Annotated in this window: 41 protein-coding genes and 7 pseudogenes (2 of these 48 running past the window's edge); 24 read left to right on the forward strand and 24 right to left on the reverse strand. The window is 53.0% G+C overall.

Translation table 11 applies throughout. The features are described 5' to 3' along the window. A protein-coding gene (locus tag JCM12308_RS17155) for a response regulator (protein WP_208608898.1) crosses the window boundary here: on the forward strand, positions 1 to 1,944 show its 3' portion. The gene continues 300 nt to the left of window position 1, outside the view; 1,944 of the gene's 2,244 nt are visible here — the last part of the coding sequence; the start codon falls outside the window, past its left edge; the stop codon is at positions 1,942 to 1,944. A 360-nt stretch (positions 1,945 to 2,304) separates the two neighbouring features. Continuing rightward, complete coding sequence (gene olsB / locus JCM12308_RS17160; RefSeq protein ID WP_008550546.1) at positions 2,305 to 3,147, forward strand: l-ornithine N(alpha)-acyltransferase; 843 nt, start codon at positions 2,305 to 2,307, stop codon at positions 3,145 to 3,147. 448 nt (positions 3,148 to 3,595) lie between these two features. Here the strand turns inward: olsB and JCM12308_RS28370 are convergent, their stop codons facing one another. After that, the gene (locus tag JCM12308_RS28370) at positions 3,596 to 3,895 is read right to left on the reverse strand and encodes a hypothetical protein (RefSeq protein WP_164845331.1); all 300 of its coding nucleotides are present in this window, start codon (positions 3,893 to 3,895) and stop codon (positions 3,596 to 3,598) included. On the opposite strand from JCM12308_RS28370, the gene JCM12308_RS17170 reads away from it, so the two are divergent. Beyond that, on the forward strand, positions 3,870 to 5,705 hold the full coding sequence (locus JCM12308_RS17170) for a transglycosylase domain-containing protein (RefSeq protein WP_244271932.1): 1,836 nt from the start codon (positions 3,870 to 3,872) through the stop codon (positions 5,703 to 5,705). The genes JCM12308_RS28370 and JCM12308_RS17170 overlap by 26 nt on opposite strands. A 124-nt stretch (positions 5,706 to 5,829) precedes the next feature. Here JCM12308_RS17170 and JCM12308_RS17175 read toward each other — a convergent pair. From JCM12308_RS17175 to rph, 7 genes and pseudogenes are all read right to left on the reverse strand, one after another. Then, positions 5,830 to 6,572, reverse strand: a pseudogene (locus tag JCM12308_RS17175) (M48 family metallopeptidase). Between the two features lie 175 nt (positions 6,573 to 6,747). After that, the gene (locus JCM12308_RS17180) at positions 6,748 to 7,161 is read right to left on the reverse strand and encodes a DUF2852 domain-containing protein (protein WP_041767818.1); all 414 of its coding nucleotides are present in this window, start codon (positions 7,159 to 7,161) and stop codon (positions 6,748 to 6,750) included. 106 nt (positions 7,162 to 7,267) lie between these two features. Next, positions 7,268 to 7,498: a helix-hairpin-helix domain-containing protein gene (locus tag JCM12308_RS33290; RefSeq protein WP_506344897.1), complete on the reverse strand. Its 231-nt coding sequence runs from the start codon at positions 7,496 to 7,498 to the stop codon at positions 7,268 to 7,270. Between the two features lie 78 nt (positions 7,499 to 7,576). Beyond that, a pseudogene (locus JCM12308_RS17185) lies at positions 7,577 to 8,822 on the reverse strand (polyhydroxyalkanoate depolymerase); the annotation flags it as partial. A 337-nt stretch (positions 8,823 to 9,159) separates the two neighbouring features. Next, positions 9,160 to 10,323 carry a radical SAM family heme chaperone HemW gene (gene hemW, locus JCM12308_RS17190; RefSeq protein WP_054784552.1) on the reverse strand — a complete coding sequence of 388 codons (1,164 nt, stop codon included), beginning with the start codon at positions 10,321 to 10,323 and terminating at the stop codon, positions 9,160 to 9,162. Between the two features lie 81 nt (positions 10,324 to 10,404). After that, a complete protein-coding gene (gene rdgB, locus JCM12308_RS17195) occupies positions 10,405 to 11,046 on the reverse strand; it encodes an RdgB/HAM1 family non-canonical purine NTP pyrophosphatase (protein ID WP_054784553.1) in 642 nt (213 codons plus the stop codon). Continuing rightward, the gene (gene rph / locus JCM12308_RS17200; RefSeq protein WP_008550448.1) at positions 11,046 to 11,765 is read right to left on the reverse strand and encodes a ribonuclease PH; all 720 of its coding nucleotides are present in this window, start codon (positions 11,763 to 11,765) and stop codon (positions 11,046 to 11,048) included. Before rph ends, rdgB begins: the two co-directional genes overlap by 1 nt. Before the next feature lie 191 nt (positions 11,766 to 11,956). Between rph and hrcA the strand changes: the two genes are divergently transcribed. After that, the gene (gene hrcA / locus JCM12308_RS17205) at positions 11,957 to 13,042 is read left to right on the forward strand and encodes a heat-inducible transcriptional repressor HrcA (protein WP_051125860.1); all 1,086 of its coding nucleotides are present in this window, start codon (positions 11,957 to 11,959) and stop codon (positions 13,040 to 13,042) included. A gap of 16 nt (positions 13,043 to 13,058) precedes the next feature. Further along, positions 13,059 to 13,877: a HesA/MoeB/ThiF family protein gene (locus JCM12308_RS17210; protein WP_054784554.1), complete on the forward strand. Its 819-nt coding sequence runs from the start codon at positions 13,059 to 13,061 to the stop codon at positions 13,875 to 13,877. Positions 13,878 to 14,061: 184 nt separating this feature from the next. On the opposite strand, the gene JCM12308_RS17215 is transcribed toward JCM12308_RS17210, so the two are convergent. The 6 genes and pseudogenes from JCM12308_RS17215 to JCM12308_RS30230 form a co-directional block, all read right to left on the reverse strand. Beyond that, complete coding sequence (locus JCM12308_RS17215; protein WP_083416824.1) at positions 14,062 to 16,140, reverse strand: TonB-dependent receptor domain-containing protein; 2,079 nt, start codon at positions 16,138 to 16,140, stop codon at positions 14,062 to 14,064. A 234-nt stretch (positions 16,141 to 16,374) separates the two neighbouring features. Beyond that, positions 16,375 to 17,078 (reverse strand): annotated as a pseudogene (aqpZ, locus tag JCM12308_RS17220) (aquaporin Z). A gap of 162 nt (positions 17,079 to 17,240) precedes the next feature. Next, positions 17,241 to 18,704 carry an MFS transporter gene (locus JCM12308_RS17225; RefSeq protein ID WP_208978670.1) on the reverse strand — a complete coding sequence of 488 codons (1,464 nt, stop codon included), beginning with the start codon at positions 18,702 to 18,704 and terminating at the stop codon, positions 17,241 to 17,243. A 207-nt stretch (positions 18,705 to 18,911) separates the two neighbouring features. After that, positions 18,912 to 19,508, reverse strand: a complete 597-nt coding sequence (wrbA, locus tag JCM12308_RS17230) for an NAD(P)H:quinone oxidoreductase (RefSeq protein ID WP_054784557.1) — start codon at positions 19,506 to 19,508, stop codon at positions 18,912 to 18,914. Between the two features lie 124 nt (positions 19,509 to 19,632). Continuing rightward, positions 19,633 to 20,619 carry a flavin monoamine oxidase family protein gene (locus JCM12308_RS17235; RefSeq protein WP_208978671.1) on the reverse strand — a complete coding sequence of 329 codons (987 nt, stop codon included), beginning with the start codon at positions 20,617 to 20,619 and terminating at the stop codon, positions 19,633 to 19,635. Further along, a complete protein-coding gene (locus tag JCM12308_RS30230) occupies positions 20,595 to 20,960 on the reverse strand; it encodes an FAD-dependent oxidoreductase (RefSeq protein WP_208978672.1) in 366 nt (121 codons plus the stop codon). Before JCM12308_RS30230 ends, JCM12308_RS17235 begins: the two co-directional genes overlap by 25 nt. Positions 20,961 to 21,365: 405 nt before the next feature. Between JCM12308_RS30230 and JCM12308_RS17240 the strand changes: the two genes are divergently transcribed. The 4 genes from JCM12308_RS17240 to JCM12308_RS27895 all read left to right on the forward strand — a co-directional run bounded on the left by JCM12308_RS17240 (position 21,366) and on the right by JCM12308_RS27895 (position 25,052). Next, a complete protein-coding gene (locus JCM12308_RS17240; protein ID WP_054784558.1) occupies positions 21,366 to 23,174 on the forward strand; it encodes a M2 family metallopeptidase in 1,809 nt (602 codons plus the stop codon). 112 nt (positions 23,175 to 23,286) lie between these two features. After that, the gene (locus tag JCM12308_RS17245) at positions 23,287 to 23,817 is read left to right on the forward strand and encodes a GNAT family N-acetyltransferase (protein ID WP_164845332.1); all 531 of its coding nucleotides are present in this window, start codon (positions 23,287 to 23,289) and stop codon (positions 23,815 to 23,817) included. A gap of 74 nt (positions 23,818 to 23,891) precedes the next feature. Then, the gene (locus JCM12308_RS17250; RefSeq protein ID WP_054784560.1) at positions 23,892 to 24,722 is read left to right on the forward strand and encodes a protein NO VEIN domain-containing protein; all 831 of its coding nucleotides are present in this window, start codon (positions 23,892 to 23,894) and stop codon (positions 24,720 to 24,722) included. A gap of 147 nt (positions 24,723 to 24,869) precedes the next feature. Further along, positions 24,870 to 25,052, forward strand: coding sequence for a hypothetical protein (locus tag JCM12308_RS27895; RefSeq protein WP_128647432.1), 183 nt, complete (start codon positions 24,870 to 24,872; stop codon positions 25,050 to 25,052). Between the two features lie 502 nt (positions 25,053 to 25,554). Here the strand turns inward: JCM12308_RS27895 and polA are convergent. Both polA and JCM12308_RS17260 read right to left on the reverse strand, forming a co-directional pair. Next, positions 25,555 to 28,496 (reverse strand): annotated as a pseudogene (gene polA / locus JCM12308_RS17255) (DNA polymerase I). A gap of 152 nt (positions 28,497 to 28,648) precedes the next feature. Then, positions 28,649 to 29,233, reverse strand: coding sequence for a TetR/AcrR family transcriptional regulator (locus JCM12308_RS17260; RefSeq protein ID WP_208978673.1), 585 nt, complete (start codon positions 29,231 to 29,233; stop codon positions 28,649 to 28,651). A gap of 77 nt (positions 29,234 to 29,310) precedes the next feature. On the opposite strand from JCM12308_RS17260, the gene JCM12308_RS17265 reads away from it, so the two are divergent. After that, positions 29,311 to 30,081, forward strand: coding sequence for an SDR family NAD(P)-dependent oxidoreductase (locus JCM12308_RS17265; RefSeq protein ID WP_208608895.1), 771 nt, complete (start codon positions 29,311 to 29,313; stop codon positions 30,079 to 30,081). A 95-nt stretch (positions 30,082 to 30,176) separates the two neighbouring features. On the opposite strand, the gene JCM12308_RS17270 is transcribed toward JCM12308_RS17265, so the two are convergent. From JCM12308_RS17270 to JCM12308_RS17280, 3 genes and pseudogenes are all read right to left on the reverse strand, one after another. Continuing rightward, entirely contained in the window at positions 30,177 to 30,656 is a 480-nt protein-coding gene (locus JCM12308_RS17270) for a hypothetical protein (RefSeq protein WP_054784562.1), read from the reverse strand. After that, positions 30,653 to 31,429, reverse strand: coding sequence for a DUF2092 domain-containing protein (locus JCM12308_RS17275; RefSeq protein ID WP_054784563.1), 777 nt, complete (start codon positions 31,427 to 31,429; stop codon positions 30,653 to 30,655). The genes JCM12308_RS17270 and JCM12308_RS17275 overlap by 4 nt, the downstream gene beginning before the upstream one ends. Before the next feature lie 176 nt (positions 31,430 to 31,605). Continuing rightward, positions 31,606 to 32,651: pseudogene (locus JCM12308_RS17280) on the reverse strand (acyltransferase family protein). 225 nt (positions 32,652 to 32,876) lie between these two features. On the opposite strand from JCM12308_RS17280, the gene JCM12308_RS17285 reads away from it, so the two are divergent. Further along, complete coding sequence (locus JCM12308_RS17285; protein ID WP_208608894.1) at positions 32,877 to 34,070, forward strand: serine hydrolase; 1,194 nt, start codon at positions 32,877 to 32,879, stop codon at positions 34,068 to 34,070. 9 nt (positions 34,071 to 34,079) lie between these two features. Here JCM12308_RS17285 and JCM12308_RS17290 read toward each other — a convergent pair whose 3' ends face one another. Further along, the gene (locus JCM12308_RS17290) at positions 34,080 to 34,610 is read right to left on the reverse strand and encodes an FxsA family protein (protein ID WP_014283286.1); all 531 of its coding nucleotides are present in this window, start codon (positions 34,608 to 34,610) and stop codon (positions 34,080 to 34,082) included. A gap of 294 nt (positions 34,611 to 34,904) precedes the next feature. On the opposite strand from JCM12308_RS17290, the gene JCM12308_RS17295 reads away from it, so the two are divergent. The 10 genes and pseudogenes from JCM12308_RS17295 (at position 34,905) to JCM12308_RS17340 (ending at position 47,177) form a co-directional block, all read left to right on the forward strand. Beyond that, complete coding sequence (locus JCM12308_RS17295; protein WP_008550406.1) at positions 34,905 to 35,651, forward strand: Tim44/TimA family putative adaptor protein; 747 nt, start codon at positions 34,905 to 34,907, stop codon at positions 35,649 to 35,651. A gap of 104 nt (positions 35,652 to 35,755) precedes the next feature. Beyond that, positions 35,756 to 36,751: a murein transglycosylase A gene (mltA, locus tag JCM12308_RS17300; RefSeq protein WP_054784565.1), complete on the forward strand. Its 996-nt coding sequence runs from the start codon at positions 35,756 to 35,758 to the stop codon at positions 36,749 to 36,751. A 26-nt stretch (positions 36,752 to 36,777) separates the two neighbouring features. Next, entirely contained in the window at positions 36,778 to 37,449 is a 672-nt protein-coding gene (locus tag JCM12308_RS17305) for a Smr/MutS family protein (protein ID WP_054784566.1), read from the forward strand. An 18-nt stretch (positions 37,450 to 37,467) separates the two neighbouring features. After that, positions 37,468 to 37,839, forward strand: a complete 372-nt coding sequence (locus JCM12308_RS17310) for a helix-turn-helix domain-containing protein (protein ID WP_008550300.1) — start codon at positions 37,468 to 37,470, stop codon at positions 37,837 to 37,839. A 58-nt stretch (positions 37,840 to 37,897) separates the two neighbouring features. Next, the gene (locus JCM12308_RS17315) at positions 37,898 to 40,726 is read left to right on the forward strand and encodes a [protein-PII] uridylyltransferase (RefSeq protein ID WP_014283282.1); all 2,829 of its coding nucleotides are present in this window, start codon (positions 37,898 to 37,900) and stop codon (positions 40,724 to 40,726) included. A 6-nt stretch (positions 40,727 to 40,732) separates the two neighbouring features. Continuing rightward, complete coding sequence (gene murJ, locus JCM12308_RS17320) at positions 40,733 to 42,286, forward strand: murein biosynthesis integral membrane protein MurJ (RefSeq protein WP_054784567.1); 1,554 nt, start codon at positions 40,733 to 40,735, stop codon at positions 42,284 to 42,286. A 162-nt stretch (positions 42,287 to 42,448) separates the two neighbouring features. Further along, complete coding sequence (gene trpS, locus JCM12308_RS17325; protein WP_008550640.1) at positions 42,449 to 43,531, forward strand: tryptophan--tRNA ligase; 1,083 nt, start codon at positions 42,449 to 42,451, stop codon at positions 43,529 to 43,531. Between the two features lie 402 nt (positions 43,532 to 43,933). Then, positions 43,934 to 44,764 (forward strand): tryptophan synthase subunit alpha, encoded by an 831-nt coding sequence (gene trpA, locus JCM12308_RS17330; RefSeq protein WP_054784568.1) that lies wholly within the window; start codon positions 43,934 to 43,936, stop codon positions 44,762 to 44,764. Positions 44,765 to 44,836: 72 nt separating this feature from the next. Beyond that, on the forward strand, positions 44,837 to 45,757 hold the full coding sequence (gene accD, locus JCM12308_RS17335; protein ID WP_008550714.1) for an acetyl-CoA carboxylase, carboxyltransferase subunit beta: 921 nt from the start codon (positions 44,837 to 44,839) through the stop codon (positions 45,755 to 45,757). Between the two features lie 50 nt (positions 45,758 to 45,807). After that, positions 45,808 to 47,177 (forward strand): annotated as a pseudogene (locus tag JCM12308_RS17340) (bifunctional folylpolyglutamate synthase/dihydrofolate synthase). A 112-nt stretch (positions 47,178 to 47,289) separates the two neighbouring features. Here the strand turns inward: JCM12308_RS17340 and cysK are convergent. The 3 genes from cysK to dut form a co-directional block, all read right to left on the reverse strand. Beyond that, positions 47,290 to 48,255: a cysteine synthase A gene (gene cysK, locus JCM12308_RS17345; RefSeq protein ID WP_054784569.1), complete on the reverse strand. Its 966-nt coding sequence runs from the start codon at positions 48,253 to 48,255 to the stop codon at positions 47,290 to 47,292. Between the two features lie 256 nt (positions 48,256 to 48,511). Continuing rightward, positions 48,512 to 49,189 carry an HAD family hydrolase gene (locus JCM12308_RS17350; RefSeq protein WP_054784570.1) on the reverse strand — a complete coding sequence of 226 codons (678 nt, stop codon included), beginning with the start codon at positions 49,187 to 49,189 and terminating at the stop codon, positions 48,512 to 48,514. Between the two features lie 19 nt (positions 49,190 to 49,208). Further along, a complete protein-coding gene (gene dut, locus JCM12308_RS17355; protein WP_054784571.1) occupies positions 49,209 to 49,667 on the reverse strand; it encodes a dUTP diphosphatase in 459 nt (152 codons plus the stop codon). A gap of 203 nt (positions 49,668 to 49,870) precedes the next feature. Here dut and JCM12308_RS17360 point away from each other — a divergent pair, with 203 nt between their 5' ends. Beyond that, positions 49,871 to 50,647 (forward strand): DODA-type extradiol aromatic ring-opening family dioxygenase, encoded by a 777-nt coding sequence (locus JCM12308_RS17360; protein WP_054784572.1) that lies wholly within the window; start codon positions 49,871 to 49,873, stop codon positions 50,645 to 50,647. A 763-nt stretch (positions 50,648 to 51,410) separates the two neighbouring features. Here JCM12308_RS17360 and mutS read toward each other — a convergent pair. Continuing rightward, positions 51,411 to 54,145, reverse strand: a pseudogene (gene mutS, locus JCM12308_RS17365) (DNA mismatch repair protein MutS). A 140-nt stretch (positions 54,146 to 54,285) separates the two neighbouring features. Between mutS and JCM12308_RS17370 the strand changes: the two are divergent. Both JCM12308_RS17370 and JCM12308_RS30235 read left to right on the forward strand, forming a co-directional pair. Further along, complete coding sequence (locus tag JCM12308_RS17370) at positions 54,286 to 56,568, forward strand: NADP-dependent malic enzyme (RefSeq protein WP_014283270.1); 2,283 nt, start codon at positions 54,286 to 54,288, stop codon at positions 56,566 to 56,568. 249 nt (positions 56,569 to 56,817) lie between these two features. Beyond that, positions 56,818 to 57,671, forward strand: the 5' portion of a protein-coding gene (locus JCM12308_RS30235) for a hypothetical protein (protein WP_208978674.1). Its footprint extends 238 nt past the window's final position; 854 of the gene's 1,092 nt are visible here — the first part of the coding sequence; its start codon is at positions 56,818 to 56,820; the stop codon falls past the right edge of the window.

Genomic DNA, 57,671 nt, shown 5'->3' on the forward strand with positions numbered 1-57,671 from the left:
CTGGAAGACCCTTCCGAACTGGCAAGTGATGCGGATTGGCAGCTGCGTGAAGCCGATGACCGGCACCGTTCCATTCTGGATGCGCTGGGCGCTATTGTTATCCGCTGTGACAGCAGCGGTCTCGTGCTCTCCATCAATGATGCGGGTAAGCGGAGTTTTCCTACTGGATTTGGCATTGAAGTCGGCAAAGCCATTCACTTGCCTTATGCGGAAGACTTCACACCAGAACTTGAAGAAAGTGCAGCAGGAACAACAGAAGATGTTGCCTTGCGCACAAAGCACGGAACTCGTTGGTATTCTCTGCTGCGTTTGAGCATTCGTGACGGCAGCGGGGGAGCTCCGATCATCCAATGGATCCTCACGGATGTGACAGACCGGCGGCACGCAGAGCAAAAGCTACGTGCAGACCGGGACCATGCCGCAAATGCCAGTGAAGCTAAATCTCGGTTTCTCGCAATGGTTAGTCATGAAATCCGAACGCCGCTCAACGGCGTGCTGGGCATGGCTGATTTGCTTGACGACACTTCAACAACCGCCGAGCAGCAGAACTACATCAACGCTATCAAAACATCTGGCTCAACGCTTCTGATGCTGATTGATGAGGTCCTTGATTACTCAAAGATCGAGGCCGGAAAACTGGAATTGGAGTCCGGAACGATAGAACTGACGCCGTTGATCGAGCGTGTGGTGGAACTGTTGTCTCCCAAGGCTCATGCCAAAGGGCTTCAGATCGGTTCTTACATCGCACCGGAAGTCCCGGAGACGATCCAGAGCGATCCAGCACGGCTTCAGCAGGTGCTCTACAATCTGGTCGGCAACGCAATCAAGTTCACGGAGCAGGGCGGTGTTTCACTGGTCTTGCAGGTGTCGCAGGATTCCGCTGGCAATCATATTTTGGAGTTTGCAGTAAAAGACACTGGCCCTGGAATGGATGACGTGACTGCAGCGCGCATCTTCCGGGAGTTTGAACAAGGTGAATATGGACGCGACCGCAAGTTTGATGGTGCCGGATTGGGACTGGCGATTTCCAAGAGACTTGCAGAGTTGATGGGCAGCTCGCTGACTGTTCAAAGTCAGCTCGGATGTGGTTCGACGTTCCTTCTTGAAATGCCACTCGATCAGATTGTCGATGAGGCTATTGAAGAACATTCAGAGCACATTGCAATCCTGACCAGTAATCATATTGAAGTTGATCTGGTTCAGAGAACTCTGATCAGCAACGGTTTTGTTCATACCCGAGTGCTTGATCCAGAAGATTTAGAAGCAAATCTGCTTAGAGCACAGCTTGATCGCCTGTTGGTTGGCGAAGAGTATGTTGAGCGTATTCGCGACTTCTACCAGCAGCATTCTACTCATGCTCCTGAGATCATCGTGTTCATCAAACCTCGGGAACGAGCTCGCATTGCCGATATCAAAACTGGCGAGTTTTCTGGCTACCTGACACGTCCTGTACGCCGCGCATCTTTGTTGCGCGTCATTGCGCTTGGTCTCGAAGTTGAAGAAACGGATGAGCAAAGCAGTGCGCTTCCAGAGGAGATCAAGCAGACGACAGAACCGCAAGAGCGCGTGCCTCATCTCAATGTTCTTGTGGCAGAAGACAATCCGATCAACTGGATGCTGGTCAAGGCGCTACTAAGCAAACTGGGGCACCACGCGGAGCTCGCTGAAGATGGGCATAGGGCTGTCACTCTCAGCACAACCGGAACATTTGATGTGGTTCTGATGGATCTGCACATGCCAGGCCTTGATGGACTGGAAGCGATTTCCCAAATTAGAGGCAGAGAAGACAATTCTGCGGCTCAGGTTCCGATTTATGTTGTTTCAGCGGATGTTATGCCGGAGGCAAAAGAAGAGGCCCTGAAAGCTGGTGCGGATGGATTTTTGAGCAAACCCCTGAAAAAGCAGGATCTCGAAGCTGTGCTAAAGCGGTATGCTAAGGGGTAACTTGGTATATTTAGCCTGTTCAATATCAAGAGGCGGTTGTTATACTCAGGTTAACTGTGGTGACAGCATGGTTTAGCAGATATGGGCACGCTTCAGCGGATAAATGTTGGTGTTGTGTCACTCAACTGTCCTAAAACGAGCTTATATCAGAGATTGACTACCCAAAATTGACATGGGTTACTCGATTGGTGCAAATTCAGAAAGGCGTTCTCATTATTGCAATGTTTTTTAAACACCTAAGCAATATGAGATATTTATAGTATGGCTGGATCTGGACATCTTTCCCCGATGAAAGTCCTAAGAAAAATCACACCGAACAAGCTTGCAGGGCGACCTGCGCCGCGGTGGATCCCACAGGCAATGCTGGGAAAAATGCCGGAGGCAGGACAAAGCCTCGGTAAGATTGGACCGCTTGAAGTTCGCCTTTCCAATGGCGCTAAAGAACTCAAGATGTCTCAGCGTTTGCGCTACGAAGTGTTTTACGAAGAGATGTCTGCGATTGCAGATGCTCAAACTCAGCTGAGCCGTCTTGATCGAGACAGTTACGACGAGATCTGCGATCATTTGCTGGTAGTGGATCACAACAGTCAGGTTCGCAATAAACCGTTCTCCAAACTGAAACCTCAGATTGTCGGCACATATCGTCTTCTCCGTCAGGAACTGGCAGAGTTGAACGGTGGTTTCTATACGGCCGGCGAGTTTGATATTCAGGGCATTTTGGATCGTCACAGCGATCTGAATTTCATGGAGCTTGGTCGCTCCTGTGTTCTTAAACCTTATCGCACCAAGAAGACCGTTGAACTGCTGTGGCATGGCATCTGGTCTTATGTGTTGATGCATAATGTGGATGTGATGATTGGTTGTGCTTCGATTGAAGGCACCGATCCTGACCTGTTGGCAGAACAGCTTTCCTTCCTGCATCATTTTGCCGGAGCTCCCGAAGAGTGGCGAGTTTCAGCACTTCCTGACCAGTATGTGGACATGAACCGCATTCCAAAAGATCAGGTCGATCAACGAGCTGCACTGCGTTCATTACCGCCGCTCATCAAGGGCTATCTGCGTCTTGGTGCCTTTATCGGTGATGGTGCTGTGATTGACCATCAGTTTGGCACGACTGATGTGCTGATCATTATGCCGGTCTCCAAGCTGAACTCACGCTACGTGAATTACTATGGCGAGGATGCCAGTCGGTATTCCAGCTAGGTTCTCAAAAGCAGCTCATTCAATGAAGGGCGGTTTTCCGCCCTTTTTATTTGCGCAAATATCGATAAATGCTCTGCGGGTTTGGTCTCTGATCCTCGCAATTCGCGTAAATGGTTTAACGCAGAATTAAGCCTGTTTCCCTAAAATCGTTCGTGTTTTGTATCCAGGTTACGGTCTCACTCCCAAGCAGTCTGTGGCCTGTGTTTGTTCAGGCATGCTCGGTCTTATCTGATCGTCGTCGCCTGAGATAAGTGATTAGTATCGGGGTGATTTGGAGTTATGGCGACTGGCCAAAATGGAAATGGCAAAAAACGGAGGCCTGTGCGCCCCGGGCAACGCCCTTCCGGCAGACCGCCTCAGCAGCCCGGTGCCGATCAGCCAAACGCCCTCCACAATCACAGCGCCCTCGCCTGCAAGGTGTAGCTCTGCGACCTGAAGACGACGAAGATTACATCCGCCGTCCAAACAGGGTCGCTGCCACGAACAAGCAGGCGTCCCCACGACCACGTCCTTCACCACAAGCTCCCTCAGCACCGAACAGAAAACCTGCACCGCAGAGGCCACGGCAAACGCAAAACACCGCCGCCAAGCGGCCTGCGAAGAAGCCGAGCCGAAAGGCAAAGCAGCAGACATTAGCGGCGCTGGATGCCGCAACATCCTCAGGAAAGCCCAAAGGCCAGAGTAAGTTCCGGCGGTTTATGTGGAAGTCACTGCGCTTCTGCATGTATTGGAGCGTGGTTCTCGGCATCTGGGGTATCGTTGTTGTCGGCGGTATTCTTGCTTATTACGCGGCGCATTTACCACCAGCCTCAGAGTGGGCTGTGCCGCAGCGACCACCGAACGTGCGCATTGTTTCTGCAAACGGAACTTTGATCGCAAACCGTGGAGACACGGGCGGCGAGGCCGTTCGGCTGGAGCAACTGCCGAAGTACTTGCCTGATGCCGTGATGGCGATTGAAGATCGGCGGTTCAAGTATCATTTTGGGATCGATCCGATTGGTCTCGCCCGTGCAGCGTTTGTGAACTACACCAGCGGGCGTACCGTTCAGGGCGGATCCACTCTCACACAGCAGCTAGCTAAGAACCTGTTTTTGAAGCCGGAACGCACCATGCAGCGTAAGATGCAGGAAGTGGTGATGGCGCTATGGCTGGAGTGGAACTACAGCAAAGAAGAAATTCTGGAGATGTACCTGAACCGGGTGTATCTCGGCGCTGGAGCCTATGGTGTAGATGCGGCAGCCCGGGTTTACTTTGGCAAATCAGCACGGCTGATCAATCTGGCTGAAGCTGCAACCATTGCAGGCCTGCTGAAAGCACCGAGTAAGTATGCTCCAACGCGTAACGCTCAGTTGGCAGAAGGGCGCGCGCAGGTGGTGATTGCAGCTATGCATAGCGCGGGTTTCATCACGGCAGGTGACGCGAAAAATGCCCTGTTTAATCCAGCACATGTGGTCACCAGCCACAACAGTAGCAGCGGCAATTATGTTGCTGATTATGTGATGGAGTTGTTGCCGGGTTATGTGGGGTCTATCGGTGAAGACATCATTGTCGACACAACGATAGATTGGGACATGCAGCAGGCCGCAGAAACAGCGCTTACCTCACGCATTGCGGAGTCTCGCCAAGAGTTTAACGTAACCCAGGGTGCTGTGGTTACGCTCAATCGCAGTGGTGCGATCCGCGCTCTGGTGGGTGGGGTTGATTATCGGAAGAGCCAGTTCAACCGTGCGGTTTATGCGCGCCGACAACCCGGTTCTGCCTTTAAGCCATTTGTTTATCTGGCAGCGCTGGAACGCGGACTTGGGCCGAGTACCATTCGCCGTGATGCGCGCGTGACGTATCGTGGTTGGACGCCGAAGAACTACACTAAGCGCTACTATGGTGACGTGACGCTGACACAGGCACTGGCGTTTTCTATCAACACGGTCGCTGCCAAGCTGGCGCATGAGGTGGGGCCTGCGAATGTGGCGCGAACTGCGCGGCGTTTGGGCATAACTTCCTCATTGAAGTCCAACCCTTCAATTGCACTGGGAACCTCTGAGGTTACGCCGTTAGAGATTGCTGCAGCCTATGTACCATTTTCCAATGGTGGGTATGGCGTGGTTCCACATGTGGTTCGGCAGATCCGCAATGAGAAGGGCGAAGTTCTATACCGGCGTTCTGGTGATGGGACAGGACGCGTTGTTCGAGGTGATAAGCTTAGCGAAATCAACAGCATGATGGCGCAAACCATTTATGGCGGCACAGGTAAGCGGGCATTGTTGGCGGGGCGTCCTGCAGGCGGCAAAACCGGCACTACGCAAGGCTACAAAGACGCGTGGTTCATTGGTTACACAAGCTCACTGACCACTGCTGTCTGGCTTGGAAATGACAACAACAAGCCGATGAAAAAGGTGAGTGGAGGGACGCTGCCGGCAGAGATCTGGGCCTGGATAATGGAAACGCAGCATCAGAACATTCCGATTGCGCGGTTGCCGGGCGTGCCGATCAACCTTGCAGAGACATCTCCATTGCAGAAACCTGGTACAGCACCTGCTCGGCGTCAGCAACTTTTGTGACTGCTCCTCAGCAGCCGCAACCACCGCGGCCAGCTGTGCAGGCTACCACTGCTCCACCTCAGCAAAACAATAATAGTGCCAGCCCCTTGGATCTGCTTGGAAGGCTATTTGGAGGTGGGTAGGGTTATTCTTGCCCGTATAGATGTAGCTGAGAGCCGTGCTCTTTGAGCCAGCGTTGGGCTTGCTTGGTGTGAGGAGCCAGTTCCTCACAAATGCGCCAGAACTCCGGTGAGTGATCCAGCTTCACAAGATGAGCGACCTCATGAGCTGCCACGTACTCCAGAATATCAGGCGGAGCATCACAAGGCGCCATGAGAAGGACAGCTTGCCATCGTGGGAGCAGGAGCCCCAACGGCTTTTGGTGTCTCGCAGTGTGATGCTGTGATAGTTGCGGCCGAGCTGTTTGGTGAAGTGCCGAACATGGCCTTCAATATCATCCTTGGCTAGTTTGCGCAGGAAGTCTTTGGTCTTGCGATGGAAGCTTTGCGTTTCACCCGGCAGCAGAAGCAGTAGCTCTTCGGTTTCCTCTTCCATATCAAGCTGAGCCAGACCGCGCAGTTTGCCTGAGGAGCGCAAGGTATGCAGCACGCCTCTGATCGGGATGCGGGCATGTTCTTCAAACTTGATTGTATCTGGGCGGGAGCCTAATCGCTGCTTGAGCCAGCCCACCTGCCGATTAGCGAAGTCCTGAGCTGTTTTCAGGTTGCCTCGGGCTGGAACAGTGATAACCGGGGTTGGGTCTCCCGGTGGAATTCTGAGGATGTAGCGCTTTGCTCTTGAGTTTCGTTTCAGGCGGATCTGTAGGGACTTATGGCCCAGATCCACCTCAATAAACTCCGGCAAAACCTTTGTCGCAAAGAACCCCATGTCACCTCAAAAATTGCACTGATTGCTCTCGTTATTACAGAGAAAAGGGTGATTTGAAAGTCAACCAGTGCCATTTACTTTAGTGCGCTGAAGTCTTGCAACACAGTTCAAACGCAGAAAAGGGTGCCCTGCCAAGACAGAGCACCGGATACTTGTTATGAACCTTTAAGACCCATTAGATTGCTTCACCTGCTGAAGGTTCGCTTGGGCGGTTGTGACGGTTTCTCATGAACCGATCGAACTCTTCCTGATCTTTAGCCCGACGCAGGTCGTTCATGTAATCATCGAATTCCTGACGCATGCTGTCGAGCTTTCTGCGCTCTTCTTCCAGGCGGTTCAGTTCTTTTTCACGGTAGTCGTCAAATGCAGCGTTACCGCTGCGGGTCGCAGTTTGCATATTATCCATCGCATTTTTCAGATTGCTACGATTCCACTGGCATTTAGCTTCACGCTTCCAGCCATTAAAGTTGTCGCCCCACAAGATGTAGGCAAGCATAGCAAGACCAAGAGGCCAGAAAACTACGAATCCCAGAACCATAAGTGCAATACTTAGAGGATTCCAGGAGGGTTTTATTGCATTTACATTCATTAAAATCACCCTTCTCAAATCAACAGACTTGAGATGGGGTGGTTCTATTTTCTTTTCAAGATATAGAATGAAATTTTATTAGACGATTGGTTATATTCACTTACATTCAATTGGAATGCACTGAATCATTGAGGCGACGCGCCTGCTCAACCCAATTGTCGCGAACCATCCGGCCACGGATGTCCAGACGGTCATCCAAAGCGGCGGCCTGATCTTCTGTCAGGTTTGCAATCTGCCAGTAATGGAAGATGCCAGCGCCGTTCAGCGCACGCTCCAGTTTCGGCCCAACACCGCTGATCAGCTGCAAATCATCAGCAGCGCCTTTTGGCTCCGCCAACAGGATTTCACGCAGTGGATCACCTGCAAATTTCTCAGAGGGGTTATCGCGAAGCGCTTTCTTGGCTGCACGTTTGGTGGCTTGCTCTGCGCGAACGTTGATCGGATTGTCCTGAATGAACTTTACAATCCTTGGAGCGATTTCGGAGCGGTACTTTGAACCGTTGAAGACCCCGTAGTGACCCACACCCGGTTGGATGTAGTGTAAGCGGCGACTGGACGGAATGTTTTCAGCCAGTTTTTGCGCTGCCTGCGTTTGGCCAACACCGGAAATATCGTCGTTTTCACCTTCAACGGTGAAGAGCGCGGTGCCGGTGATCTTTTTCGGATCGACCATCTTGCCACGATGCATCATCTCGCCCTTTGGCAGAGAATGCTCGATAAAGACAGTCTCGACTGTCTGCAGATAAAATTCAGAGGTCAGATCCATGACGGCAAGATATTCGTCATAAAAATCCCGGTGCTTTTCAGCGCTGTCGCCATCACCTTCAATCAGGTGCTGGAAGAAATCACGGTGAGCAACCATGTGACGGTCCAGATTCATGCTCATGAAGCCGGAGAGCTGCAAGAAGCCCGGATAGACCTGACGTGTGAACCTTTGTGCGGGAAGGGTACTTCCATGATGACATTGCGCTTGAACCAGTCGATGCCTTTTTCGACAGCCAGATCATTCACGGCGGTTGGCGCTTCGCGGGTGTCGATTGGACCACCCATCAACGTCATGGTTGCCGGAGCGCATTTGTCTCCGTTTTCTTCCATCAGAGAGACTGCAGCATATACTGGGACTGATGCTGACACACAGCAAGAACGTGCGTGTTTGGCCCCAGATAATGCAGCATTTGCATGATGTATTCGATGTAGTCGTCCAGATCGAAGCGACCATCCGCAATCGGCACCTGACGGGCATCTTCCCAATCTGTGATGTAGACATCCAGATTTGGCAGAAGAGCCTCAACAGTACCGCGCAGCAGTGTAGCGTAGTGACCAGACATCGGAGAGACGATCAGGATTTTCGGGTCGTCTTTTCTGCTTTTCGGCAGATCCCGCTTGAAGTGCAGCAGGTCGCAAAATGGTTTGGACCAGATGACTTCTTCAGTGATGTCGACTTCTTCACCATCGACAACAGTGGTGTAGAGCTCAAACTCCGGCTTGCCATAGCGGCGAGTCACACGTTCCAGCATCTCACAGGATGCGGCGACGGTGCGGCCAACTTGCGTGTGCGCCATGGGGTTCAGCGGGTTTTGGAAATACAAACGTGTCATATCCGCTGCAGCCCGGACAGGGGACATCGCTGCATGGTTCATTTCATACAAATGGTAGAACAGCACAGAATGTTTCCTCCCCAGACGTTCGCTTCAGCCAACTCTCGTTCATGTAGTTTTTTGATTTCCGCAGCACGAATACACTTTAGCCCGAAGTGCTGCACCGCAAAAGTATAGGCAACCCTATACCTTTTCAGCAACATAGACTCATGGAGAAATACAAACCAACCTTAACTTGCATTGAAGATCAATAGGTTCTTCACCGCTGCCAAAGTGATTGTAAGTGTAACCGACCATGTTGCATTGCACAATATGTAAAATAATACCCCAATCGAATCGAGTAATTCGAATGCAATTATTTCACTAAGTTGAAATTGCTAATGAAATTTATTTGGGAATGTTAGTCGGAAGCCAGCTCAGCAATTACGGCATTCAGTAGAGAAAAGCCTGTTTGCGTTGCACGCAGGCGGGTATTGCTCACCCATTCTACCATTCCGTTTTCCTGCAGGTTCAGCAGGCGTTGCGGATTGAACTGACGACCAGAGAGCTGTTCATAACGGGGTACGTCGATGCCTTCATGCAGCCGCATACCCATCAGCAACAGCTCATCACCTTGCTCATCACGAACAAGTCTATCTTCAGAAATAGCGCCGTGGCCTTTGGTTTCAACCAGCCCCAACCATGTTTCCGGATGCTTTTCCGTTGACGTGGCCAGTTTGGTGCCGTCTTCCAACGTCAAACGACCATGAGCACCGGGACCAACGCCAACATAATCGCCATAGCGCCAGTAAATGAGGTTGTGCTGACACTGAGCGTCAGGCGCTGCGTGGTTTGAGACCTCGTAGGCTGGCAAACCACGAGCTGCAGTGATTTCCTGTGTCAGGTCAAACATATCTGCGGCCAGATCAGGGTCCAGCATCTCCAACTTTCCAGCTGCGTAGAGGCGCTGGAACATGGTGCCGCTTTCGATGGTGAGCTGATACATGGACAGGTGGTCAGCAGCCAGATCGATGGCGCGGTTGAGCTCCTGCTCCCATGCTTTCAAGGTTTGGTTTGGACGGGCGTAGATCAGATCAAACGAAATGCGCGGGAATGTTTTGCGCGCAATTTCAACGGCTTGAATCGCTTCCGAAACAGAATGCTGACGTCCAAGGATCTTCAGTTCCTTATCATCCAGCGCCTGAATACCGACGGACAGGCGGTTTACGCCAGCGGATCTGTAACCTGCAAAGCGGGTCGCTTCCACACTGGTTGGATTGGCTTCCATGGAGATTTCAGCGGTGTCCGGCAGATGCCAGAGGCGGGCGACCTCATTGAGAATGGTCTCAACGGTTTTTGGCTCCATGAGAGAAGGCGTGCCGCCGCCAAAGAAGATGGAGTCGACCGTGCGGCCCGGCACCATCTCCGCATAGCGTGCCAGCTCTGTTGCCAGAGCTTTGGCATAATGCTCCTGTGAGACCGGCTGATGGCGTACATGGGAGTTGAAGTCGCAATACGGGCATTTTGCCAGACAAAATGGCCAATGCACGTAAATCCCAAAGCCGCCAGCCGATGACACAGTCATTCTTTTTCCTTTGCGCTTGCCAAAGATTTTTTTGTACGAGTTCTTATCCGAAAACCGGAAGCCACTTTTCGGGAACGCGCATTACGCTGGCAAGCACTCTTTCTGAAACTTAACAAAGGCGCGGGCGCGATGAGACAGGGCCTCGCCTTCCTTCGTTGTGTGTTTTTCTTGTTTGTCCATTTCGCCGAAGGTTCTGTCGAACTCTTCTGGTACGAACATTGGATCGTAGCCGAAACCTTCCAGACCGCGTGGTGGCCAGGCCAGCTCGCCGTGGATTTCACCGCGATAGAACTGGGTATGACCATCCGGCCAAGCCATGCACAGCACAGCCACGAAGTAAGCGGTGCGATCTGTTGCGCCGGTTTCTGTCAGCTTGTCCTGCACAGACTGCATGGCAACGCCAAAGTCTTTGCCCGGTCCTGCCCAGCGTGCGGAGTAGATGCCCGGATCGCCGTTCAGGCCGTTTACACAAAAACCGCTGTCATCTGCAAGAGCTGGCAGGCCGGTTGCCATTGCAGCAGCTAGTGCTTTGATCGCAGCGTTTGCTTCAAAAGTGTCGCCATCTTCTACCGGTTCTGGCAGATCCAGATCCCCAGCAGAGAGAACCTCAAAGCCGTGCGGGGCAAGCATGTCCTGAATTTCGCGCAGTTTGCCTTTGTTGTGGCTGGCAAGCACGAGCTTGCCAGGTTCCAGGCGCCGACTTTCTGTTGTTTCTGCCTGCATTAGAGCACCGTCAGCTTCTGCAGCTCAACCAGTTTGGAAATGGACTGTTTTGCAAGGCCCATGAGCTGGCCGAGTTCTTCTTCAGAGAATGGCTCGCCTTCAGCTGTGCCCTGAATTTCAACGATGCCGCCTTTGCCAGTCATGACGAAGTTTGCATCGGTGTCAGCAGAAGAGTCTTCTGCGTAGTCCAGATCAGCAACCGGAGTGCCTTCGTAGATACCGCAGGAGATCGCTGCGATGTGGTCTTTCAGAACCTTATCGGTCTTGACCATGTCGCGCGCTTCCATCCACTTCAGGCAATCATGCAGAGCAACCCATGCGCCGGTAATGGACGCTGTGCGGGTGCCACCGTCTGCCTGAATAACATCACAGTCTACAGTGATCTGACGCTCACCCAGCGCACCCAGATCAACAACAGCGCGCAGAGAACGGCCAATAAGACGCTGGATTTCCTGAGTACGGCCAGATTGCTTACCTGCGGAGGACTCACGGCGCATACGATCATGTGTTGCGCGTGGCAGCATGCCATATTCTGCAGTAACCCAGCCACGGTTCTGGCCACGGAGCCACGGCGGAACGCGCTCTTCCAAACTTGCTGTACACAGAACGTGGGTATCGCCGAATTTGATCAGGCAAGAGCCTTCGGCATGCTTTGCAACACCGCGCTCCAGGCTGACTGGACGCATTTCTTCAGGTGTACGTTTGGATGGACGGTTCAAGGTAAGCTCCCTCGGGTTGCTTAATAGCTATAATCTCACAAATGGTATTGCGGATCTTTTAGCTGCGGATTGCCGCAAGCGCAAAGGCTGGTTTTGGTTTGGGAGCTGATTTTCTGCTAAAATTGCGTTTTGGCTGTTCAATTGTCCTGTGCTAGGGATTGAAGGAGGCCTTTGCCCGAAACCTGCTGTTGATGTGGAGTACCGATACCGTGACGAGCGTTCCTCCTTCTGTCCCTCTTGAGGATCTTGATGAGCGTTCCCGCGAGATCTTCCGCCGCATCGTCGAAAACTACCTTGATACCGGCGAACCGCTCGGCTCCCGCAATCTTGCACGCGGCCTTTCCCAACCTCTTTCTCCAGCCTCCATACGCAATGTGATGGCTGATCTAGAGCATCATGGACTGCTCTATTCCCCGCATACCAGCGCGGGCCGCCTGCCAACACAGTCAGGATTGCGGCTGTTCGTGGATGGCTTCCTTGAAGTGGGAGACCTGACCAAGGAAGAGCGCCAGCAAATTGCTGTTCAGGTGAAAGCTAAGGGCGGAGATAAAACGCCGGAACAGGTGTTGACAGAAGCCAGCCAAATGCTCTCTGGTTTGAGCCGAGGGGCAGGGGTTGTTCTTTCCAACAAGACGGACACAACGCTTCGCCATATCGAGTTTGTGCAGATTGAGCCGCTGAAAGCGCTCGTCGTGCTAGTGAGCGAGGATGGGTCGGTTGAAAACCGTGTTGTTGATCTGCCTGCTGGCCTGCCACCTTCTGCTCTGACAGAAGCTTCCAACTACTTAAACTCCATCATCCGCAATCGTACACTTGCCGAGGCGCAATCTGAGCTTGTTCGGCAGCGAAACGAGTTTCAGGCAGAGCTGGATACACTCACTTCCAAGGTGGTAGATGCAGGTGTTGCCGTTTGGGGTGGTGACAAGAATGATCCCGGTACGCTTATCGTACGTGGTCGCTCTAACCTGCTGGAGAATGTGGGTGCGAAGGAAGATCTGGAGCGCATTCGCCTGTTATTTGATGACCTTGAAAACAAGAGCGAGCTGATCCGGCTGCTGGATCTTGCCAAGGGCGGTGAAGGTGTACGTATTTTTATCGGCTCGGAAAACAAGCTGTTCTCGCTTTCCGGTTCTTCCTTGATCGTTTCCCCATACCGCGATAGTGAACAGCGCGTTGTGGGCGTTCTTGGTGTTATTGGGCCGACTCGTCTCAACTATGCGCGTGTCATTCCCATGGTGGATTACACAGCCCGACTGGTGAGCCGCCTGCTCGGCTAAACTATTGGAGTCCCACTTGCTTTCCCTTACAGCTTCTGAACTGGAACGTTACGCTCGTCATATCGTCCTGCGCGATGTTGGCGGTCCTGGACAACAAAAACTAAAAGCTGCGCGTGTTCTGGTGATTGGAGCAGGGGGACTTGGTGCTCCGGTTCTACAATACCTTGCTGCGGCGGGGGTCGGCACCATCGGCATTGTTGATGATGACGTTGTGTCCCTCTCCAACCTTCAGCGTCAGATCATCCATGATACTGAGAAACTGGGGGAGCCAAAGGTTGCCAGTGCTGCCGAGGCAATCGCGCGTCTGAACCCGAATGTGCGCGTCGTTCCGCATCCAACCCGCATCAACGGACAAAACGCCATGGCGCTGATCAATGACTACCATATTGTCGTTGATGGCTCTGATAACTTCGCTACCCGCTATCTCGTTTCGGATGCGTGTTTTTATGCCGGACGTCCTTTGGTTACCGCTGCTGTGGGGCAGTTTGACGGATCTGTTACGCTGCTGAAACCCTTCGTGCAGGATGATGACGGCAACTACATTAACCCAACCTACCGCTGCCTTTTCCCGAAACGCCCTGAAGCTGGCTCTATCCCTACCTGTACCGAAGCAGGCGTGCTGGGTGCATTGACCGGCCTTGTCGGTACGCTTCAGGCACTTGAGGTGATTAAGGAGATTGTTGGATTTGGTGAAGGTCTGATCGGGCGTATGCTGTTGGCTGATACTTTGAGCATGCACTTTGAGACCATCAAATACAAACGCTCCAAGAAAAACCCACTTAACGGCGACAGTCCAAAGACCTGGGCCGAGATGCTAGAAACGGAGCACGGCTAAGCCATTCTCGTCACTACCTAAAGCAGCCATCACTTTTCAGCGATACGCTGCAAAAAGAAAGCGGCGGAGAATTGCTTCCCCGCCGTCTCCAGCCCTCCGCCACAAAGGGCCTGGCCTCATTCAGGCAAATCTGTCTCACCAGCATTGCCAGACACGCCGCTCTCACAGCGCACCGAAAAGAGGCTTAAAATGTTTTCGCCAAGCTAAGCTTGAAAGAACGGCCTTTGCCTTCAGATGAGCTCAAGTGAGATTGGAACTTCTTATCAAAGATATTTGTCACACTCGCTCGGACTTCAGCACCTGCAAATGCACCTTCCTGAGGCTTCCAGCTCAAGTTGGCCTGATGCAGAGCGTATCCTGGAGTTTTGTTGTTTGGATCTTCCGTGCGATTTTGCGGAGCATAGACATCCACACGCCAGGATGCATCCAAGCTCCACGGCTGGTACTTGTAACCGACGCGCAAGAAGCCATTATCTGCGGCGACGCTTTCAAGATACTTGTCTTTATCGCCAGAGGTGTCATTACCCCGTGTAATCGTGGAGCCGAAGCTGCCGTACCAGTTCGGAGAGTCATAGGCTGCTTCCAGTTCCAAACCGCGAAGGAGTGCTTCTTCAGTGATAACTGTCCGGGCAAAGGTTCCATCAAACACCGTTGAAATGTGGTTCTCAATAATGTTGTAGAACCCTGTTGCTTTAAAGCGGATCGCATCATCTTGCTGCAGCGTATCATCAAACGAGAACGTGAAGCCTGCTTCAAAGTTATTGGATTTTTCCAAATCCAGATGTTGCAGCTTACCGTCAACAATGTTGCCATTGCTGAATGTTTCATCCACGGTTGGCAGGCGTTCAGTGTGGGCGATTGAGCCGAATACACCAAACCAATCATTGACCTTATAAAGCGCTGCAATCTTTGGTGAATATGCAAACTTCTTCAGCTCTTCATCACTGGCGACACCATCACCTGGCTTAAGGCGCGTATAGTCAATGCGCATGCCCGGTGTTAGCGTTAGCCTTTCTCCAACAATGATCTCAGCTTGACCGAAGATGCCAGCAAGCTCGGTTCTTCCTTCCGGGTGAGACCCTGAACCTGGCTGAACAACACCGCCTGGTCTATAACGTGGGTTCAGACGCTCTCTGTTCAGGTACTCACCACCATATGTGAAGTAAGTTTCGACATTGTCTGAAAGATCAAAACGGGACGTGTTCTGTAGGTTGGCCTGCCACGTCGTGTAGCTGTACTTTGCCCGGTCACCGAAATAGATGTTTCCGGGATGCTTTTGATCGACTTCAGTATCAGAATAAGAGATCTGAGCTTCAATATCTAACAGGTCATTGCCATAAAAGGTGTTCTCATAAGAAAGCACCGCAGTTTGGTCATCGACGATGCGATTTGTCAGACCGAAGGCATCGCTGTAGGTGAGTTGATCGTATGGCAGGTTCTCACCATCAGCATACAGGCGCTGATAACTGGCTTCGATCTTCTGATCGCGGTTTGTGCCAAAGGTGTAGCCCAACTTCGCCAGGCCTGATAGCGAGGTGATGTCACCGTTCTCAAGCACCTTGCCTTTTGCAGCATCGTAATTGCCGGACTTGCGATACTGAAAGTTGGCCAGAAACTCGAGATCCTCTGTCGGTTTCACTGCCGTAATGATAGAAGCGAGCGGTGAGTTGCCATTGGATTCCCAAGAGGTTTTAGCGCGGACCGCATATTTGTCATCACCCGCAAGAAAATCACTCGCATCCTTTGTTTCAAGGGCGATCACACCAGCAATTGCTCCTGCACCATACAGAGTAGAAGAAGCCGGGCCGCGAAGCACCTCAACTCGCTTCATCAGCTCGGGATCAGTGAAGAGAGATCCCATCCGGTACTGTTCAAAGTACTTTTTGACACCATCGACTTGAATGATAATTCTGCTTTCATCTGCAGCAAAAGCACCACCAATGCCACGAATATTGAAGCCTTGCCCGAACGTTGCATCAGGATTGGTGACGGACACACCAGGTAAAGCATCAATGATTTCACCCAGTGTTGAAGCCTGAGCAGCGTCAATTTCTTCCTGTCCCACAGCAGACACGGATTGCGGTGTATCGATAGCCACCTTCTCCTTGCCTGCATTTACGATGATCTCATCAAGCATCGTAGTCGGATTTTCATTAGCTAGCCTCGGAGCAGCCTCTTGTGCCGAGACACTCGCAGAAATCAGGGCGAGCGAGAGGGTCGTGCTGGCCAGGAGGGCCGCACGGGAGTAGCGCGAATTAGACATGATCGCCTCAGTCTGAATTTGTATGGGAGTGGCTGGCTGAGACGCTGCTTTAGCTAGCTTGAGTCTGCATTTTGCAAACGTTGTTTCTAACTGTGTTTTATAAATATGAGTATAATAGTCAAGTTTTAATTGAGGGGTTTTCCCTAGCTGGGGATTTAATGAGCAGGTGTAATTGGCCCTGCTCACATCTTTTCAAACGTGGACAGGGCTAGATTGTGTTGTAAATTCTGCCGGTTAATCGGTTTCTTCCCGCCCGCAGGTGCCGATGATCCAGCAGACTGCTGCTCCGACTAAAGCGCCAACGATTGGGGCAAACCAGAACATCCAGAGCTGCTCAAGAGCCCAACCACCGTTGACGATAGCTGTTGCGGTGGAGCGGGCTGGGTTCAAAGAAGCACCTGAAATCGGGATTGCGATGATGTGCATACATGCCAGCATGAGCCGATGGCGAGTGGCGCAAGGGCTGCTGGAGCCTTTTTCGAGGTTGCGCCGATGATCACGATCAGGAAGAGAGCCGTCACGGTGATTTCTGTAATCGCCACTGCGATTTCAGAGAAGCCACCGTTGGAGTGTTCTCCATAGCCGTTGGAGGCGAAGCCTGGAGGATCACCGGGGCCGTGGGCGAGAATAGTCCAGAACACAAAGGCAGCGGCTGTGCCACCGATAACCTGAGCGATGATGTAGGGGATTACATCTGCGGTTGGGAACCGCTTGGCGGCCCAGAGGCCGATGGTTACCGATGGATTGAAATGAGCACCTGAGATATTGCCAAAAGCGTAGGCCATACAAACAACTGAAAGACCAACAGCGAAAGCCACACCCAGCAGGCCAGATCCGCCATACCATTCAACCGGTGCGTAAGAAACCAATGCCCCGCCGCACACCGCGGAGACCAGAGCAAAGGTTCCTACAAATTCTGCGCCAAGTTTCCTCAACATGACACTTCTCCTCATATTGTTCTGAGGGTGGTATCACAGTGAGATTGCCAACTTACGTTTACGGCAATCTGCAATCTAATGATTGCCTTAAGCAAGCATTGCTAGATCTTTAGGTGAAACAAGGACGCTCATGACGCCGTAAAACTCTTTCTCTTCAGCTCCTTAAGCCTGTGTTTGCGGCTCTTCCATACCGTGACTGGCGTGCCACTTGGTGATTTTGCGCGCACTGAAAAATCCAAGCACACCGAAAACAGCGAAGCTGGAGAAGAGCCAGAAGGCTGAGTTGGCGATGCCTGTAGTGCCAACCGTGCTGTTGAAGCCGGTTGAGTTGGCAATGAGGCCCGCGAGCGCTGTACCGAATGCAACTGCGAAGGTCTGCACGGTTGCGAGTGCGGAGGCTGCATTTTCCTTGTCATCATCCGGCGTCAAATGAAGCGCGAATACGCCCAGATGTGGCCAGCCGATGCCTATGCCGGCACCGATGCAAATGAGGGCGAGGGTGATGACCACCAGCGCCATCAGGTTTCCTGCAGTGCCAACGGGCAGAATAATGGCCAGTGTCATCAAGCCAATGGCCATGAGAACAGGGCCGATGTTCACGACGCGGCGCATGGCCTGATCGGTAAAGCGGGCGCTATAGACCTCCATGGACGCCCACCCAATTGAAACCGTTGCTGCAATGTATCCAGCCCATAATGGAGAAACAGCGAACAGTTTCTGAAGATAGAACGGCATGAAAAATTCTGTGTTCACGCAGAGGATCAAGAGCGCCATGCTGGCAAACACAAAGAACAACGGCGAGCCCCACTCCAAGGCTCCTTTTGGAAAAAGGCGGGTGGATGCCTTCTTCTCACGCTTCATCAGAGTGAGGATCATTGCAATGGAAAGGGCGAAGCCGAGAACGCTCCAGATGATGCCTTCAAACACGCTGGTGATGGAGAGTACGAGCACGGAACCTGCAAGAAGAGCCAGCTGACCAAGCGGGATCGGGTGCTCTGAGCCGCCGTTTTCCTGATGCTTTGGCAAAAGGGCCAGCGTGGCCATGATGTAAAGGATCGTCACCGGAACCAGCACACCAAAACCGGCGCGCCAGATGCCAAGCTCAGCAAAAATGCCGCCAATGGCTGGTCCGAACAGGGTGGTGATGCCCCATGTGCCGGAAAGAAGCGCGAAGGCACGGGACCAGAGGCGCTCTGGATACATGAAAGCGATCATGGAATAGCAGAGGGTGAAGATGAGACCGCCACCAGCCCCCTGAACAGACCGCCCCAGAAGCATTACGCCCATATTGGGGGCGATAGCTGCCAGCGCGCTGCCCGTCATGAACACAACAGCTGCCAGAAAGAATGAATGCCGAGCACCAATGCGTTGCAGCACCTTACCTGCCACCGCAGCACTGAGGATTGCTGCGAGAATGAAGAGGCTGGTGTTCCATGCATAATAGTCCAGCCCGCCGATATCTGCGGTGATGGAGGGGAGCATGGTTGCGGAGATGTAGGTGTTCACGGCGTGCAGCGCGATCCCACCAGAAAGGACCAATGAAGCAATAGCTTGCTTGCCCGTGAATAGTTCAGCCCAACTGCTGTTGGCGCTTGCGCCCGGTTCCTGCATTTCAGTTCCTTTCAAGAACGATCAGACCAGCGATTTTTCTATTATTTTGCTGGTATTTTGGGGCGTTCTAGCTCCTCAAGTTAAGTTGAGGTCAAGGACAAATTTCGAGAAACCTTATCAGTTTTTGAAGCGGAAATGCAGATCATTCAGGATTTGGCACAACTCGCGGACAAGCCCCCCCAATACCTCGTTTTGTATCTCGACGATGGCCTTGGAGGAGCGTCAGGCGCTGAGCTTCTTCGCAATTTCTGCGACATGTTTTCCTTGGTAACGAGCCATGTTCAGCTCCTTTTCCTTTGGCTTCAGCGACCCGTCTCCCCCAGCAATGGTGCCAGCTCCATAAGGCGATCCGCCTAGCACCTCCGAAATGTCTGAGATTTCCGGGCAGGTGTATGGCAGTCCGACGATGACCATTCCCTGATGGGCGAGGGTGGTCCAGAACGAGCTGATGGTTGTTTCATTGCCTGAACCAGTTCCGGTGGATGTGAAGACGCTGCCGACCTTGCCTGCCAGTTTGCCCTGAACCCATAGGCCGCCAGTCTGATCCAGAAAGCTGCGCATTTGGGAGGCCATGTTGCCGAAGCGGGTTGGGGTGCCAAAGATGATGGCATCATAATCGGCCAGTTCATTTGGTTCAGCGATTGGAGCTGGTTGATCCAGCTTGAACTTGTGTGCCCGAGCGACATCTTCCGGCGTCAACTCTGGCACTCGCTTGATTGTTGGTGTCGCTCCAGCCGCTTCAACGCCTTCAGCCATCGCGTTGGCGAGCGTTTCTATATGCCCGTAGGTGGAATAGTACAGGATCAGAACTTTGGTCATGTGTGCTCCTACAGGAAACGATGGCTGAGTAGCTGGTCATCAGGTCCTGCAACACTACAAAATCCGTAGTTTGATCCTATCCAGAAATTATGGGGCTATGAGATCGCCTTGGGCCCTCAGGTCTCTAGAGAACCTCTGAGATTTCCTCAGCAACGATGAGACCGGATTTGTGGGCGCCAGCGATGGTAGACCAATCATCATCACTCATGGCTTCGCCTGCGAACCAAATGCGGTCGGCTATGTTTTCGCGCATCTCATCTCTGGCCCAGAACCCACCAGGCTTGGCTGCAGCATAGGAGCCGTAGGTGTAAGGGTCATGCAGCCAGTCGTAGCTGTTGGACTCTACGATGTATTTTTCGATGTGGTTGCCAAACATCCGTTTCAGTTCTGAAACGACAAAGTCATAGGCTGCGTTGTTGCCTGCTTCGAGCAGGTGTTTGGCGAAATCTCCGCCCATATCAAAATAGCAAAGATCTGTGCCGCCTGCGTTGGTGAGCGCACCGAAGGCTTTGGGAGAGCCGTCAACTTCTTCATCCACTTTGTAGTTGAAGTAGGCATCAGCTCCGGTGCCGAAGATGTTTTTGCTCATCTGCAGGCCAACATGGAAGTAGTGGCCCATTGGAAGCTCTTGAATTGCTTCCTGTTTTTTTACCGGGAGCGGAGGATCGAACTCAATATCTCCAGAGGCCAACACACCTGTTGAGACGGTGACAACGACTGCCTTTGCTGTGATGGTGCCTTCGCTGGTTTCGACAGTCACGCCTTGCCCACCCCAGCGGATTTTCTCTGCCGTTACATCGGTTTGTACAGCAACATCACGCGCTGAATGCTGAAACAGGGTGCCGATGCCTTGTCTGCAATAGAAATCACTGCCGCCTGCTGCGGTGTACCAATCCACGCAGGAGAAGCTGTCGAGATCCTTGGCGATTTCGTAGGCGCCGATGAGGAAGTCCACGGTCAGGCCCCAATCTCCCAGATCCGGAATGACGGAGGCGGGAGAGACGTCCAGTTCATCGCGGCCAGCACGCCACATGGCACGGAGGGCTTTGCGCTGAGCTTGAAAAAACGCTGCTTTTTCAGAGTCATTTATCGGGCGGTCACCGACATACATGAGAGTTTCATCAGGTGCACGGTAGATATCAAAGCCGTTGGCGAGGCCATAATCCGCGAAAGGGTTGTTTTCCCGATTATGAAGCGAGAGGCGCCCATATCGAAGGGAACACCGAAGCTCTCGTTATCAGTCAGAATTCTTCCGCCGATCCGGCCCGATGCCTCAATGGTGATGACTGAGTAACCCCGGCTCTTCAACGCCCGTGCAGCGGAAATGCCAGCAGCGCCAGCTCCGATGACCAACACATCCGTATCCGTTGCCTGAGCGCGCCCGATGAAAAGGGGAGCAGCGGAAAAGGCAGCGGCGGAGAGCAGGAGCTGTCGTCTGGAGATCTCTGTCATGTTCTACTCAGCTTAAGAGGGATCGTGACCCTAAGGGGATTAAACACAGCACATATAGGCAGGCAAGTGAACGTCGCGTGATCGTTTTTGCATGGGTGACAGAGCGCTTGCTTTTGGTGATTCACGATGGTGACCATTGCGCACCAGAAACGATGTACTGAACCGCAATAGTTAGCCAGCTTCAGGAATAGACATAGAGCTGCTGAAGAGAACTAAGTGGTTGCAATTTACCGCTAATGCACGTGCAATAATTTTGCGAGTTTATCGCCAAAATAGGATAAATATCGCGGATAAACGGGCTAGACTTACAGGATAAAACCCTTACCGTTACGGCATAACAGAGAGATTATGCATAAGAAATACATTTGAAATCTCTTAAGTACGCCATGGTTGGGGGAGGCTCTCATGAAGCGTTTTTTATCTGTGTTGCCTGCACTTTCGCTTGCACTCATTCCGCTGAGTGCAGCACAGGCTGAGGGGGAGAAGGCCGTAACGGTTGAGGATGCGAAAGCATTCATTGAGTCTTCAGAAAAAGCCATTCAGGAGATTGGAGAGGAAGCTGGCCGCATTGCGTGGGTGAATGCCAACTTCATCACTTATGACACCAACTGGCTGAATGCTTTGATGTCTGAGCGGACCACAAAACTTTACGTTTCACTCGCCAACCAGACAAAGCAGTTTGATGGGCTTGATCTTCCGCCGGACCTTGCCCGCAAAATGAAGCTTTTGAAGCTGAATCTGACGCTACCAGCACCTGAATACGACCCTGCCAAGATCAAGAAGCTTGCTCAGATCAATACCGAGATGGAAACCCTTTACGGCACCGGCAAGTATGAGATTGATGGTGAGGAACTGTCTCTTTCCAAGCTGAGCCGCATCATGGCGACGAGCCGTGACTACGACAAGCTGCTGGAGGTCTGGAAAGGCTGGCGCACTGTTTCTCCGCCCATGAAGGACATGTATACGGAGATGGTTGGCATCGCCAATCAGGGCTCTCAGGAGCTTGGTTTCAAAGACACAGGCTCCATGTGGCGTTCCAAATACGATATGGATCCGGATGATTTCCGGCAGGATGTCGACCGCCTGTGGGGTGAGGTGAAGCCGCTTTATGACAGCCTGCATTGCTATGTGCGCGGCAAACTGGTGGATCATTACGGTGCCGATAAAGTCCCTGCGGATGGGCCAATCCCTGCGCATCTGCTGGGTAATATGTGGGCTCAGTCGTGGGGCAACATCTATCCGCTGGTTGCTGCTGATGGCGACGATCAGGGCTACGACCTGACCACGCTGCTCGAAGAGCAGAACTATACGCCGTTGAAGATGGTGCAGACGGCAGAAGGGTTCTTCACCTCGCTTGGCTTTGATCCGTTGCCTGAAACCTTCTACGAACGCTCCTTGATCACCGAGCCACGTGATCGTGACGTGCAGTGTCATGCATCCGCCTGGAATGTGGATGGCAAAGATGATCTGCGCATCAAGATGTGCACCGAGGTGACAGGGGAAGACTTCAACACCGTTCACCATGAGCTGGGGCACAACTTCTATCAGCGCGCCTATAACCACCAGTCGCCCATGTATCAGGATGACCCGAATGACGGGTTCCATGAGGCGATTGGCGATATGGTGAGCCTTTCCATTACGCCTAAGTATCTGAAACAGATCGGCCTTCTGCCTCTGGATGCTTCAGAAGAAGTGAACACCAACATTCTGATGGCGCAAGCTCTGGATAAGATCGCGTTTCTGCCATTTGGGCTGCTGGTGGACCAGTGGCGCTGGAAGGTGTTTAACGGTGAGCTGACGCCAGAGGCCTACAATGACGGTTGGTGGGAGCTTCGTGAGAAGTATCAAGGTGTTGCTGCACCGGTTGAGCGCGCAGCGGATGCATTTGATCCGGGTGCCAAGTATCACATTCCAAACAATGTTCCGTACACCCGCTACTTCCTCGCGCATATCTTCCAGTTCCAGTTCTACCGTGAGGCCTGCCGCATTGCTGGTTGGGAAGGACCGCTGGCGGCGTGTTCCATCTATGGCAACAAGGAAGTTGGCAAGAAATTCAATGCGATGCTGGAAACAGGTTCCGCTCTGCCGTGGCAGGACAGTCTGGAAGCCTTCACCGGCAGCCGTGAGGCCGATGCGACCGCTATTCTTGAGTATTTTGCTCCGCTCAAAGCCTATCTGGATGAGCAGAACAAAGGCAAATCCTGCGGCTGGTAGACCAGCAAGGTAATCCTGCCGGCCTTGATGCCCTACAAGTCCGCCGGATATTATCAAACCCCGTCTTTCATGGCGGGGTTTGTTTTGTCTTAGGGGAATGGAGGTTTTGAGGATGGGCGAGGTACAGAGCACTACTATTCGCGTTAGGGCGCTTACTGTTTCGGATATGCCGTTGCTACATGAATGGCTCAACCAGCCTCATCTGCGGCCCTTTTATGAGCGTGAACCGAGCACACTTGAACAAGTGACAGAGCGCTATGCCTGCCGCGTTTCCGATGAACACCCAACTCATTGCTTGATTGCAGAGCAAGGGGGTGCTCCTTTTGGGTATCTGCAATGGTATCTCAACCAAAGCTTTCCCGATTACGGTCGCGATACAATCGGCATAACTGTTGGGGTTAGCTTTGATTACTACATCGGCAACCCTGCCGTTCTCGGCCAGCGACTAGGGCCTGCCATGCTGACTACAGCCGTTGATCACGTAAAGCTGCTCGTCAGCCCTGAAGACAGGCTGTTTTGCGTTGGCCACAGACCAGAAAACACCTCCGCTATCCGCTGCTCTCAACGCGCAGGCTTTCGTTATCTCAAGAACTTCATCGAAGAAGGACTTCCGCATCAGCTGTATGTACGGGATGAGAGGTAGCGCGATAAAGCCTATTTAAAGTTGCAGATTGAACATGATAATCTCGATTCAAACATTGTTTGATATGAGTTTTTATGGGCGCGAATGATTGGACTGACGAGGAGAATGATCTTCTTGTCGCTGACTATTTTGAGATGTTGAAGCTGGAACTTCAGGGGCAGAGTTTCAACAAAGCTGCTCGGAGGAGAGAACTAGCGCTTTCTATTCCCCGTTCAGAAAAATCTATTGAGTTCAAACAGCAGAACGTAAGCGCTGTGTTGGATGCACGTAAGCATCCATGGGTGAAAGGCCTACGCCCAGCTAAGAACTATCAGCGGTCACTCGAAAATGCAGTTCAGCGTCACTTCGATGGTCGAGAACAAGACAGCTTACAAGAACTTCCAAAAACACGACTAGAGCTTGATGAAGAGGGAGAGGGATACATTGCTCCGCCTCCGTCTCAAGCTGCCACGATTGAGCTGACGAAACCTCGCAGTGCAGTTCGCCGGGCGCAGAAGCTGGATTATGCGGAACGGGATGCAAATAATCGGGAGCTTGGTCAACAAGGCGAAGCCTACGTGTTTCAATTGGAAAAGCAACGGCTTGAGGCCGCTGAAAGGCCAGATCTCGCGGAGAAAGTCCGTTGGGTTTCTCAGGAAGAAGGCGATGGGTTGGGTTATGACATCCGGTCTTATGAGCTCGATGGATCTGAGCGGCTTATTGAGGTGAAAACCACAAATGGCAACCGTGAGACGCCGTTTTACCTTTCTGAGAATGAACTGAGGTTCTCCAAGGATGTGCCAGAACGGTTTGTACTTGTGCGGGTCTATAACTTCTCAGAGGGACCGTTGTTCTTTGAGTTGAGGTCTCCATTGGAGCAGGGCGTTTCGTTGAAGCCTGCGATTTATAAAGCAGTCCCAAAGTAAGAGAGGCATTGGGGTGCCTCTCTTATAACCAACACCAGTCTTTTCTGCCTATGGATCCCGGCTCGAGGGCGGGGATGACACCGGTGGGTGAGGTGCTTGGGCTTTGGGAGGCTCTTGGTTGCGGGCAGTGGGCTTTCTAGAGAATGCGTGAGGTTTGCTGGATCCCGCATCAAGTGCGGGATGACGGTGGTGGGATATGGGCTGTTGTCACTCTCTGACGTCATCCCGGACGAGCGGAGCGGTGATCCGGGATCCAGAGCAGCACGAAACGGCCTTGATGGCTGGGCCGATGAATTGGCTGCGAAGGGATACCGACGCAAAAGCGGCTGAGTTTGAGGGGGTGGCCTATGGATCCCGGCTGGGAGGCCGGGATGACACCGGTGGGTGAGGCGCTGGGGTGTTGAAAGGTTCTTAGTTGCGGGAAGCGGGTTTTCTGGAGAACGCGTGAGGTTTGCTGGGTCCCGCAGCGAGTGCGGGATGACGGTGGAGGGGGTTGGGTTGTCGTCACCCTCTGACGTCATGCCGGACGAGCGGAGCGGTGATCCGGGATCTAGAGCAGCACGGAACAGTCTTGATGACAGGGCTGATGAGGTGGCTGCGAAGGGATACCGACGCAAAAGCGGCTGAGTTTGAGGGGATGGCCCATGGATCCCGGCTCGGAGGCCGGGATGACATCGAGGGGTGTGGCCTGGCGGTTTAGGAGCCGTGGTCGGTTGAGAGTGCTGGTGGGGGCTTTGTGAGGGCGGTTTAGGGAGGCCCGGGGTGGTGGTTTGTTGACCCGGGGCTCACTGATCGCAGGGGCTAATGCCTTGCTCCGAAGGAAAAAGAGGCGCTAGTGCGCCTCTTCCCAGTTGTCTGCAGCTTCTGCTTCCACCTTGAGGGGGACAGAGAGCTGGAGGGCTGGTTCTGTTGCTTTTTCCATGGTGGCGATGACGAGTTTTTTGGTCTCTTCCACCTGATCCTCAGGCAGTTCAAAGATCAGTTCGTCGTGCACCTGCAACAGCATTTGTGCGTCCAGATTTGCCGCTTCCAGAACCTCATCCATGCGCACCATAGCGCGGCGGATGATATCTGCCGCGGAGCCCTGAATTGGGGCGTTGATGGCTGCGCGCTCGTAGAACTGACGCATGTTTGGGTTCTTGGTGTTTACATCCGGATAGTGGGCGCGGCGGCCAAAGATGGTTTCGACGTAACCATTTGCATGGACGAACTTTTTGGTTTCTTCCATGTAGTCTTTGATGCCCGGGAAGCGCTCAAAATACGTTTTGATGTAGTCGCCCGCTTCACCGCGTGCGATGCCCAGCTGGTTGGCAAGGCCGAACGCGGAGATACCGTAGATGATGCCGAAGTTGATCGCCTTGGCGCGGCGGCGGACCATTGGGTCCATGCTTCAATCGGCACACCAAACATCTCGGAGGCTGTCATGGCGTGAATGTCGAGCCCATCAGCAAATGCCTGTTTGAGCTGCGGAATATCGGCCATGTGAGCGAGCACGCGCAGTTCGATCTGGCTGTAATCGGCAGAAATGAGCTTCTTGCCCTTTTCCGCGATAAACGCCTGACGGATCTTGCGGCCCTCAGAGGTTCTGATCGGGATGTTCTGGATGTTTGGCTCGGAGGAGGACAAACGGCCCGTGGAGGTGGACGCCAGCGAGAACGAGGTGTGGACGCGGCCCGTCTCCTGATTGATGAAGCTTGGCAGGGCGTCGGTGTAGGTGGATTTCAGCTTGCTCAGCTGGCGCCACTCTACGATTTTGCTTGGCAGCTCATGGCCTTGAGCGGCCAGATCATCCAGTACGGAAGCGGAGGTAGACCAAGCGCCTGTCTTGGTTTTTTTGCCACCTGGCAGGCCCATTTTGCCGAACAGAATTTCACCCAGCTGCTTTGGCGAGCCCAACGTTGAAGATTTCGCCTGCGACGTCGTGGATTTCGCTTTCCAGACGCGCTGCGCCCTGGGCAAACTCACCGGAGAGCAGGGAGAGCATCTGACGGTCGATGGAGATGCCGCGGCGCTCCATTTTGGCCAGCGTGGCGACCATTGGGCGCTCCAGACGCTCATAAACCACGGTCATTTCCTCAGCGGCGAGGCGTGGTTTGAGGATTTTCCAGAGGCGCAGGGTGACGTCTGCATCTTCCGCCGCATAGGCGGTGGCTTTGTCCAGCGGCACCTTATCGAAGGAGATCTGGGATTTGCCAGAGCCGCACACTTCCTTGAACGGGATTGGCGTGTGGTTGAGCCAGCGCTGGGAGAGCTCGTCCATGCCGTTGCCGCCCATGCCTGCGTCGAGCGCGTAAGAGAGCAGCATGGTGTCATCAAACGGCGCCATTTCCACGCCGTAGCGCTTGAGCACGAGCCAGTCGTACTTCATGTTCTGCGCGATTTTGAGGACTGCCGGGTCTTCCAGCATTGGCTTGAGCAGAGCGATGGCTTCCTGAAGCGGGATCTGGCCTTCCAGCAGCGCGCCGCCGCCGAGGAGATCACCTTCGCCGTCCACGTGGGCCAGCGGGATATAGCAGGCCTTGCCCGGTGTGCAGGAAAGGGAGACGCCGACGAGGCCGGATTCCATGGCGTTGAGGGCATCCGTCTCGGTGTCCACAGCCACGTAGCCTACTTCATAGGCTTCCGCTATCCACTCTTTGAGGCGCTCGACGGTGGAAACTGTTTCGTAGGCGGAATTATCTATAGGAAGTGCAGATATTTCAGCTGCAACTTTCTCTGCCAGAGGGGCGGCGGTCCATGCTTTACCCTCAAGTTCTCCCGCAGAATCCTCAGCTTGTTCTGCCGGTTTTGCAGTGCTTTCCCAGCCTTCGATCACAACATCAGCAGCTTCAATGTTTTCCAGCACGGCGCCGGTTTTATCTGCCACTTTCTTGGTGAGGCTGGTGAAGCCCATGGCCTTGAGGAAGCTGACTGCCTGCGCGCCGTCAACATCGCAAACGGAGAAGTCTTCGACCGGGGTTTCCACCGGCACGGCTTCTTCCAGCTGCACAAGGCGCTTGGAAATGCGGGCCTGTTCAGCGAACTCGATAAGGTTCTCGCGGCGCTTCTTCTGCTTGATGGTTTCGGCTTGTTCCAGAAGGGTATCCAGATCACCGAACTCGTTGATGAGCAGAGCGGCGGTTTTCAGGCCGATGCCTGGAACGCCCGGCACGTTATCGACGCTATCGCCTGCCAGCGACTGCACTTCGACGACCTTTTCCGGACCAACGCCAAACTTCTCGAAGACCTCAGGCTTACCGATGATTTTGTTCTTCATGGTATCGACCATGCCGATCTTATCGGTGACGAGCTGCATCAGTCTTTATCGCCGGAAACGATGGTGACGCGCGCGCCTTGAGCCTCTGCCTGACGGGCGTAGGTGGCGATCAGGTCGTCAGCCTCGTAGCCCTGCTGCTCAATGGCAGGCACGCCGAATGCGCGCGTTGCCTGACGGATCAGGCCAAACTGCGGACGCAGATCTTCTGGTGGCGGCGGGCGGTGGGCCTTGTATTCCGGGTAGAAATCGTTGCGGAAGGTTTTGCCGGACTTATCGAAAATCACGGCGAAGTGTGTTGGCTCGTCGCCTTCTTCCTTGGTCGGGCCTTCCTGCATCATTTTCCAGAGCATGTTGCAGAAGCCGGAAACCGCGCCAACGGGCAGTCCGTCGGGCTTGCGAGTAAGCGGCGGCAGCGCGTGATACGCGCGGAAAATGAAGGTAGAGCCATCGATCAGGATGAGGTGATCGTTCTCTGTGAGAGCTGGGGCAATGGATTGTGTCGACATGGGCTGGATCATGCCCGTCAATTGCGCACAAAGAAAGGGCTATTAACCCTTTTTCAATGATGTTTTAGCGGAGGGTGGGGTTGGGACGGCCTCTGGCTACCTGGCTCTCAACTTCCACCTCACAAAATGAAGTTACTCTCACTCATCCTGTGGTTCTAACAAAGCTAATGCTTCCAGAATTGCTGATCGTTTATCCTTCGTGGCTGTGTTTGGTAGCCCACCTTCAATCGAGAGCATTGCCAGGCCGTGCACGGTCCCCACGCAAGCAGGGATTTAGCTGGGATTTCAGCGTGTTTTTCATCTTCACCAGCATCGTTAAGCAATAAGCGCGTCATGCGGGCCTCTGCTTCGACTAAATCTGCATCGGTCTCATCCAACAATGCCGTACGGAACATTGTTTTGAACTTGGCAGGCTCAGAAAGAGCAAAATCCAGATAGGCCCGCCCTTTAGCGGAAAACACCGAGAGCCCCGCGCTGCGCGCTTCAGTGGCTGCCGTTTCCATATGCTCCGCCATTCCGCGATGTGCGCGGACAGCAACTGCCGTCATCACAGCCCGCTTGTCTTTGAAGTGCCTGAAAGCTGCAGCAGAGGAGACACCTGCATGCTTGGCTGCAGCCCGTAAGCTCACCCCCTCCGGCCCTTTTTCAGGCAACTGAGCTTCGACAGCATCCAGAAGCGCTTCACGCAATCGTCCGTGATGATACTCGGATGCGCCCGGAACTTGTTTTTCTTGCTTCGATGTTACCATTGATAACTTTCCACTTGACCAAATAACCTCAACCAATGTTACCATCGATAACATATTTGAAATCTGGAGAATTGCTCATGAATTCTGTTTTAATTTCTGGTGCCTCCAAAGGGCTGGGTGCCGCAATGTTAAAAGCTTTCACAGTAAACGGGTGGCAAGCGATTGGTACATCTCGCCATGGAGGTACCCTAGAAGAACTTGATGTGTGCGACGAAGATTCTGTGCTTGCACTTCGCAACCGCATCAACCTTGTCCCCGACTGTTTGATATTGAATGCGGGTTCTGGCATCGCTGGACCTATCGAAATGACAGCTGCTTCCGAAGCCGTTCGACAGATCGACACCAACCTACTCGGCGTTGATAGAATGGTACGCGCCTTTCTTCCTGATATGCGAAAAAGGCGATCAGGAACGATTGTCATTGTCGGCTCTATTGCATCACGGCTCCCAATCCCTTTTCAAGCACTTTACAGCGCATCGAAAGCCGCGATTGCGAACTATGCGGCGGCTTTATCAATGGAGGTCGCCCCTTTCGGGCTTCACGTTATGCTGGTGGAACCGGGAGATCATCGAACTGACTTTGGTGCAGCGAGAAGGCGAAGCCCATCCGACAACGACCCGTATGAACCCTCCACAACACGTGCAATTAACAGCATGGCGAAAAGCGAAGAAAGTGGAAATGACCCTGAGCGATTTGCAAATTTAGTTGTTCGTGCTTGCATGTCAGACAAGCCTCCACACCGCCTTACAATTACGACTCCTACAGAACGTATGCTTTTGATTTTATCAGCAATTTTGCCTCGACGAATGATGTTGAAGGCTACACGAAGAGCGTTCTGTCAGGCGTAGAAGTCCAGTCCGGAGGATAGGGCGACCCCGCAGTTGGGTCATGAGTCAGTTTGACAAGTATCGCGAGCGAACAGAGCGCTAACCCGCAATTTTCCTCACGGCTTTTCGCCGGGGCGGATGGGTTCTGTGGGCTCGGTGTAGGGCATGAAGCCAGTGCGGTTGTTGCGGATGGTGGGTTTATATTTGCCTTCCGGGCAGATGAAGATGAGCTCATCCTGAATGCGCACTTGCTGGCATTCGTCGCTGAGGTCATAGACGAAACCGCTGTTGTCACCGCTGAAGTAGTAATCGTTGGTGGCTGGTTCGTTGCCGTTCTCAGATTTTTGCGCACCGAGGACGGATTTGTTGCAAAGATCGCGGATCTTTTCGCGGTATTGGGAGGTCCCGAGATCCGTCTTGCCCTCGCGTTTCATGAAATCTTCCTCACACTCAACGACCTCAGCAGGAGTGGCCTGTTTGGGTGGTGGTGGGGTTTCCTGCGCCTGAGCTGCAGAGAGGCTGAAGCCGGAGAGGAGGACAAGAGTCGCCAGCGTTCTGGTGGCGTGACCGCGAAGGTGGGTGGTGGAGCAACTCATCTTGAGTTCCCTCCGTTTTCTACTGCTGAAAGGGCGGGCAGGCTGAAGCGTTCCGCACCTTCTGGTGCCTGGAACCTGAAGTCTTTCGGCTGCAACTGGGGATCAAGATTCCATCCCCGATATGACAGGTGCGTTTGAGGCAGCCCGCCGATTTCCTTATAGGTGATAATAAGATAGCCGGGTAGGCCGGTGTCTTCGTAGACCCATAGCTGCCAATCTACTTCGTCGTTAAAGAAGGCGAGATGATGGGCGACGCCTTCTGGCAGGACTTCGCGGCCCACATAGACGGAGCGGGTTGTCAGCTCGTCGACCATCTTGTCCAGTTCCGGGTTGACCAGATCTATACCGGGCAGGGTGAGCTGGAAGTCGTTGCGCAGGACCTCAATCAGCTCTGAGGCGGTGCCGTTGAAGTCGCCCTGCGTGTAGATGTTCCGTGTTTTGTCGAAGTAGGTGATGATGCCGTCGTCGAGGTAGATTTCGCTGACGCCGTTCGGGCGTGGGAGATCAATCTTAAGATCGCCCTGACCGAGGATGTTGACCGTGTACTCGAAGACGAAGTTGAGTGGCACCATGTCTTTGAAGATGCGTTCTTCACTGGCATAGACCGTGAACGTCATCTGCTTGATATCCTGAAACTTCTCGATGGTCTCGTGGAGAATTTGCCGGGCTTTGTCTTCTTTTTGCGCAACAGCCGGGAAGGGGCGCAGCTCCAGCCAGCCGATGGCGATCAAAATGAGAAGTAGCGGCAGAACCCTGAGAGCCCCGAGTTTCATGGATGTGTCTTCCCTGATCTTGTCACGCGAATAGCTGTTTCACGGGAAACACTAAGCAAAGACCGGAAAGACCTTCTGAACCCAACCACTAAAATTGGCCGAGCTGTGGCTTGATAGAAAAAGCCCCCGACAGCGGAGGCTTCGAGGGCTCACAAAATCAGCATTTAGTACTGCGCTCAGGTTGGTGAGGGTGCAGGGCTTTTGGCACGCGGCATTTCTGCGATGTAGGCCCATGCAGGTCGTTTGAACAGGAACTGGCCGTAACCGAGTTTACTGATCAGCCAAAACAGGATCATTGGTGCAATGGTCGCCGTGCAGGTGACGATCAGCGAGATCAGGCCAGCATCTTCAATGATGCCTAGCTTCAACAGGATGGTGCGCGACACGGCCATTGGGAAGAAGAAGGACAGATAGATTACGATGGAGTTCTTGCCCATGTAGCGGAGCAGGTCCAGCGCTTTGACTTTGGACAGCAGCGCTGAGACTGTGATCACCGCTAATGCACCCAGTCCGCCGAGCGCCAGTGAGGCGAAGGCAGATCGGCGTAGCCGTAGCCGACGAAGAGGCCATTGACCACGGCCCAGACGAAGACAAAGGCAAGACCTTTCATGGTGTTTTCACGCACCCAATCGGCAATCACGAAGATTTTTTGCGCAAACACATAGCCTGCGAAGAAGAACACAAAGCGAGAGGCGGTTTCGTCAATCAGCACGGAACCGGTATGTACCTGGCTGATCTGAAGGCCCGCAGCGACCAGCATGGTCACCTGCCATGGCACTTTTAGCGAATGCAGCAGCTTGGTGATGACGAAGAAGACCGGCAGAGCGTAGATGAACCAGAGGGTTCCGAAGGGCTGCACGAAGGCGAGGGCGTAGTGCATCAACACGCCATCCCAGCCGAACTCGGCAGCAAAGGACGGTGCCTTCATTCCAAACTGGATGGTGAGCCAGAGAATGTAGAAGTAGAAGAAGTGAACCACTTTGCGGTCCAGATACAGGCGCCAGTCCCGGTCCAGTGTCAGGGCGAGGAAGAGGCCGGAGATCATGAAAAAGTCCGGCATGCGGAAAGGTTTAGCGAAAGCGACAATGTCGCCCATGAAGCCCATTTCGCCAATGGCGCTGCCAACCCCAAGGGTTGAATGCATCATCACCACGAGAAAGATGCAGAAACCTTTCGCGTAGTCGACCCAATCCACTCGACTGGAGGTTTGATGCGCCGCCATGTAATCCCGCCCACAAATACACTAATTAATTCGTGCAATTATAAGTTTTAAGGGTCGTGAATACTAGCGTGGTTCTCTTCAACTTTATTTGTTGGTTACCGGCAGGATCTCAGCGAGGGTACAGGGAGTTGTTTCGGGGTGACTAGCCGCCCCTTCACCTAAGGTAATGTTAGTTTTTATGTGCCTAGGATGCATATACTTCGAGTAGATATTCTGGAGATGCAATTGCTTAGTTATTTTAAGGCGTTATGCGCTCTACTGGTGTTCGTAGTGGCCTCGGGTTCTGCTGGTGCGCAAGAAGCGAAGAGCCCGGTGGAAGTGCTCAAGAAAGTCTGGAATGGACCTAAGTTTGACGCCGATGATTTTGCGCCAGAGGTCTACAAGAAGATCCCAAAAGAGCTGCTGGTTTCCATTCTTTCAGAACAGCGCTCGATTTATGGTCCGGCGGTTGATGTGGTACCAACACAGGATCCGCATAAGTTTCTCGTTGAGACGAAATCCTACACAATCCCTACGCTTTTGAAACAGAACAAGGATGGTCAGCTGACGGGTCTACTGTTTCGCTTCGCGTTGGTGAAGGACGTGAAGCATGAAGACTTGCTGGACCACATGAAGCAGCAAGCGCCTAAACAGAGCTTTTTGCTGATGCAGAACGACAAGGTACATGCGGAGCATAATAGTGATGATCGGCTCGCCGTCGGGTCTGCCTTCAAGCTTTATGTGCTGGACCAGCTGGCACAGCGGGTGAGAGATGGAGACCTGAGCTGGCAGGAGAAAATCACACTTGAACAACGGCATATCTCGTATCCGGGTGGAACGATGCAGAACGAGCCGGTCGGCAAGAAGTTCGTTTTGCTGGATGTGGCCCGCAACATGATTGAGATCTCTGACAACACCGCCACGGACTTGCTGATGGATCTGGTGGGACAGGAAAATGTGATGTTGCCGGGAGAGACCTCACCAGCACTGACCACACAGCAGCTGTTTCACTTAAAAGCCGATGAGAAAACAGCAGAGGCTTATCGTCAGGCGGGACCTGAAGAACGGGCGCGCATTCTTGCGGCGTTGCCTGCTCAGTTGCCCTCAATCGACAAGGTTTCCGTGCCTTTGACGGAAGGCATTGAATGGTACATTTCCAATCGCGAGCTGTGCAAGATCGTGAGGAAGGTGAAGGATATTAAAGGGATTTTCGTGAATCCAGGCGTGGCGGAGCCAGATAATTGGGTGGCCTACGCTTATAAGGGCGGCAGCGAGATCGGCGTGCTCAACATGACGTATGCGCTGGAAGATGACGATGGCAACAGTTGGTGTTTCTCAACCACGTGGAATGATGAGCAGGAGCTGAACATTACTTATCTGCTGGCGTTGGTCGCGACACTGTTGGAGAGCCCGGCCTCTGTTCAGGCTGCTCTCCAGTAAGTTTTCTGATTAGCGACGCTTATCGTCGTCACCAGACCACGGGCTGATCTGGTCCGGATCATTGGAGCGTGGGCGAGACGGGGTGTCTTCCTCACCGTGACGGGAGGAGCTCCACTCGTCCTCGTTCAGGTCTACGGTTCCATCCTGACGACGGTAACCCGGATTGACGTGAATGTTCTGCACCTTCACATGACGGGCCAGATAATTGCCGATGACCTCGCGCACTGGCGGGATAAACAGCAGAAGGCCGATCGCATCTGTAAAGAAGCCTGGGATCAACAACATGAGGCCCGCAAAGACGATCATGGCGCCATGCATCATCTCGTGACTTGGAACCCGGCCAGCATCCATTTCAGCGCGCATGCGCATGAGCAAAGACAGACCTTGCTGGCGCAGCATATACGTGCCGGCAGCTGCGGAAGCTACAGTCAGCAGGATGGTTGGGATTGCGCCGATGACACTTCCGACTTCAATAAAGAGATAGATCTCAATAGTTGGCAGCAGAATGAAACAGGCAAGAATGATAAGTCCGAGTGGCATAGCGTCCGCGTTGGTTCAGGTCTATTGTGTTTGTTGATCACCTCAATTTGAAGTGATCTTTCATATAGTGGGTTGTTTCTGCAGAATTGCAATGACTGATTTAAGCTTATACTTGCGTGTTAAGACCTTAAAAAGGCGTTGGGATGAACACGAAATAGCTGGATGTTGCTGATAGAAACCTTAAATTAGTGACAGAGCCTGTAAAAATGAGTTAGAGCACCTTATCTAGATATCTAAAGCATTTGATCATCGGCGCCTGGCAGCCAACGAGTAAAGGACCGGTCGGTACTCGGAATGAACGAAATATTCGACGTCTACAACATCATCTTCCTTATTGCGGCAGTTGTTATTTTCCTGCGGTTACGCTCCGTTTTGGGCAATCGCACCGGTAACGAGCGTCAACCTTTTGACCCGTATTCTGCCCAGCAAAAACAAGACTCTCAAAAGACTCAGGCACCTGAGAATGAGGACAATGTTATTCCTCTTCCAGGCAGTGAACATGTTCACCACGATCCTGAGCGCGCTGAGCGTGAAGCTCGCGAGCAGATTGAGGCCGAGATCGACAAAGTTGCCAAGAAGGGCACTGATCTGAACCACGGCCTGCGCGAAATCTGGAAAGCTGAGCCGTCTTTCAATCCTAAAGAGTTCGTTGAGGGTGCCCGTGGCGCTTACGAAATCATTCTGATGTCGTTTGCTCAGGGTGATCGCCGCACGCTCAAAGACCTGCTTTCTCCTGAGGTATTCACCGGTTTCTCCGCAGCGATTGATGACCGTGAAAGCCGCAATGAGCGTGTTGAGTCCACCTTCGTGGGTATCGACAAGGCTGACATCGTGGAAGCCGTGTTCAACCAGAAAGACAGCCTTGCTGAAGTGACCGTTCGCTTCAAGAGCCAGCTGATCACCGCGACACGGGACTCTGAAAACCGTATCGTGGATGGTGACCCAACAGCGGTGAGCGAGCTGACCGACATCTGGACCTTTGCTCGCGTGACTGGCGTGAACGATCCAAACTGGAAACTGGTTGCAACTGAATCTGCATGACGTTTTCTTTCTCTCGCGACGTAGTGAGGTTCATTATGACTCTCACCGTCGCGGCGGGGATAAGTTCTGCTGCTACAGCTACCCTAGGAAATGACCATAGGACCATGCGAAGCGCGAAGCTCTCCGGGCCACTTGATCCCAACGAAATCGAAAGATGGGCTGCAGATGATCACTCTGCGGCCCTTTCCGCATTTGTAGCGCATTGCGAGGGAAGTGAGGGCCGAACGCTGCCGACCAAAGCGTTTGGCATTAGCGACGCAAAATTACGCGCTATCTGCGCAAAATCGCGCAAAATCAACGCAAACGACGGACGGGAAGCAAAAGCCTTTCTGGAACAGCACTTTACGTTCCGCCGCGTTGAGGACGACGGGTTTGTGACCGGCTATTACATGCCGGAGCTGGAAGGCTCGCTTGTTCGCACTGGCGAATATGTTGTCCCCCTTCACGGTTATCCGAAGAACCTGAAAGTGATGCCGACCCGCGGGGATGTTATGGATGGCGCGCTGGATGGAATGGGCCTTGAAGTGCTTTGGGTGAAAGACCCGATAGATGCATTTTTTACAGCTGTTCAGGGTTCTGCCCGGGTTCGCCTGACCAATGGCGAATTGCGCCGTCTGGCGTTTGCCGGTAAGTCCGGCCATGACTACACCGCGATTGGCCGTGTCCTCATTGAGCGGGGCGAAATCACTCGCGAAAACATGGGCATGGATGCACTTCGGGCATGGTTATCCGCGAATCCATCTCAGCAAAAAGACGTGTTCCGGCACAATAAATCCTACATCTTCTTCGAGTTACAATCTCCGGAAAACGCTGAGGTTGCCGCCATTGGAGGTGCAGGAACAGCGCTTACGGACCTGAGATCACTGGCAATTGATGATGATCTGCACACATATGGCAGTTTAATTTTTGTCTCTAGTGAGTTAAGGACCTACGACAAATCAGGTGATCGCTTCGCCAAGCTTATGGTTGCCCAGGATACCGGGTCAGCCATCAAAGGACCGGCGCGCGGCGATATCTATGTTGGAAGTGGTGCAGAGGCAGGTGCAATTGCCGGGAATATCCGTCACCGTGCGGAATTCTATCTCCTTGTTCCAAAATAATAAATGATCGTGGACGGATCGGATAGATGACGAATGGTGATCGCACAAAGCGAGCCAAGACAAAGCAGCTGACGGAAGCAGATAAGCGCTTGTGGAACAGGGTGAAAGCCACTCTGACGCCATGGCATCACGAGCGCCTTTCCGACCTGCTGGAAGACACAACGCAGCTTTCCGAACCAGATCAACCACTTATCACCACACAGACCGCTGAAGCACCTCAGCCGGAGCTGAAGCCGCAACTTGTTTCTCCGCCGAAGCCACAGGCGAAAAAGTCACGTGGTTACAAAGGGAAGACGGCTCCGGACTACACTCCGCCAACGCCAGTTGTGCCACCAATTCCGCCACTTTCGCCGCTGAACAAGAAAGAGCGCAAGAAAGTTGTTCGCGGAGGGAAGGGCTATATCGATGCGCGGATCGATCTTCATGGTCTAACCCAGTATCAAGCGCACCAACGCTTAACCTCGTTCATCTATCAATCGCAGGCCATGGGCTATTCTCTGGTGCTGGTCATCACCGGTAAGGGGCTGGATAACTCGCATAGTCCATACGGTGATGATCGCGGTGTTCTGCGCAGAATGGTACCGCAGTGGCTTTCTCTTCCTGATATGCGCAGCTGTGTGGTAGGCTTCGACCAAGCTCACGTTTCGCATGGGGGCAGCGGTGCGCTTTACGTTCGCATCCGCAAGCGCAAGAAATAGCTTAGGAATTTCAGCAGGATGACACCTTTTGGAGCCAAGGTTAGGGAGCTGCGGGCAAAGCAGAACATTACCCTGAAGGAGATGGCGGAGGCCCTTTCGGTTTCCTCAGCCTACCTGAGCGCGCTTGAACACGGCAAGCGTGGTACTCCAACCTGGTACATGGTTCAGCGCATCATCACTTACTTCAATGTGATCTGGGATGAAGCTGAGGAACTTCAACGGCTTGCGGAACTTTCCAACCCGAAGATCACCATCGATACAGGTGGCCTGACACCTCGGGCGACCGAGCTGACGAACATGTTGGCTTCCAAGATCAACGGTCTTTCCGAAGAATCCCTTGAGCACCTCATTCACCAGTTAAGAGTGGTTAGCTCTCGCGACAATATCTAGTCTAAGCAGGCAAAGCTCTGTAAAGTCAGTGTGCTGACTTTTGAAGTGGACTGCTGACATGACGCCTGAAGAACTCAAAGTGGATCAACTGGTTGATCCCAAATCGCTTCTCAACGAATTGAACAAGCTGGTTGAAAAGTACGATGGCGACGGCAGCAGCTTTAAGCTGCGCAGTGAAGTTCTGACCAAGCTGAAATCCACTCACAAAGAAGCCCGCAAGGAAATCGAAAAGCTCCTGATGGATGACGGGCAAGGACGCCGTTGTTCCGAGCGCCTCTCCTGTGTGCAGGATATGATCATTCAGGTGATCTATGATTTTGCGGTTACACACGTCTATCCCGTTGAAAATCCAACGAAGTCTGAACGCATCAGCGTAATTGCCGTTGGTGGTTATGGTCGCGGAACGCTGGCGCCGCACTCGGACGTGGACCTGCTTTTCCTCTGGCCTTACAAGCAAACGCCCTGGGGTGATCAGGTCGTTGAGTTCATCCTTTACATGCTCTGGGACATGGGCCTGAAGGTCGGCCATTCCACTCGCAACCTTGATGAGACCATCAAGCAGTGCCGGGAAGATATGACCGTGCGAACAGCCATTCTGGAAGCGCGGTATGTGTGGGGTGATCTTGAGTTGTTTCAAGAGCTTACCAAACGCTTCGATAAGGAGATCGTTTCAGGTTCCGGGCCGGAGTTCATCGCAGCCAAGCTGGCTGAAAGGGATGATCGGCATGAGCGGCATGGTGCATCGCGCTACTTGGTGGAGCCGAATGTCAAAGAAGGCAAGGGCGGGATGCGTGATCTGAACACGCTGTTCTGGATCGCCAAGTATTTCTATCGTGTTCCCAATGGCTTAGGGTTGGTTGAGAAAGGTGTCTTCTCCCGACGTGTATTGAATCGGTTCCGAAAGAGTCAGGACTTTCTCTGGGCTGTGCGCTGCCATCTGCATTTTCTGACGAACCGGCCTGAAGAGCGCTTAAGCTTTGATGTACAACGAGAAATTGCTGACCGGCTTGGCTACATGGACCACCCCGGCATGCGCGCTGTTGAGCGGTTCATGAAGCACTACTTCCTTGTTGCGAAGGATGTTGGTGATCTGACTCGTATTTTCGCAGCCGCACTGGAAGAGCAGCATGTGAAGTCTGCTCCGAGTATCTCCCGGTTTTTGGGGAGTTTTGTACCGGGCAGCAAGCATAAACGGCGATCTATCAAGGGTACCAGGGACTTCCTTGTCGAGAATGGACGTATCGTTGCGGCGAAGGAAGATATCTTTGAAAAAGACCCGGTCAATCTGATCCGTGTTTTCTATCTGATCGACAAAACCAATCTGGATATGCATCCAGAATTACTGAAATTGGTTCGTCGATCCCGCCGATTGATCAATGCTGACTTCCGCAAGAATGAACAGGCAAACAGGTTGTTCCTGAAGATCCTGACAAGCCGCAGTGACCCGGAAACCGTTCTACGTGCGATGAATGAGTCTTCCATTCTCGGGCAGTTCCTGCCGGAGTTCCGGAAGGTCGTGGCAATGATGCAGTTCAACATGTATCACCACTACACCGTTGATGAGCACCTCATCCGGTCCATCGGCGTGCTTTCTGAAATTGAGCGCGGGATGGGCGGGGATAGTCATCCTTTGGCGACTGACCTCATCAAGTCAGTTCACAGCAGAAAAGTTCTTTATGTTGCAATGCTTTTGCATGATGTGGCGAAGGGACGGCCTGAGGATCATTCTATTGCTGGAGCGAAGATTGCGCGCAAGATTTGCCCGCGTCTGGGCCTCTCTCCTGCTGAAACCGATACGGTGGCCTGGCTCATTGAACAGCATCTGGAGATGAGCACCGTCGCTCAGTCTCGCGACTTGAGTGACCCAAAAACCATCAAAGATTTCTGTCGCAAAGTACAAAGTCTGGAGCGCTTGCAGTTGCTGCTAATTTTGACCGTTGCGGACATTCGGGCTGTAGGGCCTAATGTGTTCAATGGTTGGAAAGGGCAATTGCTGCGCACGCTCTATTATGAGAGCGAAACCATTCTCAGTGGTGGCCATGGCCGCATGAGTCAGCAGCAACGTGTTGATTTTGCTAAGCAAGAGCTGGCTGAGAAGCTGGAAGGTTGGTCTGATGAGGAGTTGGACAACTACCTCAACCGCCACTATCCGGCTTATTGGCTGCGGGTTGATCTGAAGAGCAAGATCAACCATGCCAACCTGATCCGCATGACAGATGCGGAAGAAGAGCATCTGGCAACCGCTGTGAAACCGCATGCCTTTGAAGGTGTTACAGAAATCACCGTTCTGGCACCTGACCACCCGCGGCTTCTGTCCACGATTGCGCAGGCTTGTTTCGCAGCTGGTGCCAACATTGTGGATGCACACATCGACACCACCAAGGACGGCCTCGCGCTAGATACGATCTATATCAGTCGTGAGCTGCCGGAAGATGATGATGAGTATCGTCGTGGTGAGCGGATTTGTTGTCTGATCAAAGAGGCATTGCGTGGGACTGCACCAGTGCCGGAAGTGAAAGGACTGGCGAAAAAGCCGAATGCACGAAGCAAGGCGTTTTCCCTGCAAACGACTGTTTTGGTTAGCAATTCATGGTCCGAAAACTACACGGTCCTTGAAGTGACCGGCCTTGATCGGCCTGGTTTGCTTTCTGATCTGACCACCGAGATTTCCGCATTGAACCTGAACATTGCCAGCGCACATGTTGGAACGTTTGGGGAGAAGGCAGTGGACGTATTTTATGTGACGGATCTGACTGGCCAGAAAGTTCACAATGTGGGCCGACAGGAATCCATTCGCGATAGACTTAAAAATGCATTTGACGGTAAAAAGCCACAAAAAGCACCTATGAGCTCACGCCGTAGACCTCAAAAACTTACAGGTAAGTAATTTTATATGAGCCTTTTCAAGAGCTTCGCCACGGTTGGTGGCGCGACAATGCTAAGCCGCCTTTGCGGCTTCGGGCGAGACGTGATGTTGGCTGCCTTTGTGGGCACCGGCCCCGTTGCGGATGCTTTTGTAGTGGCTTTTCGGTTGCCAAACCTGTTCCGCCGTTTGTTCGCAGAGGGTGCATTCAATTCAGCCTTCGTACCGCTTTTTGCTCGTTCTGTTGAAGAAGATGGCGAGCACGGCGCACGGCAGTTTGCGGGTGAGATCGCAGCGGCTCTGTTCTGGACGCTGGTTGTTATCCTCGCGCTGGCCGAGGTGTTCATGCCATTGCTGGTGCATCTACTGGCACCGGGCTACTACTCTGATCCGGCAAAGTTTGACCTCACCGTCTTGATGTCGCGAATTGCTTTCCCGTACTTGCTGTTCATGTCACTGCTCGCTTTTATCAGCGGAATTCTCAATACATTTCAGCGATTTCTGGCTGCCGCGATGGCGCCCGTCATGCTCAATGTGGTGATGATGGCGGTGCTGGCAGGCATCGGGTTTTACGGCATGGAGCCAAACCAGACCACAGGTGTGTTGCTGGTGGTTGGTGTTGCAGTTGCTGGCGTTGTTCAGCTGGCTGTTGTTGCCATTGGTATGAAGCGGCTTGGGTTCAGCGTTCCGATTATGCGGCCGCGCTGGACGCCCGGTGTTAAACGCCTGTTGGTACTAGGTGTTCCCGGTGTGATTGCCGGGGGGATTACCCAGATTAACATTACGGTCGGAACGATCATCGCATCGCTGGAAAGCAGCGCAAATTCATACCTTTACTACGCGGACCGGATCTATCAGCTGCCTCTTGGCGTGGTGGGTATTGCGATTGGTGTGGTACTGTTGCCGAGCTTGACGCGCCAGTTGCGCTCCGGGCAGGAAGAGCTGGTTTATCATACGCAGAACCGGTCCATGGAATTTGCTCTTGCTCTGACACTTCCGGCTGCTGTTGCTCTCGTGATTATTCCCGACACTGTGATTGCGGTGCTGTTCCAACGTGGTCAGTTTACTGATGCGGCTGTTGAGCAAACTGCACTGGCATTGATGGCATTTGCCGTTGGTTTGCCAGCATTTGTGCTGAACAAGGTGCTGTCTCCGGGTTTCTTTGCGCGGGAAGATACCAAGACACCGATGTACTTTGCTGCCGTGGGCATGGTGGTGAATGTTGCTCTGTCGATCCTGCTGTTCCCTGCTTTCAAGCACGTTGGCATTGCAATCGGCACAACGGCTGCAGGGTGGGTCAACACCAGTTTGCTGGCGTTTGTGCTTTGGCGACGTGGTCATTTCGTCATCGACAGCGCATTACTGAAGAGAATTCCGCTATTGGGCTTTGCCAGCGCGTTGATGGGCGTTGTGGTTTATGGCGGCACGCTTGTTCTTGAACCGCTTTCGGCTTCCAACCTGTTTGTGGTACGCGCAAGCGAGCTTGTCATTCTGGTCGCTATCGGACTGGTTTCCTTTGGAATTCTGGTACAGCTGACCGGCACTGTAGATTTTCGCGCACAATTGCAGAAATTGCGGCGATAACGGCTTTCCGGCTTTGCAAAGCACTTGCGCATACGCAAAAGCGCAGTCATAACCACCGGGCTTACTCTGCGCGGGCTGTCCTAGTTTGTTTGTCACCCATTCAATCTATGCTCGCGCAACCCACTGGCCCTTCCAACAGGCCCAAGCCTAGGGATATTTGTTATGACGGCGTTTCAGCCTCGCGTTTTCTCCGGTGTTCAACCAACCGGAAACCTCCACCTCGGTAACTACCTTGGTGCGATTGTCCGCTTTGTTCCGCTTCAGGACCAGATGCCGACTATCTTCTCCATCGTTGACATGCACGCGATCACAGTCTGGCAGGATCCTGCCGAGCTGACGCAGCAGACCCGTGAAGTAACAGCTGCTTACCTCGCAGCCGGTGTTGATCCGAAGAAGTCGATCATCTTCAACCAGAGTCAGGTGAAAGAACATGCTGAGCTGGCATGGATCTTCAACTGTATCGCTCGCATGGGCTGGCTGAAGCGTATGACTCAGTTCAAAGACAAAGCAGGGAAGAACGCGGAAAACGCTTCCGTTGGTCTGTTTGCTTATCCAAACCTGATGGCAGCAGACATTCTGGCTTACCGCGCAACCCACGTTCCGGTTGGCGATGACCAGAAGCAACACCTCGAGCTGACACGTGATATTGCGCAGAAGTTCAACAATGACTTTGCTGAGCGCATCAAAGAGCTGGGTCTGGGTGTTCCAAACCCTGAGCCTTCTCACGAAGCACCAGATGAGCTGTACTTCCCGATCACCGAGCCAATGATCACTGGTCCTGCGACCCGTATCATGAGCTTGCGTGACGGCAACAAGAAGATGTCCAAGTCTGATCCTTCTGATCTTTCCCGCATCAACCTGACTGATGATCAGGACACCATTGCGAAAAAGATCAGAAAAGCAAAGACAGACCCTGAGGCTCTTCCAAGTGAAGTGGATGGTCTGGAAGGTCGTGCGGAAGCTGACAACCTTGTTGGCATTTACGCGGCTCTTGCTGGCAAGTCCAAGGCAGAAGTTCTGGGCGAGTTCGGCGGTCAGCAGTTCTCAGCGTTCAAGCCTGCTCTTTCTGAACTGGCGGTTGAGAAACTGGCTCCAATGAACAACGAAATGCGCCGGATCATGGACGATCCTGCAAGCGTTGATGCTGTTCTTCGTGATGGTGCTGAACGCGCCGCGGAAATCGCTGAGCCAGTGCTGCATGATGTACGCCGCATTGTTGGCTTCCTGGAAAGCCGCCGCAACTAATTTGCGTTTAGTTTCAAGATGAAAGTAGTTCACATTTGAACTGCTTTTATTTTTTACTCTCACGTATCTTTATCCGAAAACCGCTTTCCACTTTTCGGAGATACGCTGTCAGAAAGCCGCAGATCATCTGCGGCTTTTTTGTTTTTCAGAGTGTTGCGACTGCTGCTACTGGCGCGCTCACAAGATCAGAAAAGGCAATAGTTTGATTGACGTAATGGTTAATCGCCGCCTTCACGAGTCTATATCGCTGGATATTCTCTGGAGCTGTTGTCTATTTCTCATAAAAATCGCCAGAAACGCATTCTATTTGCGCTGTGTTTATTGACATGGGGCTAGTTGCACCCCTACATCCTTGCTGATTGATTGGTGGGGCTTGCCCCAATACATCAGATGGTCGGATGAATGATTGAAACTCGTATTGATCGACGCTTCGCAAAGCTCAAGGCTGAAGGACGTCCTGCACTCGTAACTTTTATTACGGCTGGAGACCCGGACCTCGCCACCTCACAAGCTATTCTGGATGCTCTTCCAGAAGCAGGCAGTGATGTTATCGAGCTTGGCATGCCGTTTTCCGACCCGATGGCTGAAGGCGTTCCAATCCAGCTGGCGACTCAGCGCTCTCTGGCGCATGGTCACACCATGGACAAGACCCTTCAGATGGTGCGTGAGTTCCGTAAAAAGGACGATGACACCCCAATCGTTCTGATGGGTTATTACAACCCGATCTATGTACGCGGCAGCGCAGCGTTTGTGAAAGAAGCACGCGAAGCTGGCGTTGATGGCCTGATCGTTGTTGACGTGCCTGCTGAAGCAGATGATGAACTCTGCATTCCGGCAATTGAGGGCGGTGTAAACTTCATTCGCCTGACCACGCCAACAACTGACGACAAGCGCCTGCCAACTGTTCTGGCGAACACCTCTGGATTCGTTTATTACGTGTCCGTTACTGGTGTTACCGGATCTGCTGCTGCAGACACAACCGCCGTTGCACAGGCGGTTACCCGAATTAAATCCCACACAGACCTTCCTGTAGCTGTTGGCTTTGGCATTAAAACTGCTGAACAGGCTGAGGAAATTGGCAAACACGCTGATGGTGTGGTGGTTGGCTCCATCCTTGTTGAGGCAATTCGCAAGAGCCTTGATGAGAATGGTAAAGCCACAAATCAGACACAAGCTGCTGTTACCGACCTTGTGAGCTCACTACGTGTGGGTGTAGAAAAAGCCCGGAAATAAGTATTGCTTTACGTATGGCCCGTTTAATGGCCATTAAAAATCGAAAACGAAATTAAAGACAGGCGGCTGCCCGTGAACTGGATTAACAACGTCGTACGGCCGAAAATCCGCAGCTTTCTCGAAAAGCGCGAAGTACCGGAAAACCTTTGGATCAAGTGCCCTGAAACAGGCGAGATGGTGTTCCATCGCGACCTTGAGGCAAACCAGTGGGTCGTGCCGAACTCCAACTTCCACATGCGCATCTCCAGCAAGAAGCGCCTGGAGTATTTCTTCGACAAAGGTGAATACACCAAGATCGAAACTCCGGAAGTTACTGTCGATCCTCTCAAGTTCCGCGATCAGCGCAAGTATGTTGACCGCCTGAAGGACGCCAAAGCCAAAACCGACATGACCGACTCTGTTGTGGTCGCAAATGGTAAGGTGAACGGCTACGACATGACCACTGCTGTGCAGGACTTCGCCTTTATGGGTGGTTCCCTGGGTATGGCAGCTGGTGAAGCCATCATCCGCGGCATGGAATATGCTGTTGAGCACAAAACACCTTTCGTCATGTTCGCTGCATCTGGTGGTGCACGCATGCAGGAAGGCATCCTCTCCCTGATGCAGCTGCCACGCACGACTGTGACCGTGCAGATGCTTCGTGAAGCAGGCCTGCCTTACATCGTGGTGCTGACCAACCCGACGACCGGTGGTGTGACAGCTTCTTACGCGATGTTGGGTGACGTGCACATTGCTGAGCCAAATGCTCTGATCGGCTTTGCTGGACAGCGTGTGATTGAACAGACCATTCGTGAGAAGCTGCCAGAAGGCTTCCAGCGTTCTGAATATCTGCGTGATCACGGCATGGTCGACATGGTTGTGCACCGTCACGACCTGAAAGAAACCATTTCCAACCTGTGTAACCTGCTGATGAAGCGTGACGCTCAGCTGCCAGTGCTTGAAGAAAAGCCGGCGGAACCAGAAGCAGGCACTGAGGTTGCTGCGACTTCCTAAATCCATACGGGTTATGGACTTACGACTTGTTTTTAAAAGTCCGGCATACTGTGCCGGGCTTTTTCTTTATTGAATTCCCAGCAGGTGCAAAGCCTATGAACAAGATCGATACCGCCCTTAATCGCTTGATGAAACTTCATCCGGACGAGATTGATTTATCCCTTGATCGCATGCATCGGGTTCTCAAGGCGCTGGGAAACCCAGAGAAGCGCATTCCGCCGACTTTCCACATAGCAGGCACCAACGGCAAAGGCTCCACTGGTGCGTCCATCCGGGCACTTCTGGAGGCACAGGGCAAGACGGTTCATGTTTACTCCTCACCGCATCTGGTTCGCTTTAATGAGCGGGTTCGGTTGGGAGCGACAGGGCGGCTTGTTGAAGATGAACCGCTGCTGGAAGCGATTAAGCGTGTTGAGAAAGCCAATGATGCTCATGAACTGACGTTTTTTGAAGCGACAACCGCTGTTGCGTTCTGCCTGTTTGCTGACAATCCAGCTGATTATCTGGTTCTGGAGGTTGGTCTTGGCGGTGTTCTGGATGCCACCAACGTTATCGAGAAGCCGCTGGTGAGCATCATTACCCCAGTTTCCAAGGATCACGAGAACTTCCTGGGCGACAGCCTTGAAGCATTGCCATGGAAAAGGCCGGCATCATCAAACCGGGTTGTCCGGTTGTGGTTGGGCCTCAGGCGGATACTATTCGGGATGTGATTGAGAACAAGGCAGGCAGGGTGCGAGCACCGATCTGGTTCCAGGGACAGGAGTTTTCTGCCTGGGAAGAGGGCGGACGGCTTGTTTATCAGGATGAGTTTGGCCTGCTGGACCTTTCTCCGCCAAAGCTTGCCGGTTTCCATCAGCTTTCCAACTCAGGCCTTGCTTTGGCTGCTTTGCGCGCTGCAGGCCTGCTGGAGAGTGAAGAGGCACGGGTAGCTTGTGATAAGGCGCTGCGGTCAATCAACTGGCCAGCACGGATGCAGCCGCTTTATGAAGGCAAGCTGTTTGAGAGACTGCCGGAGAACACAGAGATCTGGGTGGACGGGGGACACAACCCCGGCGCAGCGAAGGTGATCTCAGCTTTCCTTGCGGACCTGACTGACAAGGCCTCACGCCCGACCTTTCTGGTGATGGGCATGATGAACACGAAGGATCCTGAAGGCTTCTTCCAGCAGTTTGAGGGGTTGGCAAAGCACGTGATGTGCGTGCCGCTGACAACCACGGCTGCAGGACGTTTTCCGGAGGAACTTGCTGAGATTGCACAGGCTGCAGGTCTGTCTGCTTCGTCTCATGAGACGCTGGAAGATGCAATCTCTGAAGTTGTCGGGCGGTCATTGGATGAGGAAGAGGCACCGCGCATTCTGTTTGGTGGCTCGCTTTATCTTGCAGGTGAAGTGCTGGACAAAAATGGTACTCCGCCAGAGTAATGCTTATTCGATTCAGACTCGAAATGAGCTTGGATTCGCATTCGAAATAACGTTACGCATGAAAAAGGGAGGCATAAGCCTCCCTTAATTTGCTTCAGGCTGTTGCCAGAACTTACGCTTCCAGACCTTCGAACAGGGCCGTGGAGAGGTAGCGCTCTGCGAAGCTTGGGATGATGATGACGATGTTCTTGCCTGCCATCTCATCACGCTTACCAACCTCGATCGCTGCTTTCAGCGCTGCACCGGAAGAGATGCCGACTGGAACACCTTCCGTCTTCGCAACTTCACGAGAGAGCGCGAAGGAATCTTCGTTGGAAACGGTGACGACTTCATCATAAACAGCCGTGTCGAGCACACCTGGCACGAAGCCAGCGCCGATGCCCTGAATTTTGTGCGGACCTGGCTGGCCACCAGACAGGAGCGGGCTGTCAGCAGGTTCAACAGCAACCACGTGAAGGGATGGGTTACGCTCTTTCAGGACCTGAGAGGTGCCTGTGATGGTTCCGCCGGTGCCGATGCCGGATACGAACACGTCAACGTTGCCGTCGGTGTCGTTCCAGATTTCTTCCGCAGTGGTGTTGCGGTGAATCTCAGGGTTGGCTGGGTTTTCAAACTGCTGTGGGATCACAGCATCCGGAATCTCCTGCAGGAGCTCTTCAGCGCGCGCAACAGCGCCCTTCATGCCCTTTGGACCTTCAGTCAGATCAATCTCAGCGCCGAGAAGCTTCAGCATCTTGCGACGTTCGATGGACATAGTCTCTGGCATCACGAGGATCAGGCGGTAGCCTTTCGCAGCTGCGACGAATGCCAGCGCGATACCGGTGTTACCTGATGTTGGCTCGATCAGAGTGGTTTTGCCAGGAATGATCTTGCCTGCCGCTTCCATCGCCTCAACCATTGCCACGCCGATGCGGTCTTTCACGCTAGAGATTGGGTTGAAGAACTCAAGTTTGGCCAGCAGGTTGCCCTTTACGCCGTGAGCTTTCGCCAAGCGATCCAGACGTACGATTGGTGTGTTTCCGATAGTCTCAGTGATGGAAGAGTAAATTTTTCCACGACCCGGCTTGGAAGTGCTCATCGAAATCCCCTTTATACAATTATCCAGTGAGATTGAGCCCTGTCCCCACGTCAGAATCCCGAAGGCGGGCTCATCAAAATCCTCACTGAAATGTAGGAAGTGTATCGAGGGTTTTCGAGGTTTCAAAAACCCTGAAAACTGCCAGATGTAGAAACAAGAGATAAATATTCCGCATTTATTAGAATTAGTTTCTACTTGATTGCGGAATTAGTATCCTCTTTTGCGAGGAACGATCGTGGCTTGAAACACGCAGCCTTTAAACTGCGGTTTCATCCAGAGATTTGAGGCCCAGAAGAGCCGGCAGTTCAGACATGTGGCCGAAGGTGACCGCGCCAAGCGTTTTGGCTTGCTCGATGTCTGCATTAGCATCGCCGGTGTAGTTGAAGACGCGCATTCCTGCGGCTTTTGCGGCCTTGATGCCTGCGATACTGTCTTCAATCACCACGCACTGCTCCGGCTTGTAGCCCATGCCTTTGGCGGCGTAGAGGAAGATATCCGGCGCTGGTTTGCCCATCTTGCAATCCTGCGCGGAGTAGAGGACATCCTTAAAGGTTTCCCAAAGACCGGAGGAACCAAGGGTCATCTGCATCTTTTCGTAGCGACCGGAAGAACCGACGCAGAATGGAATACCTTCTGCTTTCAGGTGCGCCACCACATCCAGAATGCCCGGAATTGGTTCGATTCCAGCTTCAAATGCGACCAGATCGGCTTTGCGCACCTGCGCAGCCCAATCATCGGGCAGTTTTTTACCGCTCAGACGTTCAGCTTCTTCCTTGATGGTGTCCATCGCGGTGCCGGTAAAGCGGTGGTGACAGTCCAAAGGCGAGAAATCGAGGCCGATTTCCTTCATGAAGCCGGAGAGGACCTCATTCGCTATGGTTTCGGTGTCGACGAGAACGCCATCACAATCGAAAATCACCAATTCCGGCTTCATATTACTTCCCTGTATTCCTTTAGAGACCTGAGGAGCCAAATCCGCCAGCACCACGCTCCGTGGTTTCCAGCTCTTTCACTTCTTCGATCTGCACCTGAGTCACTGGTGCAACAACCATCTGCGCGATGCGCATGCCGCGCTCGATCACAAAAGCTTCCTCACCCAGATTGATGAGAATGACCTTCACTTCGCCCCGATAGTCCGCATCAACGGTGCCTGGCGTGTTCAGAACGGTCACGCCATGCTTGGCAGCAAGACCGGAACGAGGACGGACCTGACCTTCGTGGCCAGATGGCAGCGCGATGGAAAGGCCTGTTGGCACCATGGCGCGTTGGCCCGATTGCAGCGTGATTGCCTCTTCATTGGCAGCCTGCAGATCCAGCCCGGCAGCTTCTGCGCTTTGGTAAGCAGGAAGCTCCAATCCTTCGCTATGGGGAAGGCGCGTAATTTTCAGTGTTCGTGTCATGAAGAGGCCCATTGATAAAAAGCTCCTCTATCTAGCAGGTGTTTCATGCTTCTTCCAGAGGTCGCGTGAAATTCCGTTGGGCTGAGCGAGTGGATAATGCTTGTTTTAGTGAACAGTCCTATCAGCTTTACTGAGATTGGTTAGGTTGAGTTGATGTAATACTCTGCAAGAGACAGGAAATTCATCAACAAACCGAAACAAAAAAAGCGTTTCACATGAAACAATCGCCTCTCTTTTTACCACATGGAGCACCAGATCTCGCAATAAGACCTGAGCTGGAAGCTCATCAGTTTCTCAAAAACCTAGCGAAATCAGAGGCTAAGCCAAAGGCTTTGCTTGTTATTTCGCCCCATTGGCAAACAGAACGGTTGAGCATCAATGCTGCCGGACCACTGAAGACCATTCACGATTTTCGCGGTTTTTCACGCCAACTCTATGAGATGCAGTACGAAGCGACTGCAGAAAGCTGGTTTGTTTCCCGCGTGCATGAGGCTATTACGCGCTACGGCCTGAATGTGCGGGAGGATGACACGTGGGGATTGGATCACGGCGCCTGGGTGCCTTTGTCTCTGGCATTTCCTGACGTGGGTGTGCCCGTAGTTCAGGTATCCCTGCCGTACTCCTATGGCAGCGAAGAAAGCTTCAATCTTGGGCGGGCTTTGGCTCCGTTGGCGGAAGAGGGCATCCTTGTCATCGGTAGTGGCGCGCTAACGCATAATTTCTCTGAGGTTAGCGGCAGCGGTGACGCGCCGAACTGGGCTCTGGAATTTGACCACTGGATCACTGAGCTGGTCGAACAAGGGGAGACCTGCGCTCTGCTTTCCTCCGGCAATCACAAATACTATCAGAAGGCCTTGCCAACCGATGAGCACTTCCTTCCGCTTCTGGTGGCCTATGGAGCGGCGGGAGAGCATGCCTATGGCGAAAAGCTGCATGAGAGCTTCACTTACCGCTCCATCAGCATGAGTGCATTTCGGTTTCGTAACAGGTAGCTGCGCAGAGGTTGCGGAGGAGGAGCCTCCTCGGTGTCATCCCGAGCGAAGCGCAGCGTAGACCCGGGACCCATAACCCTAGTATCAGAGATTGGTCGAACGCCTCAGATAAATAGCAAGGCTAGGGGGTATGGATCCCGGCTCCGGGGCCGGGATGACACCGAGGAGTGAGGCGAGTTGCCAAAAAACTTATCCCCCTGGCTTGAAACCATGCCCATACTAAAGCCATGCCTGCGCATTCGGGCTGCTGGCGGAGCGACCGTCAGTTTGTCGTAGGCTGGGCGGGGCTATCGGAAGAGGTAACGCAGCTTTCGGTGGTCCGGTGAACCGAACTTCAAACGTGGCCGCATGGTTTGAGGGGAAGGGCCCAGGAATATAGGGTATCACGCGGTGACGAGCGCTGATGCACCGGCAGGGATAACCTGCTTTTGCTGATGTGTTTGTCAAAGACGGAGGAACTGTTTGGGCAGGGAAACCTGACTGGATAAGCCACTGTCTTTTCAGGAAACTGACTATCGTGCCTTATAGGCAAAAGAGGCGACGTTGTTCATCCCAAGAAAGCCCGGGCAAGGCGTGTAGCCAATGCCGAAGAATTAGTTTCAATAAGTAGCGCAGGTATTGCCTGCCGCCTTGCTCATCCCGATTATCGGGTTTCACATGAAAACACCGCCGGAAATTTCCAGCGGTGCTCTTTGTGCTGTCATTTATGGATCCCGGCTCGGTGGCCGGGATGACGACATCAGGCGTTTTCACCTCGAAAGGGTTAGCTTGCGCTCAGCTCTTTGTGCTTCTGCTTGAGCGCGTAGAGCGCCTCCTGCGCCTGACGTGGTGTCATATCATCCGGATCAAAGCTATCCAGCAGTTCCACCAGCTCATTGGACACAAAGCTCTCTTCTTCTTCCGGCTCCGGAATGGTTTCCAGCGGTTGGGAGAAAGAGGCAAAGAGCGGGAGGTCATCCAACAGCTTCTCAGAAGGCTTGTTGGTGTCTTGCTCTTCCAGCTGTTTCAGGATCTTTTGCGCGCGGCTGACAACGGTTTTCGGCAGGCCAGCGAGCTTTGCTACCTGAATACCGTAGGACCGGTCTGCAGCACCCTCTACAATCTCATGAAGGAAGACAACGTCGCCCTTCCATTCCTTCACACGAACGGTTGCGTTATTGAGACGCTCCAAACGCTGCGAAAGCGCTGTGATTTCATGATAGTGGGTCGCGAAGAGTGAGCGGGACCGGTTGGTTTCGTGTAGATGCTCAATGGCCGCCCAAGCGATGGAGAGACCGTCAAACGTTGCCGTTCCGCGGCCAATTTCATCAAGAATAACAAGCGAACGGTCGGTTGCCTGATTAAGGATCGCAGCAGTTTCCACCATCTCAACCATGAAGGTTGAGCGGCCTCTTGCAAGGTCATCTGCAGCACCAACACGGGAGAACAGGCGGTCCACGACGCCAATATGCGCATTCGTTGCAGGAACGAAACTACCCATCTGCGCCAGTACAGCAATCAGAGCGTTTTGGCGCAGGAAGGTGGATTTACCGGCCATGTTCGGACCGGTAATCAGCCAGATCTGGCCGTTTTCATAGCTTTCCTGCGGGCCGAGGTTGGCATTGTTTGCCACAAATGGTTCGCCGGATTTGCGCAGAGCTTGCTCAACAACAGGGTGACGACCACCTTCGATGGTGAAGGCCAGCGAGCCATCAACGGTTGGGCGGGAATAATTCTCCGCCTCTGCCAGAACGGCAAGCGAGGTGGACACATCCAGAATAGCCAGTGCTTCTGCAGCGGCTTTGATGAGACCACCTGCAGCAACGACGGCTTTGGTCAGCTCGTTGAAGATTTCCAGCTCAATTGCCAAAGCGCGTTCACCGGCGCTGGCGATCTTGCTTTCCAGATCTGCCAGCTCGGTGGTGGTGAAGCGCATAGCGCCGGCCATGGTCTGGCGATGGATAAAGCGGGCAGGGTCATCCTTCATCGGATCACACTGCGCTGTTGGTGCTTCCATGAACCAGCCAAGCACGTTGTTGTGCTTGATCTTCAGGGAGCGAATGCCCAGCTCTTCTGCCAAATCAGCCTGCATCTGGGCGATGACCTTACGGCTTTGATCACGCAGGGCTTTCAGTTCATCAAGGTCTGGATTGTAACCCGGCGCAACGAAGCCACCATCGCGCTTGAGGAGCGGTGGCTCTTCTGCGATTGCGATGCCAAGCTTTTCGCCCAGAGCATGCGGCGCCTGTTCCAGCTTTTGCACGGCAAAGCCAACTTCCTGCGGATAAGCACCGCCGGATGCGAGCAAGCCAGCGATTTCACGTGCAGACTTCATTGCAAACGCGATGGACTGCAGATCCCGCGGGCCACCACGGTCCACAGCAAGACGGGACAGAGCGCGGGACATATCCGGTGCAGACTTCAACAGACCGCGGATATCTTCGCGCTGCATGGTGTCCGATGCAAAAAACGCAATGGTATCCTGACGATGACGAATTTGTTCCGGATCCGTAAGGGGACCAGCCAAACGGCTTGCCAACAGGCGGGAACCTGCACCGGTCACGGTTTTGTCGATAGCAGACAGCAGCTGCCACGACGCTCGCCGGAAAGGGTGCGGGTCAGCTCCAGGTTGGCACGGGTTGCCGGGTCGATCAGCAACTGGCCAGCCGCAGCTTCCTTCACTGGCGGATCCAGAGGAGGGCGCTCTCCCAGCTGGGTCTTGTCGATATAGGCCAGAATACCACTGGCGGCGATCAGCTCAGCACGGGTGTAGTTGGCGAAACCATCCAGCGTGCCCACGGAGAAGTAGGTGGAGAGACGATCCTGAGCGTTTGCGCCATCAAAGAAGGTGCGCGGAACGGGAGAAAGGGCAGCGCCAAGTCCTTCGACTGTCGCTCGCAACTCAGTTTCCTGCAGCAGCGCATCTGCCAGCACCAGTTCGGAAGGATCAATACGCGCCAGATCAGCAGCAAGGCGCACATCATCACTCTCGGCCACACGGAACATGCCGGTGGACATATCGATCCAAGCGAGGCCGTAAAGATTGCCGTCTGCTGCACTGCCTCCTTTGACGCGGGCAAGGGAGGCGAGGAAGTTGTTGCGCTTTGCATCCAGCAGGCGATCTTCGGTGATCGTACCTGGGGTTACAAGACGCACTACATCGCGGCGTACAACAGATTTGGAACCACGCTTCTTGGCTTCTGCCGGGTCTTCCGTCTGCTCACAGACAGAAACACGGTGGCCAAGGCCAATCAGCTTTTGCAGATAGTCGTCAGCAGCATGCACAGGAACGCCACACATCGGAATATCGTCACCGTTGTGCTTGCCGCGTTTTGTGAGCGTAATTCCGAGAGACTGAGATGCGATCTCTGCATCCTCAAAGAACAGCTCGTAAAAGTCGCCCATTCTGTAGAACAGGAGGCTATCCGGATTGGCTGTCTTGATCTCAATATATTGCGCCATCATGGGTGTGACGCGGCCTTTTGCTGGGGAAGGCTTTTCAATATCTGCTGTAGTCATGGCGCAGACACTAGCAAATGGTTCTATGTGTTTCACCCGTGTCCGTTTAGTTCACAGCTTGAGAACGCGAATTTACGGGGATAATGTCGTCCAGTGATATTTGAAAAGAACACTGCGCTTGAGGGTGAGGAATTTTTCGCATGCCAACCACTGATAAAACAGCAAGCTCGCAGGTCAGCTTTACTGACCAAGACGCGTTAGCCTTCCATAATGAAGGAAAACCGGGCAAGCTTGAAATTTCGCCAACCAAGCCAATGGCTACTCAGCGCGATCTGAGCCTGGCCTACTCCCCGGGCGTTGCTGTTCCTGTGCTGGCAATCGCAGAAGACCCAAGCCGGGCTTACGATTACACCACCAAAGGCAACATGGTTGCCGTTATCTCCAACGGTACCGCAATTCTTGGCCTTGGTAATCTTGGCGCATTGGCCTCAAAGCCAGTGATGGAAGGTAAGTCTGTCCTCTTCAAGCGCTTTGCGGACGTGGATTCCATCGACCTTGAGGTGGATACTCAGAACGTTGAAGAGTTCATCGATTCCGTTAAGCACCTCGGCCCTTCTTTTGGTGGCATCAACCTTGAGGACATCAAGGCGCCAGATTGTTTTATCATCGAGCAGCGCCTTCGTGAGATCATGGATATTCCAGTGTTCCACGATGATCAGCACGGCACTGCTATTATTGCAGCAGCTGGACTGATCAACGCGGTTCACATGACTGATCGCGACATTAAAGACGTGAAGGTTGTCTGTAATGGCGCGGGCGCGGCAGGTATCGCGTGTATCGAGCTCGTGAAAGCGATGGGCGTTCCACATGAGAACGTTCTTCTTTGCGATACAAAAGGCGTGATTTATCAGGGGCGTGAAGCTGGCATGAACCAGTGGAAGAGCGCTCATGCTGTAAAGACCGACAAGCGCACGCTTGAAGACGCACTGGATGGGGCAGACGTGTTCTTTGGTGTATCCGTTAAGGGTGCACTGACGCCTGACATGGTCAAGTCCATGGCGCCGAACCCAATCATCTTTGCGATGGCGAACCCTGATCCGGAGATCACTCCGGAAGAAGCCAAGGAAGTGCGTCCTGATGCGATTGTTGCAACCGGACGCTCTGATTATCCGAACCAGGTAAACAACGTTCTCGGCTTCCCTTACATCTTCCGTGGCGCGTTGGACGTTCATGCGACAACCATCAATGATGAAATGAAGATCGCATGTGCGCAGGCGCTGGCAGAACTGGCTCGTGAGGATGTTCCTGATGAAGTTGCAGCAGCTTATCGCGGCAGTCGCCCTCGTTTCGGTCCTGAATACATCATTCCGGTGCCGTTTGATCCGCGCCTGATCTCCCGCATTCCGCAGGCTGTTGCGCAAGCGGCGATGGATAGCGGTGTGGCGCGTCGCCCGATCGTGGACATGGATGCTTATGGTGCTCAACTTCAGGGCCGTCGTGACCCGATTGCTGGTACGTTGCAGCGGATTATCTCCAAGGTTCGCCAGAACCCGAAACGGATTGTTTTCGCGGAAGGTGAAGAGCCAGCGGTTATTCGTGCAGCATCTGCTTTTGTTGCTCAAGGACTGGGTGAAGCGATCCTTGTTGGTCGTGAGGATGAGATCCGCGCAAATGCAACATCTGCCGGTATTGATGTGAACCGTCCGGGTATTCGTCTGGACAGCGCACGTTCCTCCACCCGCAACGCAGATTATGCCGAGTACCTGTACTCTCGCCTGCAGCGCAAAGGCTATCTGCAGCGCGACTGTCAGCGTCTCGTCAACAATGACCGTAACTACTGGGCAGCCATTATGGTTGCACGAGGGGATGCAGATGGTGTTGTAACGGGTACGACACGAAACTATTCCGTTGCGCTGGAAACCATCAGTCGCTGTATCGACACCAAGCCTGGACACCGCGTGATTGGTGTTTCACTTGTTGTGACACCGGGTAAAACGGTTCTGGTGGCTGACACCGCAGTTCACGATATGCCGACTTCTGAGGAACTTGCGGATATCGCAGAAGAGGCCGCTCACGTTGCTCGCCGTCTAGGTTCTGAACCACGTGTAGCTATGCTGGCGTACTCCACATTCGGCCACCCTAAGGGTGAGCGGACGGAGCGCCTTCAGGAAGCCGTGAAGATCCTTGACCGCCGCCGGGTGGACTTTGAATATGACGGTGAAATGGGTGCAGATATCGCGCTCAACATGGAGAAGATGGCTGCTTATCCGTTCTGTCGTCTGAATGGTCCCGCGAACGTGCTGATCATGCCAGCGTTCCACTCAGCTTCCATTGCAACAAAGCTGCTGGAAGAGCTTGGTGGTTCAACACTCATCGGGCCTCTGCTGGTGGGTATGGATAAGCCTGTTCAGATTGTACCGATGGGTGCAAAGGACAGCGAGATCTTCAACATGGCAGCCATCGCGGCCTACAACATCACCTAGGTCTGACAGAATTGTGAGATCAAGAAAAGCGTCGCTCCAGCGGCGCTTTTTTATTCCCTAAATAACTGAATGTTCTACACTTCCAGTAGATGACAATTTTAGAAGTTACATCTCTTTAAAAATTAGCCAGAAGACTTCAAATCTCTCTTCACCGTGCCCCCAAATGCATGCGAGCTGGCTCCATATTTATAGATATTGTTGGCCCAACAAGAATAGCCTCAGGAAAAGGCTGAAGTTGGGAGTCGATCTATGGCTAAGGGTACGCTCGAAGTTGCTGAATACCAATGGGCACAGAAGTTTTACAAACACAACTCATGGCCATTTGATGAGTATGACGGCGACCCTACACCTGCTTCGATTGAGGCTCACTGCAAAAATCGCTCTGCTCAATACAAAGCAGAACTTGCAAGCTATAAAGCACTAAAACACACCCTAGAGTCAGATGCTCAAGTTCAGACGTTTGATAGTCTTTGTGATCAAACTCAAAGCCGCATGAAAAACGCAGATGATCTTTTGCAGGCTGGCAATTTTCTTGATGCGGACAGCACTCTCGATGACATCGCAGCACTCGTTGATGGTGTTGGAATTTTGGTAGGAAAGAGTAGGGCTACAGAGCAGCAGAAAAACGGTGCTGATGGTCAGCAAAACGCTGAAAGCTCAACTCCGCATGTTGATCCTCTTCAAGCTCTACAACAACGAGCAACGGAATTTTCTGCAAAGTTGAAAGGCTACAAGGCTGAACGGAAAATACTCGTTTCAAAAGATCAGAAGACCCTGTTTGATCAACTTTTCAAGCAAGCTGCGTCGACAATGACATACATCACCAGCCTGGTAAAAAACGGCGATGCGGCAGGTGCTGACCAGCGGCTGTTTGATGCAGAAGCACAGTTACAAGGCGTGCAGCAAGTGCTTGAAATGCAGAAGCAGACTGTCCGCGAAACTGAGAGTATCAAAACGGCGATTAAAGAAGCTAATACCCGTCTTTCAGAGGCCGATGGACTTCGCAAGACCATTAAATCCCCTCAAGAGCAAAAAGCATTCGCGGATTCTTCAAAGCAAGCAAAGGGGCAAGTTAAGCAGATTGAAGGCTTACTCAAACGACA

Source organism: Pseudovibrio denitrificans JCM 12308 (assembly GCF_001310815.1).
In the GTDB taxonomy this organism is placed as follows: Bacteria; Pseudomonadota; Alphaproteobacteria; order Rhizobiales; family Stappiaceae; genus Pseudovibrio; species Pseudovibrio denitrificans.

Coding starts and splice junctions, on each gene's coding strand:
- olsB (WP_008550546.1), top strand. CDS start 2,305: ATGCTGGGAAAAATGCCGGAGGCAGGACAAAGCCTCGGTAAGATTGGA.
- JCM12308_RS17170 (WP_244271932.1), top strand. CDS start 3,870: ATGTATTGGAGCGTGGTTCTCGGCATCTGGGGTATCGTTGTTGTCGGC.
- JCM12308_RS28370 (WP_164845331.1), bottom strand. CDS start 3,895: ATGCCGAGAACCACGCTCCAATACATGCAGAAGCGCAGTGACTTCCAC.
- JCM12308_RS17180 (WP_041767818.1), bottom strand. CDS start 7,161: ATGAATGTAAATGCAATAAAACCCTCCTGGAATCCTCTAAGTATTGCA.
- hemW (WP_054784552.1), bottom strand. CDS start 10,323: ATGACTGTGTCATCGGCTGGCGGCTTTGGGATTTACGTGCATTGGCCA.
- rdgB (WP_054784553.1), bottom strand. CDS start 11,046: ATGCAGGCAGAAACAACAGAAAGTCGGCGCCTGGAACCTGGCAAGCTC.
- hrcA (WP_051125860.1), top strand. CDS start 11,957: ATGTGGAGTACCGATACCGTGACGAGCGTTCCTCCTTCTGTCCCTCTT.
- JCM12308_RS17215 (WP_083416824.1), bottom strand. CDS start 16,140: ATGTCTAATTCGCGCTACTCCCGTGCGGCCCTCCTGGCCAGCACGACC.
- wrbA (WP_054784557.1), bottom strand. CDS start 19,508: ATGACCAAAGTTCTGATCCTGTACTATTCCACCTACGGGCATATAGAA.
- JCM12308_RS17235 (WP_208978671.1), bottom strand. CDS start 20,619: ATGTATGTCGGTGACCGCCCGATAAATGACTCTGAAAAAGCAGCGTTT.
- JCM12308_RS30230 (WP_208978672.1), bottom strand. CDS start 20,960: ATGACAGAGATCTCCAGACGACAGCTCCTGCTCTCCGCCGCTGCCTTT.
- JCM12308_RS17240 (WP_054784558.1), top strand. CDS start 21,366: ATGAAGCGTTTTTTATCTGTGTTGCCTGCACTTTCGCTTGCACTCATT.
- JCM12308_RS17245 (WP_164845332.1), top strand. CDS start 23,287: ATGGGCGAGGTACAGAGCACTACTATTCGCGTTAGGGCGCTTACTGTT.
- JCM12308_RS17250 (WP_054784560.1), top strand. CDS start 23,892: ATGGGCGCGAATGATTGGACTGACGAGGAGAATGATCTTCTTGTCGCT.
- JCM12308_RS17260 (WP_208978673.1), bottom strand. CDS start 29,233: ATGGTAACATCGAAGCAAGAAAAACAAGTTCCGGGCGCATCCGAGTAT.
- JCM12308_RS17265 (WP_208608895.1), top strand. CDS start 29,311: ATGAATTCTGTTTTAATTTCTGGTGCCTCCAAAGGGCTGGGTGCCGCA.
- JCM12308_RS17270 (WP_054784562.1), bottom strand. CDS start 30,656: ATGAGTTGCTCCACCACCCACCTTCGCGGTCACGCCACCAGAACGCTG.
- JCM12308_RS17275 (WP_054784563.1), bottom strand. CDS start 31,429: ATGAAACTCGGGGCTCTCAGGGTTCTGCCGCTACTTCTCATTTTGATC.
- JCM12308_RS17290 (WP_014283286.1), bottom strand. CDS start 34,610: ATGCCACTCGGACTTATCATTCTTGCCTGTTTCATTCTGCTGCCAACT.
- JCM12308_RS17295 (WP_008550406.1), top strand. CDS start 34,905: ATGAACGAAATATTCGACGTCTACAACATCATCTTCCTTATTGCGGCA.
- mltA (WP_054784565.1), top strand. CDS start 35,756: ATGCGAAGCGCGAAGCTCTCCGGGCCACTTGATCCCAACGAAATCGAA.
- JCM12308_RS17305 (WP_054784566.1), top strand. CDS start 36,778: ATGACGAATGGTGATCGCACAAAGCGAGCCAAGACAAAGCAGCTGACG.
- JCM12308_RS17310 (WP_008550300.1), top strand. CDS start 37,468: ATGACACCTTTTGGAGCCAAGGTTAGGGAGCTGCGGGCAAAGCAGAAC.
- JCM12308_RS17315 (WP_014283282.1), top strand. CDS start 37,898: ATGACGCCTGAAGAACTCAAAGTGGATCAACTGGTTGATCCCAAATCG.
- murJ (WP_054784567.1), top strand. CDS start 40,733: ATGAGCCTTTTCAAGAGCTTCGCCACGGTTGGTGGCGCGACAATGCTA.
- trpS (WP_008550640.1), top strand. CDS start 42,449: ATGACGGCGTTTCAGCCTCGCGTTTTCTCCGGTGTTCAACCAACCGGA.
- trpA (WP_054784568.1), top strand. CDS start 43,934: ATGATTGAAACTCGTATTGATCGACGCTTCGCAAAGCTCAAGGCTGAA.
- cysK (WP_054784569.1), bottom strand. CDS start 48,255: ATGAGCACTTCCAAGCCGGGTCGTGGAAAAATTTACTCTTCCATCACT.
- JCM12308_RS17350 (WP_054784570.1), bottom strand. CDS start 49,189: ATGAAGCCGGAATTGGTGATTTTCGATTGTGATGGCGTTCTCGTCGAC.
- dut (WP_054784571.1), bottom strand. CDS start 49,667: ATGGGCCTCTTCATGACACGAACACTGAAAATTACGCGCCTTCCCCAT.
- JCM12308_RS17360 (WP_054784572.1), top strand. CDS start 49,871: ATGAAACAATCGCCTCTCTTTTTACCACATGGAGCACCAGATCTCGCA.
- JCM12308_RS17370 (WP_014283270.1), top strand. CDS start 54,286: ATGCCAACCACTGATAAAACAGCAAGCTCGCAGGTCAGCTTTACTGAC.